Origin of the sequence: Caballeronia udeis (assembly GCF_001544555.2) — a bacterium.
GTDB lineage: Bacteria > Pseudomonadota > Gammaproteobacteria > Burkholderiales > Burkholderiaceae > Caballeronia > Caballeronia udeis.
On the sequence record NZ_FCOK02000001.1, the window covers coordinates 284,517 to 330,794 of the forward strand.

The following is a 46,278-nucleotide window of genomic DNA, read 5'->3' on the forward strand; positions in this document are numbered from 1 at the left end:
TGCGCCGATACAACCTTCGCTTCGTAAGGCACGCCGAATTCCTGCAGGATCGCGACCGCGTTTTTCATCACGTCCCAGTCGGAACTGGAACCCATCAACACGCCGATCAACGGTGCGTCATGCGCGTGGGCCGCGGCGGCGGTCTGGACTTCGCTCATCGTGCTGCATTCCTTTGGGGTGGACAGGCCTTCGGCGGCCTTTTTCGGGTGATGCGGATTGATAGCTTGCCGGTCATCATGGAACGGCTTTCTGGGCTCGGCGCTGCAGGGCCGAACACACAGGTGCGCTGAACGCCCGCGGCTATTTCTCGGCCGTTACTGCGGCCAGGCCACCGGAAACGCCCGCAACAGCGAGCGCCGTCCTGGCCGGCCCGGCGGCCTGAAACCTTACGCCAGCGACTGCCCGGTCAACCGTTGCAGCGCTTCTTCGTACTTCTCGGCCGTTTTCGCGACCACATCGTCGGGCAGTTTCGGCGCCGGGGGCGTCTTGCCCCATGCTTGCGTTTCGAGCCAGTCGCGCACGAATTGCTTGTCGAACGACGGCGGGTTCGTGCCCACCTGATACCCGTCCGCCGGCCAGAAACGCGACGAATCCGCCGTCAGCACTTCGTCCATCAGAAACAGTTCGCCGCGCGTGTCCAGCCCGAATTCGAACTTCGTATCCGCGATGATGATGCCGCGCGTTGCCGCGTACTCGGCCGCTTCCTTGTACAGCTTGATCGAAATCTCGCGGATGGTGGCCGAGAGTTCCGTGCCAATCCGGCGTTCCATCTCATCGTAGGTGATGTTTTCGTCGTGATGGCCCATTTCCGCCTTCGCTGCCGGCGTGAAAATCGGCTCGGGCAGCTTTTCGGCGTTCTTCAGGCCCGGCGGCAATGCCACGCCGCAGACCGAACCCGTGGCCTGATAGTCCTTCCAGCCGCTACCGGCCAGGTAACCGCGCACGACCGCTTCCACGAGGATTGGCTCCAGGCGCTTCACCACCACGGCGCGGCCTTTGACCTGATCGGCTTCATCGGCGGCAACGACGGTTGCCGGATCAATGCCCGTATTGTGGTTCGGCACGATGTGCGAGAGCTTCGCGAACCAGAAGTCGGCCATCTGGTTCAGAACACGGCCCTTGTTCGGAATGGGCTCGCCCATGATCACGTCGAACGCCGAGAGGCGGTCGGTGGTGACGATCAGGAGCTTGTCCTTGCCAACTGCGTAGTTGTCGCGGACCTTGCCGCGGCCAAGCAGGGGCAACGATTTCAGCGTGGATTCGTACAGCGGGGAATGTGAGGTGGACATCGTCATCTACCGGAAAAGTGCCGCAAATCAGGCTGAGAGAAAAAACCAACACGCCGTTCCCCGGAATTGCGGGAACGGCGGTTCGTGTCGGCTGGCCCTGTCAGGCGCCCGGGGTCAGCCTTTGCATTCATTCTGCGGTTTGATACCCGGCGCAAAACCGGGCGACAAGCGCGACTCACCTCTATTGTAAACGGGTCGGGCGGACGACTCGTTTTTGGTTCATCGACGGTGAGGCTGCAGACGAAACCGCCCGCTACGCCGTCGAGGATGGCCATCTCAAAAAAGGCCGTCCAGCGAGCCGTTCAAACGCCTGCCCCGGGCTTGTCAATCAACTTATGACCCAAGGCAGGCTGGCGCTGCAAGCCCGGTCAGACCGGGCCAAAGCGCTTATTTCAACTTGCTTACCTGACGATTTGAGCCAGTTCGCCGGACTTGTACTTCTCGGCGATTTTATCGAGCGGGACCGGTTTGATCTTGCTCGCCTGGCCCTCGCAGCCGAATTGCATGTAGCGTTCGAAGCAAATCTTCTTTGCCGCCTCGCGGGCGGGTTTCAAGTAGTCGCGCGGATCGAATTTCGACGGATTTTCGCCGAAATAGCGCCGAATTGCACCCGTTATTGCGAGACGCAGGTCGGTATCGATGTTCACCTTGCGAACGCCGTGACGGATGCCTTCCTGGATTTCCTCGACCGGCACGCCATAGGTTTCCTTCATGTCGCCGCCGAATTCGCGGATTTCGGCCAGCAGATCTTGCGGCACCGACGACGATCCGTGCATCACCAGATGGGTGTTCGGGATGCGTTGGTGGATTTCCTTGATGCGCTGGATGGCGAGGATATCGCCGGTCGGCTTCTTGGTGAATTTGTACGCACCGTGCGATGTGCCAATGGCGATAGCCAACGCGTCGCACTGGGTTTTCTTCACGAAGTCGGCGGCTTGTTCGACGTCAGTGAGCAACTGCTCGCGGGTCATGGTGCCTTCGGCGCCGTGACCGTCCTCCTTGTCGCCCTTCATGGTTTCGAGCGAGCCGAGCACACCGAGTTCGGCTTCCACCGTCACGCCAATGGAATGGGCTGCCTCGACCACTTTGCGCGAGACGTCGACGTTGTATTCATACGATGCGACGCTTTTGCCGTCGGCTTCAAGCGAGCCGTCCATCATGACGCTGGTGAAACCGCTGCGGATGGCGGCCATGCAGACTGCGGGGGACTGCCCGTGGTCCTGGTGCATCACGACCGGGATATGGGGATATGACTCGACCGCTGCTTCAATCAAGTGACGCAGGAACGCTTCGCCGGCGTATTTCCGCGCGCCGGCGGAGGCCTGCATGATGACCGGTGCATTGACCTGGTCGGCAGCGGACATGATGGCTTGTACTTGCTCCAGGTTGTTGACGTTGAATGCTGGGAGTGCGTAGCCATTTTCAGCCGCGTGGTCCAGCAGTTGACGCATTGATACGAGAGGCATGGGTAAAACTCCTTGAGATGGAACGAAGTCTTTTATTGGCTGTTTGCGGTGTTTTTGGTGTTTTGGGCATCGCCAGGTTTGTAATATTTTAGCCGGACCGATAGGAGCCCTATGTGCTCGTTCGCACCGGTGGCGGTTTTTTGGGGACGTTGGTAGGGCGAGGATGCGGCGGGGGCGAAGCTTGGGATGGTGGTATCGGCCGTAACAGCCGGCGTTAATGCCGGGTGGTCGGAGTCAATGCCGCGCTGCTACTGCTTGCCGCAGCGCTACGTCATCAACCCCGAGCCCCATTCCTTGTGCGAACAAACTTAAAACGGATCACCCACCCGCACAATCTTCATTGCGTTAGTCCCGCCGGCCTGCCCCATTGGCTCGCCGACAGTCAACACAACCATATCGCCGCGTGCGGCATATCCCTTCGATACAACCACCTCCAGCGCCTGCTGAAGCGCGATATCGCGATCGGTGTTCGTATCCAGGTGCAACGACGTCACGTTCCGATAAAGCGCCATCGTCCGCTCACTGCCAATGCGCGGCGTCAGCGCAAAAATGGGCACATGCGACCAGTGCCGCGACATCCACAACGCCGTCGCCCCCGACTCGGTCAAGGCAACAATCGCCTTCGCACCCAGGTGATAAGCCGTGAACAACGCACCCATTGCAATGGATTGATCAATCCGCGTGAACGTGCGATCAAGGAAATCCTTGTCAAGCTCGCTCTGCTCAGACTTCTCGGCCTCCAGGCAAATGGCCGCCATGGTCTCGATCGTCGTCACCGGATACTTACCCGCCGCCGTCTCCGCCGACAACATCACTGCATCGGTACCGTCCAGCACCGCATTCGCCACGTCCGACACTTCAGCACGCGTGGGCACGGGCGCATGGATCATCGACTCCATCATCTGCGTAGCCGTGATCACGAACTTGTTCGACTCGCGCGCCATCCGGATCATCCGTTTCTGCAACGCCGGCACAGCCGCATTACCCACTTCCACCGCGAGATCACCACGCGCGACCATGATGCCGTCCGAAGCATCAAGAATGCCCTGCAACGCCGGAATGGCTTCCGCGCGCTCGATCTTCGCGATCATCTTCGGCTTGATGCCATAAGGCGCGCCCGCGATGTTCGCCAGTTGCCGCGCCATCTCCATGTCCGTAGCGTTCTTCGGAAACGACACTGCCACGAAATCCGCGCCGAGGGACATCGCCGTCTTGATGTCCTCCATGTCCTTCTCGGTCAACGCCGGCGCAGTCAGACCGCCGCCCTGCCGGTTGATGCCCTTGTTGTTCGAAAGGTCCCCGCCCACTTTCACCGTGGTGTGGATCTCTTCACCGATCACCCGAACCACGTCGAGCACGATCAGCCCGTCGTTCAACAACAGCACGTCGTTCGCGCGCAGGTCACGCGGCAAATCGGGGTAGTCCAGGCCAACACGTTCGTCATTGCCCAACTCACAACGGGCGTCGAGGATGAACGAATTGCCCGCAATCAACGTGACCTTGCCGTTTTCGAACTTGCCCACGCGAATCTTCGGGCCTTGCAAATCGGCCATCAGCGCAACTTCACGGCCGCATTGCTTGGCGGCGTCGCGAACGTATTGCGCGCGCTGGCGATGGTCGTCGGCGGTGCCGTGCGAGAAGTTGAAGCGAACCACGTCGAGACCCGCCTGCATCATTTGCAGCAGGATCTCAGGGGTACTGGAAGCGGGGCCGATAGTGGCGACAATCTTTGTAGCGCGATGCATGGAATTCCTCGTCTGGGTGGTATCGCCTGAAACAGCGCTGCGAGTACGGTGTGCCGACGGGGATGAAAATGTCTCCGCCTGCGAACGCGCGCCGGCTCGAGCCGGCGTCGCTTTGTGATGGCTATTCGATATCTGCCCGGCGACCGGAATCAGCGACGCACTCGCGCCGCCAATCATGACCGCCGCTTCCTTGCTAATTACCTTCCTTCTTTCCTGCTTTAAATTCGAGCCACGCCGGGCCGGCGCCGCAGCGGCACGCTTCGACTTGGCCGGTGCGCGAGCGGGGCCGGGCTCAGGTTTCACCCCGACCGCCACCCTCGATCCAATTTCGGCCGCCACCGATAAACCAGCGTCAGCAGCCAACTCTTCTTTATCTGCAGCAACTTCAGCAACTACGGACTCGGGACGATTGCTCTTCGACGTGGCTCGTTTCATGGGCTCAGGCCCGCGATTCGAGCACTTCTACTGCCGGCAAGGTCTTGCCTTCCAAAAACTCCAGGAACGCACCGCCGCCAGTCGAGATATAGCTGATCTTGTCGTGGATGCCGTACTTCTGGATGGCCGCGAGCGTGTCGCCGCCGCCTGCGATTGAAAACGCCGATGAGTTCGCAATTGCATCCGCCAACGTCTTTGTACCGTTGCCGAACTGGTCGAATTCGAACACGCCGACCGGCCCGTTCCACACGATCGTGCCGGCCTTCTCCAGCTGCGCAGCAAGCGCCTTGGCGGTGTCCGGACCGATATCGAGGATCAGATCGTCGTCCTGCACCTGATCCACGGCTTTCGTTTCAGCCTTGGCCGTCGCGGTGAATTCCTTCGCGGTCACGACGTCGCTCGGGATAGGCACCGACGCGCCACGCGCCCGCGCTTCGCTGATGATGGTCTTGGCTTCATCGACGAGATCCTTCTCCGCCAGCGACTTGCCGATCTTCAACCCCGACGCGAGCATGAACGTATTGGCAATGCCGCCGCCCACGATCAGCTGATCCACCTTCTCCGCGAGCGACTTGAGGATGGTGAGTTTCGTCGATACCTTCGATCCCGCGACAATGGCGACCAGCGGGCGCTTCGGCTCGCCAAGCGCCTTGCCCAATGCATCCAGTTCAGCGGCGAGCAGCGGGCCGGCGCACGCCACGGGCGCGTATTTCGCGATGCCGTGGGTGGTCGCTTCCGCTCGATGCGCGGTGCCGAACGCGTCGTTCACATAGATATCGCAGAGTTTTGCGAGCTTCTGTGACAGCGCGTCGTCGTTCTTCTTCTCGCCCTTGTTGCAGCGGCAGTTCTCGAGCAGCACGACCTGACCCGGCTGAACCTGCACGCCGTCAACCCAGTCGGCGATCAGCGGCACATCGCGGCCGAGCAATTCGCCGAGGCGTTTGGCCACCGGCGCAAGCGAGTCTTCAGACTTGAACTGCCCTTCCGTCGGGCGGCCCAGGTGAGACGTGACCATCACGGCGGCGCCCGCTGCCAGCGCTTGTTGAATCGCCGGTACCGAGGCGCGCACGCGCGTGTCTTCGGTGATGTTGCCCTGATCATCTTGCGGGACGTTGAGGTCGGCACGAATGAAAACACGTTTGCCGGATACTTTGCCTTCGGCGATCAGATCGGTGAAACGCAGTACTTTCGTCATGGGAGTCAGCGTGTGAGCGGTAATTGGAAAGCGGTTCGGGCGAGTTACATCTGCGAACCCTGGTCTCATGCCAGCGGGCTCAAGAGGATCGCTACGGGGAAATCGAAGTGCTCAGGATCATTCCGGTATCAAGCCGGCGTGCGTGCAACGTCACAAGGCGGCCAGCGCCACGCGAAAGATTTGAACGAGCAAGGTAATTCGGAGGCGACGAAACAAGGCGTGCCGCGCCTTTCGCCAAAGACCTGGAGGCCCAGGCGACGAGGCGTTGCAGAGGAGAATGGAGCGAGTGAAGCTGGTGCGCGGTGACTGCCGGATACACGTTTCGACCTCATTCGATACGACAGCGAGAGCGCCATTTTAACCGATACCCATGCCCGCCCGACGCTGGAAACGCAAATCCCCGGGATTCGGAAACAGCGATTTTGCGGTGCGTGGCATGACGCACCGCAACAAAATCGAGCTCAGGCGAACAGCCGCAACACTGTGAAGACGATCATGCCGACGACGATCGTCCCGAGCATTCCCCGACGCCAGAGAAACCAGGCGAGACCGCACAGGGACGCGTAGAGCGCGTGATTCGAGAAAGCGATCGACAGGCCGTCCGGCGTGGTGAGCAAGTCAGGCACGACGACCGAGACAAGCGCCGCCGCCGGCGCGTAGCGCAGCGCGCGCTGCACGCGCTCGGGCAGGATCATGCGCTCGCCGCCCATCAGGAACAGCGCGCGCGTGATGCCGGTGATCAGCGCCATGCCTGCTATGGCCAGCCAGACTTGAGCGGCGCTCATCGCGCGCTCCGGGTGGCCTTGGGGCTGACCGGCGATTTGTCGAGATCGGATGGGGGATTCTTCAGTGGCTCGGCGTCGGAGAGACGGGCCACGGGGGTTTCCGAACGCCTTGCCGCGCCGATGGTCTTGCGCCCTGCGCCCATCTTCTCGGCCATGAGATCGGCGAAGGTGCCGGCGAGCAGCGCCGCCGCTACTGCGAGCGGTAATGAAAGCCGGTACGGCAGGTCGAGCGTCACCAATGCAATGACGCTTGCCACGCCGACAGCCGCCAACGTGGAGCGCGTGGCGATAGCCGAGACGATCAGCGGAATCAGCGCCAGCGTGCCGGCGAGTTCGAGGCCCCAGTTATCGGGGAAAAGACTGGCGAGCAGGATGCCCGCGATGGACGACACTTGCCACGAGGACCAGCTCGTCGCCGCCATGCCCCAGAAAAACGCCTCCTTCCCAGGCTGATAGCCGGTCTGGAAATTACGCTTCTGGAACATCAGGTAAATGATGTCGCCATTGAAATAACCGAGCACCAGCCGGCGGCGCAGCGGCAAATAGGCGAAATGAGGCGCAAGCCCCGCGCTGAAAATGACGAACCGCAGGTTGACCATCGCGGCGGTCAGCAGGATGGTCCAGAGCGGCAGCTTCGCGGCGAACAACGGCAGCACGGCGAGTTGCGACGATCCCGCGTAGGCCGCGAGCGACATGCCGAGCGCCTGCGGCACGGTCAGCACGGACTTGGCCATCGCGATGCCTGTGACAAGACCCCACGAGAACGTGGCCGGAACCGCCGGAGAGAGGGTTTTGACGCCATCGAGAAATGCGCGTCGGTTGAGGTCTGACAGCCGGTCGAACATGGAGATTGGTGCGAGTCGCGGTGTGCTTGTGCGGTTGAGCGGCGGAATCCGGCGAAGAACGGGCAAGAGCAGACAAGAGCCGGACGATTGGCGCGGACCGAGCCTGACTCATTAACCATGAATCGCTCACCAAAACGACCCGAAACCACCGCGCCGAGCCTTGAATCACGGCCTGTCATCACGCCGTATCAAGCCAACCGATCCGCATGGCGGGCTTTCAGGTGTTCCTCACGGTTTGCTTTCGAACCGCAACTTTGACTGCGCCCTGAGCACGTCGCGTAACGGCGAAAGGTGAATTATAGCGTCGTGAAAGCCGCCAAATGGCCGACGGCGCCCATTTTTTGATCGAAAAGACGCTAAAATAACGGTCTTTGGCCGCCCGGCCGTTTGCCGGTTTTGCGCTGGAATCCCGTGCCCCGCGCGCTGTCTTCGAACCAGCGCGACGGCTGGGAACAAGGCGCAGAAGGCCCGTTGTCATCGCCATGCCGGTTAAGCGGGCGAAAGACGCGGGCAGGAAAACTGGCAAGCTAGCGGGATTCGCTGGCGCAATCCGGCGGTCCACTCAATATCTGCACACAACTCGCCAGGAGAATCGTATGTCAATGGCCGACCGCGACGGCAAGATCTGGATGGATGGCAAGCTGATCGACTGGCGCGACGCCAACATCCACGTGCTCACCCACACGCTGCACTACGGCATGGGCGTTTTTGAAGGCGTGCGCGCCTACAAGACCGGCAACGGCACGTCGATCTTCCGTCTGAAAGACCACACCAAGCGCCTGCTCAACTCCGCCAAGATTTTCCAGATGGAAGTGCCGTTCGACCACGCTACGCTCGAAGCCGCGCAGCTCGAAGTGGTCAGCGTGAACAAGCTGGAATCCTGCTATATCCGCCCGATCATCTGGGTGGGATCGGAGAAGCTGGGGGTATCGGCTAAAGGCAACACCATTCACGTCGCGATCGCCGCGTGGCCGTGGGGCGCCTATCTCGGCGACGACGGTCTGGCGAAGGGCATCCGCGTGAAGACATCGTCGTTCACGCGCCATCATGTGAACGTCTCCATGGTCCGAGCCAAGGCGTCGGGCTGGTACGTGAACTCGATCCTGGCAAACCAGGAAGCCATCACCGACGGTTACGACGAAGCGCTGCTGCTCGACGTGGACGGCTACGTGTCCGAAGGCTCCGGCGAAAACTTCTTCCTGGTGAACAACGGCAAGCTGTACACGCCGGACCTGGCTTCGTGCCTGGACGGCATCACGCGCGACACCGTCATCACGCTGGCACGCGACTTCGGCATTCCGGTGATCGAAAAGCGCATCACCCGCGACGAGGTCTACACCTGCGACGAAGCGTTTTTCACCGGCACGGCCGCTGAAGTCACGCCGATCCGCGAGCTGGACAATCGCACTATCGGCGAAGGCAAGCGTGGCCCGATCACCGAGAAGCTGCAAAGCGCATTCTTCGATATCGTGAGCGGCAAGAACGAAAAGTACGCCGGTTGGCTTGCGCAGGTTAAGTAACCGAGCTTAGGTATCTTAAGGCGCAACCCGACGCATGACGTGCAGCGGTGAGCCGGGTTTTCCGGTTCTCCGGGTCTGAATACCGGACTCGAAAAACCAGGCTCGCCGCTTCCCCAGACTAGAACGAACGAGATTCCTCATGAGCGAACTGAAGGAAATGCCGCTGGTCCAGTTGTCGGCGAAAGATCTGCCGGCGTTCTGCCCGAACCCGAACATGCCGCGCTGGAGCACGCATCCGCGCGTTTTCCTCGACATTACCCACGGCGAAGCGCGTTGCCCGTATTGCGGGACGCGCTACAAGCTGAAAGACGGCGAAACGGTCAAGGGTCATTGAATCTTCGTCTTCGCGAAGAAAGCGGCCGGCGGCCTGAGCTACACGGCCCGCTTTTTTCCGTGGTCACTAGCCATGTTGTTCCGCAACCAGCCGATGCTGCAGCCGATCCCGTTGAACACCACGCTCCGGCCGCGCTCGGCGCCTTGACAGCACAACACGTCGCGCCTCGACGCCGGACATGCCGGGTGCCGGGCGCTCCCACCCCCATGGCAACAACGCGCCCGCCTGCATGGCGTGAGCTGCGTTATTTTTGAGACTGGAACTTACATAGATGCGTCGCGCGTTGGTTATCGCACCGAACTGGATTGGTGACGCATTGATGGCGCAGCCGCTGTTTTCGCTGCTGAAGAAGTTGCATCCGCGCATTGTCATCGATGCTGTCGCGCCCGCCTGGGTCGCGCCCGTGCTGGAACGCATGCCCGAGATCCACGACGTCTACGCCACCGATCTCGCCCACGGCAAGCTGCAAATGCTGCGTCGCTGGCAACTGGCGAGCGATTTGCGCGACGTGGGTTACGACGCCGCGTACGTGCTGCCGAACTCGTTCAAATCAGCGCTGATTCCGTGGATGGCGGGGATCAACCTGCGGGTTGGCTATACGGGCGAAAGCCGTTATGGCGTGCTCAACGTGCGGCACGCCAATCCGGGCAAGGGTCAACGCCCGCCCATGGTGGGCCAGTACGCCGCCCTGGCTTATGCGCCGGGTGCGAAGCTGCCGTGGCTGCAGGAAAACGCGACGGTTCCCATGCCGGTACCGCGGCTCGATGCCGACCTGAACGAAGCGGCGCGCGTCTCCGCCCGCTTTAATCTGGATACGCGCGCGCCGCTCGTGGTGTTTTGTCCGGGCGCGGAATATGGTCCGGCAAAACGCTGGCCGCCGGAGCATTTCGCGGCGCTCGCGCAGTTCATCGCGCAATCGTTCCCGTATGCGCGGATTGTCGCGCTCGGGTCGCCAAAAGATTCGCCTATCGCCCAGGCCATTGCCGATCGCGCGCCGAATGTGCGCAACCTGTGCGGGCAAACGTCTCTCGGCGAGGCCTGCGCGCTGATCTCGCGCGCCAGCGCCGTGGTCACCAACGATTCCGGCCTGATGCATGTGGCCGCCGCGCTGCGTCGCCCGCTGGTGGCCGTGTTCGGCTCAACCGACCCGCGCCACACGCCGCCCCTCTCCGATCTCGCAAAGGTACAATGGCTGCACCTCGAATGCAGTCCGTGCTTTGCCCGCGAGTGTCCGCTGGGTCATTTGAATTGTTTGCGCGAACTCGGCGCCGAGCAGGTTTTCGGCGATTTGCGCGGCATGTTGATGATGCAGCGCCATTAAAGCGGGTCTGGCTGAAGCGGCTTCGGCGCCGTGGCTCATGCTGATCGAGCCGGCCTGGCCGAACCGCTTCGAAGATTGCTTCATGACTTCGTCAGAGCAGCGTCTGCCACGCCAGGTTCTCCGGCGCCGGGTCCGCGTCCTCCGAGCTTCCATCGGCGGCGTGTTTGCGGTTCCGAGCCGGTCCTGACATGCCAATGTCCCTAAGCCGGGGCATGCTTTTGAAACTTGACCGAACCGTGGCGCTTCACTGTCCGACAACATCGGGCGCCATGCATCGACTGTTAGAGACCCACTAGCCATGCCACGTTTTGCCCGCCTCTTCGAAGCCGCCGCCGATACCCTCAACGCCTACTACCAAGCTGTCGCGGAGGGCAATATCGACAGTGTCATGGCACTCTGGATCGACGAGGAATTCGCCACTTTCATCTGTGCGGACGGTTCGCACCTGAGCGGCCTGGACAGCATTCGCGCGGGCCTTTCGGCGCAACTGGAGAACCGGCCGGTCACGGTCGAGCCACTCGATATCCGCGTCTACGACAGTCTCGGCACCGTGGTCTACGCCATCGCCGAAGCGCATCAGCCGGCCGAACCGGGCAGTTCGCCCATCATGGTGTTCAGCACCTATGTAATGGTCCACGAACGTGGGGAATGGCGCATTGCACATATCCACGCTAGTGCGATGCCAGACGAAGCCGCCGGCCAGGTTGCGGCGAAAATGCGACATGGACAAGGTCCGCTGCATTGACATCGGGTTTTGCGGGTACGCTGGGCAAGGTAGCTGGCGTCTGCGGCTCGACCATTGCTCTGCCAGGCCGATTGTGAAATCGACCGGCAAACCGACCGGCAGACCGCCTACCCGTTCGCATCCGGCATCCTGTGTGAAGACGCGCAATGAAACGCGATCCTGCTCATCTCATTCCTGACGCTCCGGCGCTCAATACCCGTTCTGCGCCTGAGCAGACCGCTTCGGCCGCTCTCGGTGCAGTGAGCCAACCAAAACCCGAACCGCTGGCCGAATGGCTGTACCGGCCACCTCGATGGCTGCCCACCGCGCATGCGCAGACGATCGTGCCGGCCTTGTTCGCGCAGCGGCCGGCGGTGAAATATCGGCGGGAACGATGGACAACCCCGGACAGCGATTTCATCGATCTCGACTGGCTGTCTTATGACGTCGATGGCGAGGGCCACACGCGCACGGCGCAAGGCGAACGACAGGAAGCGGTCTCCGTACCGATCGATGAAGCCAGGCCGTCGCAGAACGGAGGCTCGGCAGCAGCGCGGGCCGCATCCCCCTTCCCCGACCCGAGCGCCCCGCTCTTTGTGCTGTTCCACGGACTCGAAGGCAGCTCGGACTCGCACTACGCACGCGTGCTGATGGCCGAAGCGAAGGCGCGCGGCTGGTTTGGCGTCGTGCCGCATTTCCGCAGTTGCGGCGGCTCGATGAACCTCCTGCCGCGCTTTTACCATCTCGCCGATAGTGCCGAAGTCGACTGGGTCTTGCGTCGGTTAAAGGCGCAACATGCGGGGCCGGTGATCGCAGCAGGGGTATCGCTGGGCGGCAACGTGCTGCTGCGCTGGCTGTGCGAGCAGGAACAGGACGCAGCCGCCATCCTGGATGCCGCCGCGGCTATCTCCGCTCCTCTCGACGTCCACGCCGGCGGGCACGCAATATCGCAGGGTTTCGGCATGGTCTACACACGCAGTTTTCTCAAGACGCTCAAGCGCAAGGCGCTGGCGAAACTGGACCAGTATCCCGGCCTGTTTGACCGCGACGCCATGCTCGCGGCCCGCACCATGCACGCCTTCGATAACGCCGTGACCGCGCCGCTACACGGTTTCCGCGATACCGACGACTACTGGACCCGCGCCACCACGCGGCCCTATTTGCCGCGCATCGCCATTCCAACGCTGCTTCTGAACGCCCGCAACGACCCGTTCCTGCCTGGGCGCGTGTTGCCATCGGCGGCGGAGGTTTCGGCGGCAGTGACCCTCGATCAACCCGCGCATGGCGGCCACGTCGGTTTTATGACCGGGCCGTTTCCGGGGCGGATAGACTGGTTGTCGCAGCGGGTGTTCGGCTATTTGCAGACCCATGTGCGGCAGGCCAAACCCGCACAACCTTCACCGGATTCCGAGCATGGATGAGATCGTCAAACAGGCGCTGGCCAAATGGCCCAACGTCCCGCATTGCACCGGCTGGCTGCTGCTCGACCGGCGCGGCCAGTGGCGCATGCGCGACGACGCCACGCAGGCAGCAGGCCTTCCCGGCGATATCATCAGGCACGACGCGTTGCTCGGCTTCATCAACCGGAACTATGCCGCCGATGCCGACGGTCAGTGGTTCTTTCAAAACGGTCCGCAGCGCGTGTATGTTGAGCTGGGTTACACGCCGTGGATCGTGCGGCTGAGCGAGTTTCACGACGCGACGGACGACGCGCTGCGGCTGACCGATCACGCGGGCGGGCAGTTTGAGCCGGCGGCGGCTTGGCTTGACGATGAAGGCGGCGTGCTGTTCTCGGATGGTTCGGATGCTCCGCGCGTCGCCGCGTTGCACGATCACGATCTCGACCTGTTTTCCACCCACGCCGATCTCGACGATAACGGCGGCGTGTTCCATTTCGCGGCCGGCGTGGATCTGGCGCTGGGGCGTATCGATCGGGCGGATGTGGCGGGGAAGTTTGGGTTTGTTATGAGTCCGGCGGCGAATGCGGCGGTCTCGTAAAGCGTCCTAACTATCGTCCTTCTCCAACTCATGCTCTTCGTTGCAGGCTGAAACGCTGCGAACGGATAAGCGAAAACGATTTGAAAGGCTTATCGTAGCAGCGTGTGCGCGCCTGGACCACCCGTGCGCCGCTGTTATGATGAGCGCCCGTTGCAAGGAGAGGTTATGTCCGGACTTACACATTTCGATGCTTCTGGCGAAGCGCACATGGTCGATGTCGGCGACAAAAGCGAGACGCGTCGCGTGGCCATCGCGCGTGGTTCCATCGTAATGCTGCCCGCCACGCTCGCGCTGATCCGCGACGGCAAGGCTAAAAAAGGCGATGTACTCGGCGTCGCGCGCATCGCTGCGATCCAGGGCGCCAAACGCACCTCCGATCTCATCCCGCTATGCCATCCGCTGGCGTTGACGCGAGTGGCGGTGGATTTTTCCATCGATGAAAAACTTCCCGGCGTGTTTTGCGAAGTTCGCGTGGAAACGGTCGGGCGCACCGGTGTGGAAATGGAAGCGCTGACCGCCGTGCAGGTGGGACTGCTGACGGTTTATGACATGTGCAAAGCAGTGGACCGCGGAATGACGATCACCGATGTGAAGGTGCTGGAGAAGCACGGAGGGAAATCGGGGGATTGGGTGGCGGGGAGTTGAATTGAATTGAACGTTCCCTGCCCGCACTGAGCCCTCGTAAATCACTGCCGGTGCCCGGCAAGCAATAATATTTAGTCGAGAAAAAGGCAGTTCCAACGCGAGTCGGAACTGCCTTTTTTTCCAGCCACAATCGATATCTTCGACTTCAACGCCGCCGGCCTCACCGAGGCCGGCGATCAACCACTCGCTGCCTCAATCGTCCCCATCATCGCTATCGTCATCCGTAGTCGACGGTGCGGGCACGCCATACATCTTCATCAGTTCAGCCTTAAAGCCGGCCAGCGGCTTACCCTGATCGTCGAGCAACTGATAAACATCCGCCAGTTGTTGCGGCCAGTCGTGAAGCTCGGTGGAGAAGATCTTCAACCGGGCGATGGTATCGAGCGCGTCCTGCGACTGTCCGGCCAGCGCCTGCAGCACCGCATAGCGTCGCAACACAGTTTCCCCCGGCAACAAAGCCAGCGCCTGACGATGCATCGCGAGTTTCGTAGCGAGGTCCTGGCTGTTCATCGGCAGCAATGTCGCGGCACCGTACTCACCCCACGCGCGGAACAAGAACGACGGATCCTCGCGATATTGCTCAGCCGGTTGCGAGCCGTAATAGAGCACTTCCGACCGGTTGTAATCGCGCAAGATGGGGTACAGCGAAGCCAGTCCAAGCACCACCAGCACAACATACAACCCATAGGAAAACGACCGCGACACCCACCGCACCGGCCGCGTTTCGAGCAAGCCGAAGACCAACATTGCGGGCATCAGGAAAAACATGTACTGCTGCGGATACTCGACCAGCGCATGCATCATCAGCACGCCCAGCAGCGACAGCGCGAAAATCCGCGCCGGCGTATGCGGCGCACGCAGTACGCGCACGAGCCAGCACACCACGCTGAACAACACGATCGCCATGCCCAGCAGACCGGTTTTCGCGAGCAGATCGATAAAGATATCGTGCGAGTTGTTCGCAATCTCCACGCCGCCAAGCTCACGCACGAACTCGAACTGATGCAGCGGGAACTCGCCCCAGCCAACACCCAGCAACGGGTGCGTCAGGAACATGGTCCAGCCATACTTCCAGAGCGCAAGCCGCGGCGCGATCTGATTCGCGTCCTGCATCCGCTCGGCAGCCGATTGGCCAAGTTCAAGCTGAAAACGCAAGTTCGCCCAGCGAATCGCCGCATTCACGGCGAAGAACAACACGAGCAGCACGATCGGAATCAGCCACGCGCGCGTCTTGTTGCGAGCGGCACGGCTCGCAGGTCCATCCGGGTCATCCGCCAAGGTCGAGCGGCCCTGAATGAAGGCCATCCAGAATCCCCCGACCACGATCACGCCCATCTGCAACCACGGCCCCCGCGACACGGTCAGCGCAAGCCCTGCTGAAAATATGGCGGACAGGACGAGCCATGCGATCACCGGCAGACGTCGTGTCTGCACCAGGTAGAGCGCACCCGCCGTTGCGAATGCAATGTAGGTCGCAAGGTGATTCGCCTGCGCCATGTTGCCGAACGGCCGCCGCTCGATCGCGACGTTGTAGGCCACCACGAATGGCGAAAACTTCGGCTCCATGTGGAACAACTGCACGACCTGGCAGAACACGGCGAACAAACCACCCACGATCAACGCCGCAGCACCCCAGCGCAGCGCCTTCTCGGCCATACCCGCGCGCACGAAGCCATAACCGGTATGCACCGCGATAAACGATGCCAGCAGATAACCGCCGCCAAGCCAGTTCATCGACGGCTGGGACACCGGCAATACCACCGTCTGCGCCACGAGCAGAAAGCCGAGCACAAGCGGCATTAACGCGATAACCGGCGTCGCGAACGGCACCCGCGGTTCGGATAACCTCACGATCAATACCATTGCGCCACCAAGCACCAGGAACAGTCCAAGCGCGCTGAACTCGGCGTAGAAGGTCGGAATGGGATACGTGTGGTTGACGACCGCGAACGGAATCGTCAGCGCCAGGCAGAGGACAGCAAGAGAAAGGTAGCGCGCGATGTTTGAAGGCATGTGGGGTCGGGAACGTCGGCAACCGGCGCACTATACAAAAAATTACTCTTGCTGTGCGGCGCAGCGCATGAAATGCGCCGAAATCCGTGTCATTCCTGAAAATTCCGTGGTGGTTTTAGCAAAACATCGAGGCTGTCCGCAATCCGCGTGCTCGCTCACAAGCGCCATGACGACGATTCACTGCGATTACGGTTTCGTGCGGGCAGCCTTTCAGCTTCGCTAAGCGCCTTTCGACTCGCTAGGTCCGGCATTCCGGCGGTGCGAGATTAGGCGGCAACGTGGGTGCTTCCGAGGGCGATGGACCCGCGCCCGGCGCCGGCAAGGAAGACGCCGTTTTCGTGGCCGCAAAACATTCCCACGTGATCGATCCGGCCTGTACCGAACCCTTGGTCAGGACAGTTCGCGCCGTTGGCGTCTCGGCATTGTCCGGGGTTGAAGGCACAAGCACGAGCGTGTTCGATCCGGCCGGCGCCACGCGCGTGGAAAACGCGATGGTGACTTGCCCGTTGGTGTCGTCGACATGAATCGATTCCACGTTCCGGGTCCCCGGTGGCGACGCATATCCGCCGCCCAGATCCGATCCGCTGGCGGCGTTCTCCGCCACCGCCAACCGTGCCGACGACGCCAGCGACAAGCCCTCGCCCACCCGGCTGCGCGCCAGATAATCCTGATACGCCGGAATGGCGTAAGCCGCGACCACACCGACAATCGCCAGCACGATCATCAACTCGATCAACGTGAAGCCCGTTCCGAAACGCTTTATCTTGCCGCGCGTAATCAGCCTTCGAAACCAAGCTTTGCTACTGCTCGGACCACCTGCTTCATCTGACCTGCATACCGCTGCTGTTATTGCTGCTGCCATTGCTGAACTCCCAAAAAGACGAAGCGCCTGGTTGCGTAATGCAATCCAGACGCTTCGATCTTATTGAGCCCTACCCGGTCTCAACAGTCAGCCAGACGGCCAACGGTCGAACCGAAAATCAATGTGCGGCTTTTGCTTGCGCGGCCAGCGCGCGTCGGCGGAAGTACCAGCCGAAGCCCAGCACCAGCACCGCACCTATCACGTGCGCCGTGTATTCAACGCCCAGCAGATTCGATGCGGGCCATCGATCGAGGAACGGATCGTCGATCATCAACCCGCCCGCGATCCACCCGAGCAAACCGGCGCCGAGCGCAATCACGATCGGGAATTTATCGAGCAGCTTGAGCACCAGCGTGCTACCCCACACGATCAACGGAATGCTCACCAACAGGCCAAAGATAACCAGCGCCAGCCGATGTTGCGGATCCGCGGCTTCCGCAGCGCCCGCCACCGCAATCACGTTGTCGAGGCTCATGACGGCATCTGCCACGATGATCGTCTTGATCGCGGCCCAAAGCTGGTCCGCCGGCTTGATATTCGGGTTGCTGTGCTCCGGCATCATCAGCTTCACGCCGATCCACAACAGCATCAGGCCGCCAACAAACTTGAGGAACGGGACATCGAGCAGCAAGACCGCGAACGCAATCAACGCAACCCGCAAGACGATTGCCCCGAGCGTGCCGAGCAGCACGCCACGCGTGCGCTGCTGCGGCGGCAAATTCCTGCAGGCGAGCGCGATGACAACAGCGTTATCGCCGCCAAGGAGAATATCGATGACGATAATCTGTAGAACAGCGCCCCAGTGAAGCGTGGCGAAAAATTCGAGCATGAAAAAACCGGTGAGCGACAGCGACAGAAAAAACGCCCAATAAAAAAGCGGGGAAGCCTTGGCTCCCCCGCTTTTAGTATCGACGTTCTACGAAAGGCTTACGTAAGCATAGCGCAGCCCCGCGTTTTCTGTCGATCAGTCCTTCCTTAAAGCATCGCCTTCAACAAACGCGCCATTTCTGACGGGTTTTTCGTGACGGTGATACCGCAAGCTTCCATGATTTCCAGCTTGGCATCGGCCGTGTCCGCACCGCCCGAAATCAGCGCGCCTGCGTGACCCATGCGCTTGCCGGCCGGAGCCGTGACGCCCGCGATGAAGCCAACCACCGGCTTCTTCATGTTGTCCTTGATCCAGTAAGCCGCGTTCGCTTCGTCCGGGCCGCCGATCTCGCCGATCATGATCACGGCGTCCGTGTCGGGATCGTCGTTGAACATCTTCATGACGTCGATGTGCTTCAGACCGTTGATCGGATCACCGCCAATACCGACTGCCGACGACTGGCCAAGGCCAATAGCCGTCAACTGGCCAACCGCTTCGTACGTGAGCGTGCCCGAACGCGACACCACGCCAATACGGCCCTTACGGTGGATATGACCCGGCATGATGCCGATCTTCAGTTCGTCCGGCGTGATCGTGCCCGGGCAGTTCGGTCCGAGCAGCAGCGTCTTGCGATTTTCGCGACGCATACGGTCCTTGATCTCGAGCATGTCGCGCACGGGAATGCCTTCCGTGATGCAGATGGCGAGATCCAGGTCGGCTTCAACCGCTTCCCAGATTGCAGCAGCGGCGCCAGCCGGCGGCACGTAGATCACCGAAACGGTTGCACCCGTTTCAGCCTTCGCTTCCGCGACGCTTGCGTAGATGGGGATGCCTTCGAAATCTTCGCCGGCGCGCTTCGGGTTCACGCCCGCCACGTACGCTTCACGGCCGTTCGCATACTCGCGGCAAGCGCGGGTGTGGAACTGACCGGTCTTGCCGGTAATACCCTGGGTAATGACCTTGGTGTCTTTGTTGATCAGAATCGACATAGTGTGACCTCTGTTCGTCGACGCCGCTTTTCACCTGCGCACCTTGTTTCAAGGCGCGACGGGCGGAAAAGCGCCGCCTTTCGTGTCTGGTGGAACGCTCGTAATTGCCGGAAGACCCAGGCGCTTACTTGCCCTCGGCTGCTGCAACAACCTTCTGCGCAGCTTCTTCCATGCTGTCGGCCGCGATGATCGGCAAGCCTGAATCCGCCAGCATCTTCTTGCCGAGATCTTCGTTCGTGCCCTTCATGCGCACGACCAGAGGCACCTTCAGCGACACGGCCTTCGACGCTTCGATCACGCCTTCCGCGATCACATCGCAGCGCATGATGCCGCCGAAAATGTTCACGAGGATTGCCTTGAGGCCCGGGTTCTTCAACATGATCTTGAAGGCTTCCGTGACCTTCTCGGTCGTAGCGCCGCCGCCCACGTCGAGGAAGTTGGCCGGCTCGCCGCCGAACAGCTTGATCGTGTCCATGGTGGCCATTGCCAGACCGGCGCCGTTCACCAGGCAGCCGATGTTGCCATCGAGCGAGATGTAGGCCAGATCGAACTTCGATGCTTCCACTTCAGCCGGATCTTCTTCGTCGATATCGCGATACGCGACGATGTCCGGGTGACGGAACAGCGCGTTGGCGTCGAAGTTGAACTTGGCGTCGAGTGCGATCACCTTGCCGTCGCCGGTGACGATCAGCGGGTTGATTTCGGCCAGCGATGCGTCCGTTTCCCAGAATGCCTTGTACAGGCCTTGCAGGATCGCGCGTGCTTGCGGGATCGAGCCTTCCGGAATGCCGATCTTGCGCGAGAGGTCGTCGGCGTCTTTGTCGAGCAGACCCGTCGACGGCTCGACGGCGAACTTGTGCAGCAGTTCCGGCGTCTTTTCCGCGACTTCTTCAATGTCCATACCGCCTTCGCTCGATGCCATCACCACGACTTTTTGCGTGATGCGGTCGAGCACGAGGCCGATGTACAGTTCCTTCTTGATGTCCGCGCCTTCTTCGATCAGCAGGCGGTTCACCTTTTGGCCTTCAGGGCCGGTCTGGTGCGTGACGAGTTGCATGCCGAGGATCTGGTTCGAATATTCCCGAACCTGTTCCAGCGTCTTTGCAACCTTCACGCCGCCGCCCTTACCGCGACCGCCAGCGTGAATCTGAGCCTTGACGACCCATACCGGGCCACCCAGCTCTTCAGCGGCCTTGACCGCATCGTCCACCGAGAACACGGGCTTGCCGCGCGGGACCGCGACGCCGAACTTCCGCAGGATTTCCTTTCCCTGGTACTCGTGAATCTTCATGCGTGATTCCTTCAGTCTGAGAGTTGGATTGAACTTCGATTACTTGGATTAATGAGTTGCTTGAATTACTTGGATTACCTGAATTACGTTCAGCGTTGCTTCCGGCGTGTCCGGCGTGAACAGTACGCGCGTCCGGAGTCATGCTGATGTTTCCTGGTCGGCCAGTTCTGGGAACCTGCTCTTGCTAATTTGGCTAATTTCGCTGAGCCGGCTCCACGTCGCTTCCGGCCTTTTTGGAGTTGTCCTGATTCGCTATCCGGTCCGTCCCGCTGCGGGGCGCGTGGCCAAACCAGCGCGGATAATATTGGCGAACGGCTTCACCGTCGAAACGCAATGCGTTGCAACGGCCAAGCTGGAATGGGGGTTTGTCGGTTTCTTTTTCGGCTTCTGTGCCTGCTGCTGCGCTCTCTGAACTATCCGATGACGTGCCCGGCGCGCCGCCTTTTTCGGTGTTCCACACTTCGCCGGCGAATGCCTGGATGGCGGCGGTGGGCAACACGGCGCAGAGTTCGGTGATATGCGTGCAACCGGTCGTGCCGGCCAGCAAACGGCTGGATTCACGACGGAAATTCTGCACAAGATTGAGGCCGATGAGCGCGCCGTAAGCGGTGTTCGATGCTGCGCACAGACCCGCATACGGTGCCCACTCGGAAGCCGCTTCGGCGTCGACGATGGTGAACGTGCGGTCAATGGTGATGCGCAGCCAGAGTTCATGGATCGGCAGGCCTTGGGGCCGGACGCCCGCCGCGAGTTTGACGTCGCGCGGCTTTTCATCAGTTAGACAGGCTTCGATATCCCACAGGCCATCTTCGCGCTCAAACGCTTCCATTCGAATCGCGCGGCGATGGCGCAACTGTCGGGAAACGGGCGGAGAAAGCGGCATGTGCAGAGGAAGGCCGGAATGAGAAAACGCTGAAATTTTACCATACTGGCCATTTTCAGCCGGACCGAGTTCCCGTGGGGAAGCTTGAGGAGGAATGCGCCGGCTGGCGCGGCGGTTTATTTCGCGATGGCGGCGGGTGATGGGGGATTCCGCTCAACGTCGGGGTTGGGGTTTTTGTTTGTGCTTTTGGGGAGGGGGTTTGTGGTGTTGTGCGGTGTTTTGCGGGCCGTTAGCGCTTTGTTGGTGCGTCGTTTTTATCGAGCCGGCTGAGGCATGAAGCGTCCATTGTTCGCGCGTTAGGGCCTCAGTCATGTCCGTTCGTTGCACGCTTGAGGGCCTAATTTCCGTTGGCGCCTATTCGTCCATGAATTCGTCTTCGCCCGCTTTCAGCACTTTCACGATCGTCCCGCCGTTGAACCCTCGCGTAGCGAGAAAGCGCGCTTGTTTCGCACGCTCGGCCGGTGTCGTCGGTAGTTCGCCGAATTTCTTGCTCCAGACTTCGCGAGCACGAGTGAGCTCGGTCTTGTTCAATTCGGCGCCGGCGTCCTGAATCAACGTTTCGTCGATACCGTTACGCTTCAACTCATTGACGATCCGGCTTGTGCCAAGGCGAGTGCCTCGCCGATGAACCACGCTCTCGACAAATCGCTCATTCGACAACCACCCTTCACGCTCCAGCGCGTCGAGTAAGGTATCGAGCGAATCGCCTTCGGCGAGATGGGGTGTCAGCTTGCGGGATAACTCAGCGCGGCTGTGTTCACGGCGCGATAAATAACCCAGAGCACGGCCGCGCAACGATAGCTGCGGCCCCTTTCGCTTGGAATCGCCCGTTGTCGATGATTTTCCACGTCCGGCAGATCCGCGCGAATAAACCGGCTCGGCGTTTTGGCTTTCGCTAACCGCATCCACATCAGTTGCCGATGGCGCGCACTGCTCGAACGGCTCGAATGGATCGGCTATGTCGATGGTGGTGTCTTGCTGAATGCCCGGAGAAATAACCGGGGGTTTCGATTGCGATTTTCTGGCAACTTTTGCAGGTGCGGCCTGTGATTGAACAAGCGTCTGTTCCAGCACCGCCCGAGCGCGCTTTAAGCGTTCCTCGGCGTCGACTGCGTCCAAACCAGCGGTCGAATCAGGCTGCGACGGTTCAATTCGTTGCTCGTCAACTTGCTGCACAGCCGCGATATCGGCGCTTTCGGCGTTTTTCTCGTCAGCCGGTTTTGCTGACTTCGGCACCGCGCGACGGCTGGTTTTTCGGTCGGTGGATCGCTCGAAAACATCGTCGCCGTCAGCAGGCTGAGGTGAAGATTTTCCACGCGAGGTCGAGCCGGTCGCTTTGCGTCCCGACAACCCGCCGCGTCCAAATTTGCTGCGATCACTCGATCGCTCGTACTCAGCCGGGGTCTCTGCCGATGCGCGATCCGAAGAAGATGACCGCGCCGACGCACCACCGCCAAACGATCCGCGTTTCGGATACGCACGATCACTCGACCGTTCGAACACCGGATCGCTGTCCTGCTGCGTGGTTTCACCGGCAGCTTCCAGGCTTGCGGCGATTGCCTCAGCCTTGCTGGTGCCGGACGACAGGCTTGAACCACCCGGGCGTCCAAAGCTGCTTTTTCTGGCGAAGCTGCTGCCGCTGCTACTGCCAGCACTCTTGCCGCTGGAAAAACCACCGCCCTTATTAAACCCACTGCTCCCGCTCTTCTCGCCGGAAGCCCCGCCGCTCTTCGAGAAGCTGTTTCCAAACGAACGACGCGCCGGCGCAGATCCCTCCGCACCGGCGCGTTCGCTTGCTGCTGCGCGGTATCGATCGCTGCTTCTTTCATAGCGATCAACTCCTTCCTCGGCGCTGGGACTTTCGTCTTGGTCGCTTATGGAATTCGAGCCGTCCGGATCTTCCTTTGCATCCTGCTCCGCGTCACGATTTGAATCGCGACCGGTCTTTGATCCGAACCGGCTCTTGCTGCGCATCATCTTTACCGCCTAAAACTCATTCTTCTTCATCTGCCACTTCGGCAACACCCGGTGCAACTGCGTCGGCCATTGCATTGACGCCCAGCGACTCGCGAATCCTGTTTTCGATTTCACGCGCCATTTCAGGATTCTCACGCAGGAATTCGCGTGCGTTGTCCTTACCCTGGCCAATCCGTTCGCCGTTATAGCTGTACCAGGCACCGGCTTTATCAACCAGCTTGGCTTGCACGCCCAAGTCGATGATTTCGCCCTGACGCGAGATACCTTCGCCGTAGAGGATGTCGAAAATGGCTTCGCGGAACGGCGGCGCAACCTTGTTCTTCACCACCTTCACGCGGGTTTCGTTGCCGATCACTTCGTCGTTCTTCTTGATCGAACCAATACGGCGAATGTCCAGACGCACCGATGCGTAGAACTTCAGCGCGTTACCACCCGTGGTGGTTTCCGGATTGCCGAACATCACGCCAATCTTCATGCGAATCTGGTTGATGAAGATCACGAGGCAGTTCGTACGCTTGATCGTGCCGGTCAGCTTGCGCAGCGCCTGCGACATCAAACGCGCTTGCAAACCAGGCAACGAGTCGCCCATTTCGCCTTCGATTTCAGCCTTCGGCACCAGGGCCGCAACCGAGTCGATCACGATCATGTCGATGGAACCCGAGCGCACGAGTGCGTCGCAGATTTCCAGCGCTTGCTCGCCCGTGTCCGGCTGCGAGATCAGCAGATCCGATGCGTTGACGCCAAGCTTCTGCGCGTAAGCGATGTCGAGCGCGTGTTCCGCGTCAATAAATGCTGCCGTGCCGCCGATCTTCTGCATTTCGGCAATCACTTGCAGCGTCAGTGTGGTCTTGCCCGACGATTCCGGACCGTAGATTTCCACTACGCGTCCACGCGGCAAGCCGCCAACGCCCAATGCAATATCCAGTCCGAGCGAACCGGTGGAGACCACTTGAATGTCTTCAATGGCTTCGCCGGCGCCGAGTCGCATGATCGACCCCTTGCCGAATTGCTTCTCGATCTGCGCGAGCGCAACGGCCAGCGCCTTGCTCTTCTCTGCAGACATCCCGCCCGGGCCTTTCTTGCTATCTTCCATGAATCGTCCTTTGCTATGATGAACGGCGTCTGGCGCATGCCCTTGGGACTTTTTTCCGGTTGGGCGCACTGCTGCAGACACTGTATAAAAAAACAGGTGTTTTTGCAAGTCCGATCGGAGCGCGTAGTTTCAGCGCCACGTTCGACCCATGCGGGACACCACTACACCTGGAGACCGCCGCGCCGGGCGAATTGCGGTGCCGGCAATGCTTTTTGCGCACACTACGATGCGAATCCTCATTGCCGAAGACGACAGCATACTCGCGGACGGTCTCATTCGATCACTCCGCCAATCGGGCTATGCCGTAGATCATGTGAAGCACGGCGTGGACGCGGACAACGCGCTTTCGCTCCAGACTTTCGACCTTCTGATCCTTGATCTGGGCCTGCCGATGATGTCCGGCCTGGAGGTCCTGAGACGCCTCAGAGCCCGCAATTCTCAGATACCCGTGCTTATCCTGACGGCCGCCGACAGTGTCGACGAACGCGTCAAGGGCCTCGACCTCGGCGCCGACGACTACATGGCCAAACCGTTCGCGCTGAACGAACTCGAAGCCCGCGTGCGCGCCCTTACCCGGCGCGGCGCGGGCGGCGGCCCCACCGTCGTCAGACATGGCGCGCTCGCGTTCGATCAGGTCGGGCGCATTGCGTCCATCAACGACCAGGTGATCGAGTTATCGGCACGCGAACTCGGCGTGCTTGAAGTGCTGCTGCAGCGGGTCGGGCGACTGGTCTCGAAGGAACAGCTCGTCAACCACCTTTGCGAGTGGGGCGAGGAAGTCAGCAATAACGCGATCGAAGTCTATGTCCATCGGCTAAGAAAAAAAATCGAGCCCGGTGGGGCGCGCATCATAACCGTTCGCGGGCTAGGCTATAGCCTTGAAAAAGCCGTTGCCGCGGTGGCGAATCCTGCACCGTCTGCCCCGGCAAACCCCGACGAGCCAGTCTCGCCCAGCCAGCAGTACAAGTAACAGTAACCACGAGTAACCACGCCATGGGCTCGCCAGCGTCCCCCGAACGCGCCGCTCCGGCGTTGCGCGAGCTGACACCTCTCTCGCCGGATTTGCCCGAAGCCGACCCCGACGCTTCCCGCGACGCGCGTTATGCAAATCCGTTCGCGCCGCCCGACGAGCTCGAGCCCGACGGCGAGCCCGCGCCGCGTTCACTATTCGGCGAGATCCTGGACTGGATGCTCGCGCCGCTGCTGCTTCTGTGGCCAATGAGTATTGCGGTCACGTATCTCGTCGCCAAGTCGATCGCGAACGGGCCGTTCGACCGCGCGCTCGAGACGGATGCCTACGTGCTCGCGCGGCAGATCGCGCCGGTGAACGGCGTAGCGGAATTGCGGCTGCCGAACGCCACGCGAGACTTCCTGCGCGCGGATAACGTGGACAGCGTGTTTTTCCAGGTGCTGGGAACGCGCGGCGAACTGGTAGGTGGCGATGCCGATATGCCCTTGCCCCACGACGATGACCGGCCGCAGCCCGGCATTGTGGAGTTTCGCGACGACGTGCTGCGCGGCAACGACATCCGCGTCGCTTACACGACGGTGGAAGCGCCGACGCTCGCTCATCCGGTGCTGGTCCAGGTGGCCGAAACGCTCGATAAACGCAGCCAGTTGGCTAACGACATCATCAAGGGCGTGATCCTGCCGCAGTTCGTGATCTTGCCGCTGGCTATTGTGCTGGTCTGGTTCGGGCTGTCGCGCGGGCTCGCGCCGCTGCATGCGCTGCAAGCGAATATTCGCGCCCGGCGTCCCGACGATCTTTCGCCGCTCGAAGCCAGCCGCGCGCCGCCTGAAATCGCGCCGTTGGTGGCGTCGTTCAACGACCTGCTCAACCGGCTCGAGCAGAACATGCAGTTGCAGAAGCGGTTTATAGCCGACGCCGCGCATCAGATGAAAACGCCGCTTGCGGGCTTGAGGACACAGGCCGAGCTGGCGTTGAGGCAGGATGTATCGGCGGAAGTGCAGCGCTCGCTTGAACAGATAGCGACAAGTTCCGAGCACGCGGCGCGGCTGGTGACGCAACTGCTTGCATTGGCTCGGGCGGAGAACCGCATGTCGGGCCAAATTTTCTCGCGCGTGGAGTTGACCGATCTCGCGCGGCTCGCCGTGCGCGACTGGGTGCAGGCGGCGTTGGCCAAGCGGATGGACATTGGTTATGAGGAGCCGCCCAATCCGGTCGAGGTGGAAGGCAACGCGGTGATGTTGCGCGAGATGCTGTCGAATCTTATCGATAACGCCATTCGCTATACCCCGCCCGGAGGCCGGATCACGGTCCGCGTGCGCACCGACGAGTCCGACACGCGACACGTCTTTCTCGAAGTGGAGGACACGGGATTGGGCATTCCGGCGGCGGAACGCACGCGTGTGCTTGAGCGGTTCTATCGCATTCTTGGGCGTGAAGGCGATGGCAGCGGACTTGGTCTTGCCATCGTTCGGGAGATCGTGACGATGCACGGCGGCACGCTTGATATAGGCGATCACGTGTACTGCGAAGCGCCGCGACAAGCTGGAACGCTTGTCAGGGTGGGCTTACAACGGGTTTATCCTGCCCGGGACAAACCCTGATCGGCGCCCGCCTGATATTTTTGCACGACCCAATTTAAGCCGACGTTACCTACTTTATTGAGATAGAAGAAAGCATATTTGAATCATTTAGATCAATCAGAAGATAAGAAAACGTCTGAGCGCTCTCCCCCTCCGCGTCAGAACGCCGTAAGTTTTCCTTCCAATAATCAATGCACGGCGCTGCTATCCGCGGTTGCCATTCAAAGATCAATACAGGAGACGACTTCATGGCAACGGTCGAGGGGCGCATTTCCCACTCGCCGATGACGAGCGAAGAACGACGCGTGATTTTCGCGTCATCGCTAGGCACGGTGTTCGAGTGGTATGACTTTTATCTGGCGGGCTCGCTTGCCATCTATATAAGCAGGACGTTCTTCTCCGGCGTCAATCCGACGGCCGCGTTCATCTTCACCTTGCTCGGTTTTGCGGCGGGTTTTGCCGTGCGGCCGTTCGGCGCGATTGTGTTCGGGCGTCTCGGCGATATGGTCGGCCGCAAGTACACCTTCCTTGTCACCATTGTGATCATGGGTCTGTCGACGTTCGTGGTCGGGCTGCTGCCCGGATACGGCACGATCGGGATTGCCGCGCCTGTGCTCTTCATCGCGATGCGGCTGCTGCAGGGGCTCGCGCTCGGCGGGGAATACGGAGGGGCGGCGACTTACGTGGCTGAACATGCGCCCGCCAACAAGCGCGGCGCGTGGACAGCGTGGATCCAGACCACGGCTACGCTTGGGCTGTTCATCTCGCTGCTCGTGATCCTGATCGTGCGGAGTTCTGTCGGCGAGGAAACGTTCGGTGCATGGGGCTGGCGCGTACCGTTCCTGGTGTCGATCGTGCTGCTCGGCGTCTCCGTGTGGATCCGGTTGAAACTGCATGAATCGCCGGTGTTCGAGCGCATCAAGTCGGAAGGGAAGACGTCGAAGGCGCCGCTGACCGAAGCGTTTGGGCAGTGGAAGAACCTCAGGATCGTGCTGCTCGCGCTGTTCGGGCTGACGATGGGACAGGCCGTTGTTTGGTACACGGGCCAGTTCTACACGCTGTTTTTCCTGACGCAGACGCTGAAGGTTGATGGCACCAGCGCCAACATCATGGTGGCGGTGGCGTTGTTGATCGGGACGCCGTTCTTCCTGTTCTTCGGGTCGCTGTCCGACAAGATCGGGCGCAAGCCGATCATCATGGCCGGCTGCCTGATTGCCGCGCTGTCGTACTTCCCGCTCTTCCACGCGCTGGCTCACTACACGAATCCGACGCTGGAAGCCGCGACGGCCAAGGCGCCGATCAGCGTGATTGCCAATCCGGACGAGTGTTCGTTCCAGTTCAACCCGGTGGGTACGTCGAAGTTCACGAGCTCCTGCGATATTGCCAAGAGCGCGTTGTCGAAGGCCGGCTTGAACTACGAGAACGTGGCCGCTCCGGCGGGGACGATCGCGCAGGTCAAGGTGGGCGACACCGTGGTGGATACGTATGACGGCAAGGCTGCGGATGCGAAGGAGAAAGGCGCCGCGTTCGACAAGACGCTGGCTGGCACGCTGAAGTCGGCGGGTTATCCGGCGAAGGCGGATCCAGCGCTGATCAACTGGCCGATGGCTATTGTGATCCTGACCATCATGATGATCTTCGTGACGATGGTTTATGGGCCTATTGCCGCGATGCTGGTCGAGATGTTCCCGGCGCGGATCCGGTACACGTCGATGTCGCTGCCTTATCACATTGGCAATGGCTGGTTCGGCGGGTTCTTGCCGGCGACAGCGTTTGCTATCGTGGCCGCGAAGGGGAATATTTTCTCGGGGCTGTGGTATCCGATTGTGATCGCCTTGGTCGCGTTCGTGATCGGGATGCTGTTTGTCAAGGAGACGCGCGGGACGGCGGTTTATGACTCGGATTGATTTTTGGGCGGTTTGGGGAGCGATTGTGGGGTGGTCGCTTTCAGGGCTACCTTGTCTCCAGGAATGAGCCTGGAAGGGGTTGACAGGTTTCGCAACCCTCTTCATAATCTCGATCTCTTGGCGAATTAGCTCAGCCGGTTAGAGCGACGGAATCATAATCCGCAGGTCCGGGGTTCGAATCCCTGATTCGCCACCAAGATTGACGCGAGGCCCGCTGCTCCTACTGGACAGCGGGCCTTTCGCTTTGCGCGGTGAGCCAGTTTGTGAGCCATCTCATGCACAAACTGCCGCACTTGTATCGCAATCGCTTCGGCGTCTATTACCTCCGCCTGGTCCGCTCTGGCAGGGAAACGAAAAGATCACTGCGCAGCAAGGACTTCCGGCAAGCTAAACTTTTGGCTCTCGCGTTCAACCTTGAACTAGCCATGAAGACGCCGAAAGAGCAGCCGAGCGCCGCCGATTTCATCCTTGACGCCGAGGCGCTCAAACGGCTCGATGTCGTCTTCCCGGACGGCACCCAAGTCAAGGACATCAACACCGATGAGGACGTGCGCCGCGCCAAGGAGCTTTTTGGAGCGCGATTCGAGACCGCGGTCCCGTTCGACGCGCCCATTCTCCCGCCCCAAACGCTCGCGTTGATTGAGCGGCAGCGGGAAGCGGCGGAAGCCACAAAACGGCCCGGAAAACGGTTCTCCGACGTCGTTAAGCTCTACAAGCGCGAAAAGGCCCTCGACAACACCGCCCGCACGATCACGGCCAAAAGCGGCGCGTTCGACGACTTCTCGAAAACAGCGGGCGAGCGGCCGATGGATGCATATTCCCTTGACGACGCGATTGGTTATAAAAACCAGCTCATCGAAAACGGCGGCAGCGCAAGTCGCATCAATTCGAAGCTTTCCTACCTCCGGGATTTGTTCGGATACGCCGTGGCGAATGGCCAGCACCCTGGGCCAAATCCTTTTGAAAACGCCAAGGTTTCAACAAAGTCGAAACTCGAACAGCAAAAGCGATCGTATAAGCCGTTCTCCGCCGATGACCTGAAAACAATCTTTTCGCCGGAGGCGTACGCCTTGAGAATGGACAAGCCGGCTTATCGCTGGCTGCCCTTTTTGGCATTGTATTCAGGCGCGCGCCTCGAGGAGCTCGCAAGCCTTTCTCTCAGCCAAATTCACCAAGATGGCGACGTTTGGTTTTTTGAAATTGCGAAAGCCAAAAACGCGAATTCCCAGCGCCGAATTCCGCTTCACCGTGCGATCGTTGAATCCTCATTTCTTGCTTACGTCGAAAGCGTCAAAAAGAGCGGCGCCACTCAGCTTTTTCCGGAGCTCAAACCCGGCAAAAACGGTTACGGCAAGAATGTCACGCGGCGCTTTGCCGATTATCTCGACGAACGGTTGATAACCGACGACCGCAAGGTTTTTCACAGCTTCCGGCACACCTTCATCGCGCGCATGTCAGCACGGAACGTTCATCCTGCGATGCTCATGGCTTTGGTCGGCCACTACGATCAAGCCAAAGTGGATTTCAGCAGCCCGCATTTCACAAATTACCAACACGACAAGTCGCTTGCCGAACTCAAACAGACCATCGATCTACTCGACATCGAATTGCCGCTGACCTTCTAAACAAGAATCGCCTCGACTTATGCGCCCCGGAATTTATGCGGAATGCATCGCGCATGCAGCCTCAGGGAGAAAAGCGCTCCGATTCATAGATTTTTATTGACGCCCGAGAACCGCGAAGCGCAATCTTCTCACTGCGCGCGGCATTCCAAAGAGACACGTCCTCGCCGCGCAATAATAAAAAATCAGCGGCTGGCGGGGTTAATGATGAGAGAGCATCAGACCAAGAAAGAGCGGCTTACCATTTATTTGGTCAAAGACGCAAAACTGCGCGACGAGCAAATCGTCAAAACCGACCGAACGAAACCGGTGGTCAACCTTAAAATTTCTTCCGGCAGCGCGAGCCTTTACGTGAAAGACGGACCGCCGCCCAAGATCCCCGAGTGGACCACTTTCCTCGTCGAAAATCAGGATGTTCCTGAGCATCTGTTTCTCGGCAGCCGCTCTGAAGCCGCCGTTCTGATTTTTCGCGATGCTGACGTGGCCTTCGCGCTCACGTTCGGCATGGGCTTCCACCTCCTGAATTTGGATTTGATGGAGCGCGATTTTGGGCTGCGCGTGACGCTCAACTCAATCGCTCCCGACAAACTGCGCAGCCTCGACAAGGCGAGCTATGAGGCGAATCCGCTGAACACGAGAAACCAGAGCCCAAAAGACGCGGACATTTTCGACCTGCACATCGACACTGAAATGGATATGGTCTACGCGCTCACCGGCGCGTCCACCGAACCGATGTTCGGCGAACATGTGACAGGCCGTGACGCGCTGACGATCATGCCGGATGCTCGGCTGGATGACCTGCCCAAGATATTGGCTGCGGCTCTTGCTCGCTACAAAGCGAAGATGCCCGAAAGGTTCTCATGGGTCGACAACGTGAATCGAGTTCGAGAGCCCGACACGCTGGAAATCCTTGACCTAATGCTCACGGACTTGTTGCAAGCAGACCCGCCAGGGGAGAACGTCTGGCTGGGAGAGCCCGAGATCGTGGACTGGGAAGCGCAGACGGGCTACTCGTTCGACCAGCGCGCGCGAACCGCGAGGCATCCCACCTTGCAGTTGAGCCAATTGATCGACCACATGGCCGATCACGGCGTGAAGCCGAGCGCTGAATCGTTCAAGGATCAGGCGGTCCACGTCAACGACGCCAATTACGAGTCGATCAAGCGGTGGTCGGCCTATCGCTGCGTCTACGCCGAACTGCCCATGGGCGGGAAGACGTTCATCCTCAGAAATGGCGCTTGGCATTCCGTCAGCGACGATTTCGTCAGCCGGATTGACATCACCCTTTCTTCGCTCGAAATCGACAAGCAGGACATGCCGGTCTACAAGCACCCCAGCGAGGGCGCCTACAACGAAAGCGTCGCGCACGACACCGCTGGCTATGAGCTGCTCGACAAGAAGAACATCTCGTTCGGGGGCTCTTACGACAAAATCGAATTCTGCGACCTAGTTCGCGATGGCCACGAATTGATCCACGTGAAGTTCTATCGCAGCTCGGCGACCCTCAGCCATTTGTTTGCGCAAGGCAGCGTCTCTGCGGAGACGTTCGTCAAGCATCAGGATTTCAGGGTCAAGCTCAACGAGAAATTGCCCGCCGGAATCAAACTCATTGATCCGCTCGTCCGCCCTGCGGCCGAGAAGTATCGAGTGGTCTACGCTATCGCCACCGTCAAGACGCTGCCCGCCGAGTTGCCATTCTTCTCCAAAGTCACGCTGAAAAACGCGGTGATGACGCTCAGGGCTCTAGGCTTCGGTGTCGCGCTGGCGAAAATCGACGTTGACCCGGAGTTCCTCAAAACGGCGAGCTACAAGCCCGCAGACGCGGCGTTCGCGCCGTCTTCCGCCGCGATGGCATCGCCTGCCAAACGCAAGGGGCGCGGCGCGCCACCGCACAGCCCGCCGCCCGCGCACTGACTGACAAGGCACGCCCCACGACATGAGCATCAGTTCTTTCTTCGCCGACGTTTTCCACGCTCCGCTCCGCAACATCCGCTGGTCCTGGGGCGCGCACAACCCCGACACCGGAGTGGTGGCGTTGCGCTTGTGGCGCGATCGCATTCGCCCCGAGCACGGCGACATTGAGGTTTTTACGTAGGCCGCCCGCAAGACGCTGGGCAAAACGAGCGAGCGCAGCACCTGAGCTTCATTGAAGGCGGGGCGCGGGCATTCGGCGTGGTTTGCGACCGCGACGCTCCTCCGCCCGGAATGGCGTCGAGCTCGATCAGCGATTTCGATCGCGACAATCTGCTGGCTCTCGGCGACATCTCAAAAGAGCCCACCGGTTCGTGGCGAGCGAAGATCATCGGCTCGGCCTCCGTCTCCGACTACCTGGCCTCATTGCCGTCGGTCGAGACGGACAAGAGGACATCGCGCAGATTCAAAACGAGCCCGGACTCGCAGTCACCGATCGCATGACGCTCGCGAAAGCAAGGCTTGGCCAAGGGACATAGAAGGCCAAGATGCTCGCCCTATGGGGGCACCAGTGCGCAGTCTCGGGCTGCGCGGTCCCAGAGGCTCTGCGCGCATCGCACGCGAAGCCTTGGCGGCACAGCGCGCCTGCTCGACAATCAAAGTTGACGCGCCCGAGTCAAAATCCGAAGGACGGCGAGGATAGGGTTTGAGCGCGGCGCGCCGAAACCGATCGCAAAGGCGTGGCGCTTGCGCTGGATGCATCTCGGGGCCTCCCGCTCCGCAAGGGCCTTGCTCACCAGTTGCCTTCCTTGATTTGCGCCGCTCTCGGCTTCGCGCAAGGGCTTTCTCGGGTTTTTATCCGCTCAGCCCCCTGATTGTGCGCTGATGCTGCTCCACTAGATCATCCGGCATTTTTTCGATCGCGCCAGCCAGCTTGACGAACAACTCGCCCCTCGCTTCGTTGGGCGTGCATCCGAAGCGCTCTTTGAAGGCCCGGCTGAACGTCGAATCGCTCGCGAACCCCACTGAATAGGCCACCTCCGCGACTCGCTGGCGCGCATGTTTAGGCGAAGTCAATCGCCTCAGCGCTTCGTCCAGGCGCTGGTCTTTAATTCGTTTGGCCACTCCGCCCGACTCGCCCGATTCGGCGAACAACTCGTAAAGCGCGGTGCGCGATATCCCCAATGCTTTGCAAAGCGCGGCAGGCCCTAAATCTGGATCCAACAGATGCTGCTCGATGTAAGAGGCCGCTTGCGCTCGAAGCATTGGGGCCAGGCGAGGGTCTCCCTGCGCAACCCGCTCTTGGGCTTTTGGCAACAGGCACGCGGCCAACAAGTCCAGTGTTCCATTGACGATGATCGGCATCTGCTCTTCGGTCATCGTCGCAGCAAGTCGCGCGAGGGCGTGCATGTGAGCCGCGAACAGCTCTCCGATCGCGTCATCAGCCGCCCAACTCGCGCCATGAATTTGCGAACCCTGCGGCAGCCGTCGATCGAGCGCGGAGCGCGCGACGCTCAGCGTGATCATCGGCGCATCGATGGCGAATCCGATGTTTTCGACCGCGAGGTCCCGAATGGCGACGGAATTCAACGGGACGCGCTGCTGGCCCTCTGCAAATTCAGACGTTAGCTGCCCGCCGACCAAGCAATGCACCAGATACTGATTTATGCCGGACAGGGCGATTTTGCGACGCGTGCGGTGGAATTGCACCTCTCCCTGAGCGGCATGGCGCGTGAGCAACATGGGCCCCAGGTCCCACGTGTCGACGCTGGCCGCGAAAGAAATGTCCTTTGGCCGCTTCACGTCATACATCGGCCTCAGCGCTTCTCGCCAAATCTCTTCGGCATCGTCTTCTTTGAAATACGTGCTCTCGAAACGAATGTGCTGCGGCATGGTTTTTTTCGGCGCTGGATTTTTCCGAATAGTAGCCGCGTATGTGACCCGGCGCAGGCTGAGTTCTCTTGCCAAAGCCGTGAATCGGCAAAAAAACACACCCTCAGGACGAATCGTCAATGTTCCCCGGATTTTTCGCCGGAAGGATGCGGGCCGTCGTGCCGATGATTAAGGACATGAAACACGGCATTGATCCGCCGTGGCTTATCTAAAGGCCAAGAGGGGAAGAGAAATGCTTAACCACGAGAAAGACCTGTCCGGGGGATTGCCCGGCAGGCTGCCGGACGCGCGCCGGATTGCCCGTGTCGCTGGCCGACCGGGGCTCACAACCATGCCGACGTCGCGTCGGGGCTCACGGCTTTTTGCGCGAACGCGGACGCTCTCGCGCGGCAGACGCAATCGCTTCGAGTTGCGCGCGCTCACTCTCGCGCCGACCTGCGGCATCCAGGCGCGCCCTAAGCGTCTCTCGTTCACGGGCGATGGACGCGATGTCCTCGACGATCCGCAAGATCGCGCGGCGGTCGTCTCGCGGGAGGTCCCCGATTTGGGCGGCGATGGCGCCAGCGTCTTCGCCCGAGCTCCCGCGGTAATCACCCAGAAGAGCACTGAGCGGGCAAGAGAAAAGCTTGGCGAATTGCCCGAGCCTATGAAGGCTGGGCGCGATGACGCCGTTTTCAATCCTAGAAATCGTTTCCTTCTCCACCTCGATCTCGTTGGCGACTCTCAATTGCGTGAACCCCGCGGCTTTGCGCTGGGCTGCGATTGCGGCGCCGACTTTCCGAATCAAATCATCGGGGGGCGCGCCTGCGGCTTTCATGCTGTCTCCCTGCGTCACATTTTTACGACGCGAGTGGATATTTTCGCGCGAACCGTGACACAAGAATTGACGTCTGACGTTACGATATAGACGTAAAACATCACTTTAATAACGCATGACGTCATCGCCGCCGTTTGAGCGGCAGGCCGTCGCGCGCCACGAGGAAACAAAAACAATGAAATCGACCATCCGTCGCTCGGCCATCGCTGCCGCAACTGCGTCTGTTTTTTTGTCCGCCTGCGGGGGCGGCGGATCGTCGTCGACGACGGGAGCCGCGGCGCCCGCGTCCGGCGCGAGCGCCGCGCCCGCAACGCCGATTTCCGGCGCCACGCCCGCGACTCCGGCTTCGGGCGCCAGCTCAACCCCGGCCGCCTCGGCCGCCATCTCTTTGTTCGCGGCTCCTGGCGCCGCAGTCAGCGATTACGCCGCGACGGGCGACATCATCAATGACTCGTTGGGCTTCATGAACGCCAAGCGCGCGCAGCTCGGGTTGCCGCCGGTCGCGTTCCAATCCGCCGTCGCCCAAGCCGCGGCGAACCATTCGCTCTACGTTCAAACGAACAATGCGCCTGGGCACTACGAAACCGCGGGGACGCCCGGATTCACGGGCGCGACGCCCACCGATCGAGTCAACGCGCTGTATCCGACAAACTCCGCAGGGGAAATCGTCGCGGGGCAAACCGGCGCTTTCCCCACGTCCGTCGAGCCGATCGACGCGTTGTTCGACGCGCCGTTCCACCGCGCGATCATGGTTTACGACTGGGTGTTCGCCGGGCCCGGCGCGGCGCTGACCGCGGATCCGGCAAAGTGGTCGGCCCTGACCGTCGACTTCGCCGACCACAAAACGGTCGTCCCCGACGACAAGCTCGTCGCCTATCCCTACCCCGGCCAAGCCAACGCTAAGGCGTCGTGGCTGGACATCGAATCGCCCGACCCCCTCGCGGGCTCGGGCCAGCTCTACTCGGGGCAGACCGTCGGCTATCCCGTCACCCTTTCCGGCGCAGGGAACGCCGCGTTCTCGAACATTGTGTTCGTGATCACCGACCCGACAGGCGCGGCCGTGCCTTGCCAGGAAGTCGACAACAGCAACAACGCGGAGGCGACGCGGCTTGCTCTGTGTGTGCCCTTCAAGCCCCTCAATCCGTCGACGACCTACAACGTCGCGGTGACGGGCTCGCTGACAAACACGTCGATCCCGAACCCCCAAGCTTTCGCCGTGAGCTGGTCGTTCACGACACAGTCCGCATCGGCCGCGACGGCGAAAGCGGCGACGACTGGCGGGTCGGGCAACGCCGCCGCGCGTCGCTTCCTGAACTGACCCGCGATGAGTGAAACCCCGTCCATGAAAGCCGGCCATTGCCTAGGCAATCCATTACCGCAAAGGAACACGACAATGAAACGGTTCGCAAACATTGCCGCGAGCTTCGCGCTGGCGGCGCTCAGCGAGTCAGCCTGGGCGCAGGCCGCGTTGGCCCCGCCCGCAGCCCTGCCTTTGGCGCAAGCGCAGGCCCCGGCGTTCGCCGTGGGGGATGAGTGGGAATTCGCATACACGAACGTCTTGGAGCCGCGCCGGAACAACAACTTCACGCAACGGATCGTCAGCGTCGCTGGCGGCCAAGCCGTCCTGGCCGTCGGCGACGGCCGCGCGGGGCCGACGGTTCTGGACGCAAGCGGCAACATCACGAGCGGCGGAGGCGGCGCTTACGAGCCAAGCGACGGAAGGCTGCAATTTCCCTTGGCCGTCGGGAAGTCTTGGTCAGCTTCCTATATCTACAAATCCGGCAACTGGATTTCGCATTGCGATCGCGAAGCCAAGGTTGTCGGCGTCGAGCGCATCGACACGCCAGTTGGTCCGCTCGACGCGTTCAAGATCGAACAGAAGACCTCATGGTCAGGAAACGACCAATACGGCGGCCACGGCGTGACGCATGAGACGGATTGGTATGCGCCGGCGGTCGGGCGCATCGCGCGGCTCGATTACCAAGACATCCCCGTCAAAGGGCCGGCGACGACCACGCATGTCGAACTGACGCGCTGGCGCCCGGCGGCGCCCTGACCCAATCATTTATTTCGCCCGGCTCCGCATGGACTCGGGCGTCCAGGGCGGCGAAAACCGCTGACCGGACAAGACATCAACTCATTGATCGAAAGAGGGCTTTTACGATGAACCGTGTTTCAAACGCGCTGCATCCCCGCGACTTCCAAGCCGCCAAGGTCCGTTTGCTCGCGATTTCCTCGCGAACCACGTCCATCGCGCTGATCGCCGCCCTGTCACTCGCGGCATGCGGTGGCTCGCCCAGCGAAAGCGACGTGCGAGCGGCCTTGATAAAGCAACTGGACGCCAGCCAAGAGCAAACAAGGCAGATCGCCGGCAAGAACGCTTTCATGGACAGCTTGGCCGACGAACAACGAAACGGCATTTCGCAATTGAAGTTGGTCGGATGCAAGTCGGACGGCGAAAAATCCTATTTGTGCGACATCGCGGGCAAAGCGGGGGCGATGCAACTGCGCATGCTCAAAGGGCCGGACGGCTGGATTGCGGCCGAAGCCGGGAAGGGTTGATGGCCGGCCAAAGCGCTCAGCCTACCCGCAGCCTCTCAATTATCCCCTTGGCCGTCGGCCAATCGTCAAGGCGACGACCCTCGCTCGTCTTGGCCTCAATAGCAAGGAGCAGTGAAATGACTCGATTGAATGTCGCCGCAATGCAATGGAACTCGCTTGACCACATCGCGGACGTCGCGCCCATCGGCGACGGCGACGCGCAATGCCTGGAAGAGATTCGCCAAGTGCTGTTGAAGCACGGCCAGACCGCCCGCTTTGGCGTCTCGCTCTTGCACAGCCATTTCGAGCTCGGGGCTGACGAAGTCCTGCTCGAAGAGACGAACGCCGAGACGCGCGAGCAATGGGTCAGGCCCGTGTCGCGAAAGTATCTGTTGGAGAACGGCATCACCGCGCAAACCACGGTCGTCTCGTTTGACGAGCGCGGCATGAACCGGCTGTGCGGGTGCAACCCTCGCTCTTCCGGCCACTTTCATCTTTAAGGGGGCTGCGGCGACAGCGCCTGACTCGCCGGCGACGCCCTTCGGCGATCGCCTTTGCTTTGACAATCCGCTATGCCTCGCCGCGCCTTGAACGCCATGGGCCGGCGCGGCGCGCGCCGAGGAGCGCGAGCGAAAACCAGAATCATAAAACCACAATGAGCCCAAAACATCACAACCATCCCGCGCCAACGCCTTCAATCGCTGGCCGGGCAAAAGCCGAAATTTCTCCCGGCGCGCCGTGGATCACGGCGCTGGCAGGCGCTTGCGTGGCCGTCGCCGCGCTGGGCGGCTGCGGCAAAAAGACCGTCGAAACTCCGACTGATTCATCGGCCGCGGCCACCGCGGCGCCGAGCGCATACCCCTTGCCGCGCGAATGGAACGACTCGGCCGCAAAGGCCGCGATGGCCCAAGACTCTGGCCCGAAGACCACTTACGTTTGCCTGTTCTCGTTTTCGGACGACGCGCAGCTGGGCACCGATGCGCACCCAGTCGACCGGCCTCAAATTGGCATGAAAAAAATCTCGGCGACTCAAGAGTCGGTCGATGCGACAAGCGCGCAGAAGGCGCAGGAAATAATGGAGACCGCGGTCAACAAGTCTCTTCCAATTGGCCCCTGCACCGCCGACTTGGCCTCGGCGACGATCGACAAGTCGATCCCGCTCGCCAGCTACGCGGACTTGCAGAGCGGCTCGCAAATCGCCGTCCTTTATTACTTTTACGCCAAGGCCCCGTTGCCGGCTGCGGACCTCGCCCATTCATTCGACACGGATTACCAGAACACGAGCGACGCTTTCAAGCGCGAGGACCTCCTCAAAAGCCTCACCCCTCGATACGGGGCCCAGCAAAAAACCGAAGCCGCCTTTCCTTATTTCAAAGTCCGGCTGATGGCTTCGCTCGGCCATTACAACGCGCAGACCAAATCGTTCCCGCTGCTTGGCTTGGGCGTCGACGGCAACTCCCGGCTCAGCATGAACGACAGCTCCGACTATGCGATCGTGCCCCGCGGCGACGCGCGCTTCAGTTCGATCGTCCCCGCGAACGAAGGCCAAGCGCGCTCGTTGGAGTCGAAGGTCAGCGCGAGCGGCCGAGACCGGCTGAGCGTGAATGTCGATTTGTATGTCAAGGCGGCTGACGCGGTGAGCTACGCGGCACGCAAAGACATCGTCGCGAAGGTCGTCGCCGCCCATGTCACCGATGAAGCCGGAGGAACCATCGCGGATATCCAATGACTCCCTTCCCCATTTCGCAGTGAACGGACGCTCTCGCGAGCGGCCCCTCGACAACATCATTCATTGGATACAAACATGTCAACGCAATCGAAACTCGCAAGCGACGAAACGCAAGCAAAGCGGGGCCGCGCCTTTGGCAAAGCCGCCGCCATCTGGTCTTTCCTGGTGTTCACGTCTATCCCCATCTTGAACCTTGTCTTCGGGACTGGACTCGTCCTCTGGTTCGGGACGACGATCTACGGGCGGAGCGCTCGGATGGGCAAAGATTTCGCCTGGCTGTTCGCGGGCGCGGCTCTTTGCATGTTCGGCTTCGCTTTTCCCGCGATCGCTGAAACCTGGCATATGGGGTTCGGGACAGGCTGGGTTCTCGAAGTTGGACTGAACCTCTTCGTTTGCCTCTTCGTCGTCGGCGGACGGCTAGGGCACTTGTTCGCGGCTGACGCTCATTCGTCCAAAGCCGTTGCCTGAGTCGAGTTCGATTCGCGCAGCGCATTGAGCTCGAGAGAAACGGCTTGCTTATGGTTCGTTTGGCAAGCCGCTCGATCACACATGCGGCACCGAGATCACCTAGCCCGCCCCCGAAGAAGCTCACCCCGGATCAAAAGACGACGGTTGCGGTTGATTCAGAGGTTCGTCGGCCTTTGGCGATTGAAAACCGACACATCGCAATAAGGCGTACGCCCTCCTCATGCGGCATGCCGCCGTCGTCCTTGTCGGGCGAACCTGCGCAAGCGCCTCTTCAGCAGAACCTTGGCCCATCGCGCTTTCCGTCGCATCGTGGCCGCAAGGAGGCGAGTCGCCGACACTGCCCCGCGCCAGCGCGCCTTGCGCCGATCTTTCTTTCGCTGCTTCGCCACTGCCCTCCAATAATCCGAACGCTCCTCAGTCATTTCATCAAAGTCGCCAAACTCTATCGTTTCCGGGGGCTCGCCCCACGAATCTTCCGCCTGCCAGACGCCAGGCCAGTTCTCCCAATGCGCGCCATGGACGTCGCCTTGCGACGCCGCTTCGTCCACACAATTCGCTTTGACCTTTTCAATCATGCCGCCTCCGTCGTTGAGCTCCGACGAGCCCTCATGCAAAGGGCGGCGTTCGCGTCGATCTCGGATGTTTTTCTCTTCATTATCGTTGATCGGCCGTGTCGCCTGGCTCCGCCAGCAGCGCATCGGTATGCTCTTGCGCCAGAGCGACGCCAGTGGCGTCCGGCTCGGTCGCCGACTGCGCGCCCACCACGTCCTGCGGCGTTCGCAACGTCCATTTCGCGGGCTTGAACGGGCGGCGTCGCCGCGGATACGCCACGAGCGGCCACACCAACTCGTGAGCATCGCCGTGCGTGAACACGATCATCTTCACGCCTTTGCGATCCCGGGTTCGGCCAAGGCGCGCTAGTTCGAAGGGGCTGTAAAGCGGCACGACCTCGCGAGAATACGAGACGCTGGCGGACTCGCCCGCGCCGGTGCGAGAGACCGACACGTTCCGCCGTTCATATTCGCGCGAGCCGAGCGCGCGGCAAAGGGATTCCGCCGTCTCGCCGGGCATAGTCTGGCCAATGATCAAGACGCCGCACATCGCGATCATCGCTTGCACGGCCTTCTCTCCATAGAGCTCGTCGAGCTGGGCGAAGTCTTGGCACGCCACGACACATCGCACCCCGCGCGAACGCCCGACTTCGAACAAGGGGCGCACGGGAAGCTTGCCCATCTGCGCGAACTCGTCCGCCAAAAACCAAACCTTGCGGCTGTCGTCGTCCTCCATTTCGACACTGTTCACGAGCGCCGCGAAGACCCCGACCATCGCCGACACGTAGCTTTTCGTAAGTTCCTCGTAGGCCCCGTGGCCTTGGAGGATCAGTTGCTTGTGGCTCGAACGGCCCTCCGTCCACTCGACCATGCTGATCCGTCGGTCCTTCGGCGCATCTCCCCATGCGCTCGCCAAATCAAAAATCGACGAACAGAAGGCTGATAGGTTGATCAACACCCCGGTCGACGTCGCGGACGCTCGCTCGACCGCGCGGACCGCTTCCGGATGCCGCGCCTTCATGATCGCCAGCATGGGTTCTTGCGGCAACGCGACCAACTTGGCCAGATCGGCCCAGCCCCAGTCCTCGCCCATCGTCGCGTTCAAATGCGCGAGAAGGCCGACGAGCAGTTGGCGAGACGCGTTCGACCACATCGGGTCGTGGCTTTCACCAATGATCGCGGCAGCAAACCGGCGCATGTCCAACAGATTGCGCATGTCTTTGGCTATATCCCACGCCACGCTGCGCCGGTCCCACGGCGCCACAATTGACGGTTGCGGAAAGCGCGCGGTGAATTCGCTTTTTGGGTCGAAAATCAACGCTTGCTCGCCCGAGTCGACGATTTTCTTGATGAGCGGGCGCATGACGGTCGATTTGCCGGAGCCCACGCCCCCCACAAGAAAGGCGTGCCTCGTCCACATCTCCGCCGGCCAAGGAATGCCGGGGGCGATCTCATGATCCGGATTTTCTCGGGAAGCCTTCGCAAACTTCTTTCGAAGCGCCCTCGCCGCGTCCTCCCCTTCATGTCTTTCGCCGCCGCGCAAAAGCGTCAAGCCATTTTGCGGCGTCAACCAGCCCTTGGCGAACAGCGCAAAGGGAGCGGTGAACATTCCGAGCGCGCACGCTGCCCGCCACTCGATCTGCCCGCGTCCGCTGTCTCCGATCGCCTCCCAGAAGGTTGAATAGCGACGGGAAGCTTCCTCGAAAATCCCTGGCGCGGCCCAGTGCGCGGCCAGTTTCGCCCAATAAGACGCATGGGTTGACAGCGCGCCGTCGGGAATGGGAAGCCACGGGAGAGGCCTCCACAAAGCCCAGAGAGTCATGGCGCCCGCGATGGCGCCGGCCATCGCGCTTGCCCGCGCCCACCCTCCGACGTCTCGGGTTTTGATCGATGGAGCGACCCACGCCCGTTTCCCGCCGCCAATTTCTCCCATTTCCGCCTCCGCCAAAAAGAGCAAGGGCGGCGCTCAGTGCAGATTTGGACACTGCGCAGACGATTGGCAATAAAAGCCGCACGTCGGCGCCAGTTGGCAATTCCTCCCGATTTAGTGATTCTGCCGCCCCAAAGAGCAGACCCGCACGGCGTGACACGCACGCTGGACGGCCCAACGCTCCCGTTCTCTGAGGCTTCATGGATCCTATTGCGACAAACCTAGAAATTTGCTTTGCCTTTTATAAGCTCCACCGCGACGGCCGCCTCGGCGTGCTCGAAGGCTATGCCGCGCGTTATATACACGGCACTTCATTCGCCGAGCCAGCGGACCTTGTGCAAGAAGCTCTAACGCGGGCGCTTGAAGGTTCGCGCCAATGGCCCCTTCGCGCCTCGTTCGTCGTCTTCATGTGTTTGGCGATGCGCTCGATCGCGGAGAGCGACCGAAACCGAAACGGCCAAGAGTTGAGCCGCTCGCGGTCCATTGACGACGAGGACGCCCCGTCGGACATTGTGCCCAACGCGCCCTCGTTGTCCCCTGAAGAAATGCTCGGCCTCATGCAACAGTTGCGGGCGGCCGCGGAAGCGGTCAATTTGGCGCGCAAATCGCTCGGCGAAGACGATGCCCCTGCCAACAACGTCATCGACGGGCTTCTGCAAGGAATGGCTCCCCGCGAGATTCGCGAGCAGTGGACGATGAGCGCGCGCACGTTCGATTCGGCTCGCCACCGAGCCGCCCGCACGCTTCGAGACGCGACGGATCGGGTTTTGTCGGAACGAAACGCTCGCGGAGCAGCGCGAAACAGCGCCTCCGCCCAATGTGGCCGCAACCCGGAGCAAGTGGATCAAACACCAAATATAAGTTCGCGCACCCCTAAGCCACGTCCGGCCCGACGAAGAATGTGATCAGGCCTAGCGGGGCAAATCCTGTTCGCTAGCTAGCGGGCATGCCTTGATCGGCATGCCCGCTTTTAGCCATCCTGCCGCCGCTCTCGCAGGCGGAATGAATGACTAGCCGTGCGCGGAATTGAGGCCGAATTCCCTCGCTTATCGGACCGCTTCCTTTGGCCGCGACGGCATAAACTTTCTCTGCCGCAATTCGCGACCAAGGCTATTCGGGCGGCCAACGCCGCGAAGAACGCCACCTAATAAAACAATCGACTGAGAGAGACACCTTGATAAAGAACATAGCGAGAATCAAAAAATTCGGGGTGTTTGAAGACTACACAAAGCCAGCGGCACACAACGACTTCCAGGCAATCAACATCATTTACGGCTGGAATTACTCGGGGAAAACAACACTGTCAAGGTTGTTCCAGTCGTTGGAGGCGAGGTCGATTCATCCGGATTACACCGCAGCCCAGTTCTCGATGAACGACGAAAACGGCGCGCAAATCGACCAATCCAATTTGGGCAACTATGGAGGGACCGCGCGAGTTTTTAACTCGGAGTTCATTGAGAAAAACATTAGCTGGGATGGCGCGACTTTTCACCCTATTTTGCTGCTGGGTGAGGACACCATTGAAGCGCAGAAAACAATCGCCGCAAACTCCGAACTCATTGCTCGTTGCCGAACCGCCTATGCGAAACATCGAAAGTTCGCGGAAGCCGCTGAACAACGAATGAACGCCGATAGGACCGCGGAGGCGAAACGTATCAAGGTCAACCTATCCTTGGTCGAAGCTTTCACCGCCACGCATCTTAATGCGCTATTGGCTGGCTTGGACGCCAGCTCTGCGCCTGGCGCGCAGCTGCGGGACGAAGAGTTGTCGACATGCTTGAAACAAGCGCTGGCATCCGACAAGGACAAGCTGGACCCTGTGCCGCGGGTGCGCCTGCAACCGACCGTTCTCCGCGCGCTGGCGCAATGCAAGCCCCTTCTGAGCAAGGTGCCGCAGCTATCCAGCACCATCGAATATTTGCGCGACCATCCAACCGTGGCGAATTGGGTCGAACAGGGACTGCATTTGCACGAAGCCGCCGAAACGTGCGAATTCTGCGGAAGCGAATTGACCCGACAACGCGTGGACGCGCTGCACGCTCATTTCTCAAAAGATCTTCTTCAGTTCAAAACGCAATTGACGCAAAAAACTGGGAAAGCTACCTGCGATTCCTGATCGATCGGATCGAAGCGGTGGGAATTCTAGTCATGCGGTCCGGAATAGTGGGAAATAACACCCATAGGCCGCTTTCGGTTGATGAATTTCGAGGCTTCGTTGTCGCAGATCCCTATGCCCCCGTCATTTTTATCAACGGCAAAGACGCGCGCGCTGCACAGATCTTCACTCTGATTCATGAGTTAGCCCATATTTGGTTAGGTGCCAGCGGCGTCTCTAATGAGAGGCTTGGAGATACGCATCATCGCGATGCCGATGTGGAAAAGATTTGCAACGCTACTGCTGCCGAGTTCTTGGTTCCGGCCTCTGAGCTTCGCACCCGCTGGAAGGGGGATATTGACTTCTCCACACAAGTCCGAGATCTCACACGTGTCTTCAAGGTCAGCGGCGTTGTAATAGCTCGACGCGCTACTGAGCTTAAGCTTGTAAGTTGGGAGGAGTTTTTTGCGTTTTATCAGCGAGAACGAGAAGCGTGGGCGACTACAACGAAGAAAGCTTCTTTGTCCGACACGCCTACTTTCTGGGCGCGAACGATCCGTACAAATCCCTTAGGACCACCCTCAAGGCTGAGATCGACGAGGACGCATGGGCTACGCTGAACAGCGACATATCGCGACCGTTCGACAAGCCGAAGTCAGGACGCATCGCGGTGAAGGTAATCAATCACCTGGGGGATGAGGTCATGAAGGTGTTCCGGATCGAAGCATAAAGGCCAAGGAGCAATTCATGTTCGTCGATCCGACTTCGCTAAACGTTGCGCAACTGACGTCGTTTTCTGGGACGCTAAACATCAGTCCGTCCCAGAGTTCCTATGAACGCAAGAAATCAGCGTTTGCGCAACCGGGAACGAGGATCACAAAGAAGTTGACCCGTTCTCACTCCGAATCCGGGTTCGTCGAAGTCAAGGCGCGCTCCGTGGCTTTTGCGAAGAATGCTGTGAAAATCCGGCCTATCGACTAATCGAAAGAAGGTAACCGTATGGACTTTCGCATCGCCGACACTTTCACCGACAGCCTTGCCCGGCTGACCGGCGAGGAGCACTTCCCATCAGATTCGCGTCCAAGCCGATCGTCTGCTGGGGCCGGAAGTGTCAGACGTGGACGGCAACACCGAGGATCGGCGTGGTGCCGTGTCGGTGTTCAATGGCCCGGAGCCCGTGATCGGTCTCTTCGGCGATGAAGAGCAGGAGATCTGCGCCGTGGCGGATTGGTTGCGAGCGCGGATCGCAGAAGGCATGTCTGCGCGCGGTATCGGCCTCTTTGTGCGCTCGGATGCTCTGGTAGGGCGTGCGCAGGCCGCTGCCAATCGTGCAGCCTTGGGGTATACGGTACTGGATGGCAGACTGGCCGCGATCACCGCGATGCCTGGAGCAGCGCCCGACGCGCTAAACATCTGCACGATGCACTTAGCCAAGGGGCTGGAATTCCAGGCTGTTGCAGTAATGGCCTGTGACGATGACGTTTTGCCGCTGCAGGAGCGTGTCGAATCCGTGGCCGACAAGGCTGACCTGAAAGAGGTCTACGACACAGAGCGGCATCTGCTGTATGTAGCGTGCACGCGGGCCCGTGATCGGTTGCTCGTCACGGGCGTCGAGCCCGGGTCGGAGTTTCTGGAAGACATGCAGGACATCGCGCAAGCTTCATCGGATATTCCTTCCCCCCTCCTCTCTCGGCCTCGCCTGCACTTATTACGGTAGTGTTTTCGCGACAGCACGATGCCCGCGAGGCGGTGTCTCGGATTTTGTGTCAGCGGGTTTTCGTTTAAGCCGGCGACATCCGATCTTCAAACTGGGGAGCAGCAACATTTGCGCAAAAGTCGCGGTTTCCTTCGAAGAGCAGCGCAGGAAACCGCGGCTTTTGTCACCTAACCATCTAGTCCCGCCACCCCCGAGCCTGTCCAAAATTTTGTGTGTAAGGCATAACATGTCGCAAAGGAGCATGTATGCCACGCAAACCGAAGGCGGCC

At 60.5% G+C, this 46,278-nt stretch carries 42 protein-coding genes, 1 tRNA gene and 2 pseudogenes (1 of these 45 cut by a window edge); 27 read left to right on the forward strand and 18 right to left on the reverse strand.

Annotation, left to right across the window (positions count from 1 at the left end; translation table 11 throughout):
• The 7 genes from purE to AWB69_RS01340 form a co-directional block, all read right to left on the reverse strand.
• On the reverse strand, nucleotides 1-158 hold the 5' end (the start) of the coding sequence (gene purE, locus AWB69_RS01310; RefSeq protein ID WP_062081229.1) for a 5-(carboxyamino)imidazole ribonucleotide mutase. Its footprint begins 370 nt before the window's first position; 158 of the gene's 528 nt are visible here — the first part of the coding sequence; the start codon lies at nucleotides 156-158; its stop codon lies beyond the left edge, outside the window.
• Between the two features lie 228 nt (nucleotides 159-386).
• Nucleotides 387-1,289 carry a phosphoribosylaminoimidazolesuccinocarboxamide synthase gene (locus AWB69_RS01315; protein WP_062081361.1) on the reverse strand — a complete coding sequence of 301 codons (903 nt, stop codon included), beginning with the start codon at nucleotides 1,287-1,289 and terminating at the stop codon, nucleotides 387-389.
• 401 nt (nucleotides 1,290-1,690) lie between these two features.
• On the reverse strand, nucleotides 1,691-2,755 hold the full coding sequence (gene fba / locus AWB69_RS01320) for a class II fructose-bisphosphate aldolase (RefSeq protein ID WP_062081231.1): 1,065 nt from the start codon (nucleotides 2,753-2,755) through the stop codon (nucleotides 1,691-1,693).
• A 308-nt stretch (nucleotides 2,756-3,063) separates the two neighbouring features.
• Nucleotides 3,064-4,500, reverse strand: coding sequence for a pyruvate kinase (gene pyk, locus AWB69_RS01325; protein ID WP_062081363.1), 1,437 nt, complete (start codon nucleotides 4,498-4,500; stop codon nucleotides 3,064-3,066).
• A 439-nt stretch (nucleotides 4,501-4,939) separates the two neighbouring features.
• Nucleotides 4,940-6,130, reverse strand: coding sequence for a phosphoglycerate kinase (locus AWB69_RS01330; protein ID WP_062081233.1), 1,191 nt, complete (start codon nucleotides 6,128-6,130; stop codon nucleotides 4,940-4,942).
• 461 nt (nucleotides 6,131-6,591) lie between these two features.
• Nucleotides 6,592-6,915: an AzlD domain-containing protein gene (locus tag AWB69_RS01335; RefSeq protein WP_062081236.1), complete on the reverse strand. Its 324-nt coding sequence runs from the start codon at nucleotides 6,913-6,915 to the stop codon at nucleotides 6,592-6,594.
• A complete protein-coding gene (locus tag AWB69_RS01340) occupies nucleotides 6,912-7,760 on the reverse strand; it encodes an AzlC family ABC transporter permease (protein ID WP_082913218.1) in 849 nt (282 codons plus the stop codon). Before AWB69_RS01340 ends, AWB69_RS01335 begins: the two co-directional genes overlap by 4 nt.
• A 596-nt stretch (nucleotides 7,761-8,356) precedes the next feature.
• On the opposite strand from AWB69_RS01340, the gene AWB69_RS01345 reads away from it, so the two are divergent.
• The 7 genes from AWB69_RS01345 to moaC all read left to right on the forward strand — a co-directional run bounded on the left by AWB69_RS01345 (nucleotide 8,357) and on the right by moaC (nucleotide 14,302).
• The gene (locus tag AWB69_RS01345) at nucleotides 8,357-9,280 is read left to right on the forward strand and encodes a branched-chain amino acid transaminase (RefSeq protein ID WP_062081239.1); all 924 of its coding nucleotides are present in this window, start codon (nucleotides 8,357-8,359) and stop codon (nucleotides 9,278-9,280) included.
• Nucleotides 9,281-9,419: 139 nt separating this feature from the next.
• Entirely contained in the window at nucleotides 9,420-9,614 is a 195-nt protein-coding gene (locus AWB69_RS01350) for a zinc-finger domain-containing protein (protein ID WP_062081241.1), read from the forward strand.
• Nucleotides 9,615-9,885: 271 nt separating this feature from the next.
• Nucleotides 9,886-10,935 carry a lipopolysaccharide heptosyltransferase II gene (waaF, locus tag AWB69_RS01355; RefSeq protein ID WP_062081243.1) on the forward strand — a complete coding sequence of 350 codons (1,050 nt, stop codon included), beginning with the start codon at nucleotides 9,886-9,888 and terminating at the stop codon, nucleotides 10,933-10,935.
• A 298-nt stretch (nucleotides 10,936-11,233) separates the two neighbouring features.
• A complete protein-coding gene (locus AWB69_RS01360; protein WP_062081245.1) occupies nucleotides 11,234-11,680 on the forward strand; it encodes a nuclear transport factor 2 family protein in 447 nt (148 codons plus the stop codon).
• 146 nt (nucleotides 11,681-11,826) lie between these two features.
• On the forward strand, nucleotides 11,827-13,080 hold the full coding sequence (locus AWB69_RS01365; protein WP_062081247.1) for a YheT family hydrolase: 1,254 nt from the start codon (nucleotides 11,827-11,829) through the stop codon (nucleotides 13,078-13,080).
• A complete protein-coding gene (locus AWB69_RS01370) occupies nucleotides 13,073-13,657 on the forward strand; it encodes a DUF2946 family protein (RefSeq protein WP_062081250.1) in 585 nt (194 codons plus the stop codon). Before AWB69_RS01365 ends, AWB69_RS01370 begins: the two co-directional genes overlap by 8 nt.
• 165 nt (nucleotides 13,658-13,822) lie before the next feature.
• Nucleotides 13,823-14,302 carry a cyclic pyranopterin monophosphate synthase MoaC gene (moaC, locus tag AWB69_RS01375; RefSeq protein WP_062081252.1) on the forward strand — a complete coding sequence of 160 codons (480 nt, stop codon included), beginning with the start codon at nucleotides 13,823-13,825 and terminating at the stop codon, nucleotides 14,300-14,302.
• Nucleotides 14,303-14,494: 192 nt separating this feature from the next.
• Here moaC and AWB69_RS01380 read toward each other — a convergent pair whose 3' ends face one another.
• The 8 genes from AWB69_RS01380 to recA form a co-directional block, all read right to left on the reverse strand.
• The gene (locus tag AWB69_RS01380; protein WP_062081254.1) at nucleotides 14,495-16,315 is read right to left on the reverse strand and encodes a PglL family O-oligosaccharyltransferase; all 1,821 of its coding nucleotides are present in this window, start codon (nucleotides 16,313-16,315) and stop codon (nucleotides 14,495-14,497) included.
• A 238-nt stretch (nucleotides 16,316-16,553) separates the two neighbouring features.
• On the reverse strand, nucleotides 16,554-17,177 hold the full coding sequence (locus tag AWB69_RS01385) for a pilin (protein ID WP_082913219.1): 624 nt from the start codon (nucleotides 17,175-17,177) through the stop codon (nucleotides 16,554-16,556).
• A gap of 118 nt (nucleotides 17,178-17,295) precedes the next feature.
• A complete protein-coding gene (locus AWB69_RS01390) occupies nucleotides 17,296-18,006 on the reverse strand; it encodes a TerC family protein (protein WP_062081256.1) in 711 nt (236 codons plus the stop codon).
• 146 nt (nucleotides 18,007-18,152) lie between these two features.
• On the reverse strand, nucleotides 18,153-19,034 hold the full coding sequence (gene sucD / locus AWB69_RS01395) for a succinate--CoA ligase subunit alpha (protein ID WP_031359567.1): 882 nt from the start codon (nucleotides 19,032-19,034) through the stop codon (nucleotides 18,153-18,155).
• Between the two features lie 124 nt (nucleotides 19,035-19,158).
• Entirely contained in the window at nucleotides 19,159-20,340 is a 1,182-nt protein-coding gene (gene sucC / locus AWB69_RS01400; RefSeq protein WP_326972956.1) for an ADP-forming succinate--CoA ligase subunit beta, read from the reverse strand.
• Between the two features lie 178 nt (nucleotides 20,341-20,518).
• A complete protein-coding gene (locus tag AWB69_RS01405) occupies nucleotides 20,519-21,208 on the reverse strand; it encodes a DUF2889 domain-containing protein (protein WP_062081263.1) in 690 nt (229 codons plus the stop codon).
• A gap of 354 nt (nucleotides 21,209-21,562) precedes the next feature.
• The gene (gene recX, locus AWB69_RS50675) at nucleotides 21,563-23,185 is read right to left on the reverse strand and encodes a recombination regulator RecX (protein ID WP_062081265.1); all 1,623 of its coding nucleotides are present in this window, start codon (nucleotides 23,183-23,185) and stop codon (nucleotides 21,563-21,565) included.
• Between the two features lie 16 nt (nucleotides 23,186-23,201).
• Nucleotides 23,202-24,278, reverse strand: coding sequence for a recombinase RecA (gene recA / locus AWB69_RS01415; protein ID WP_062081268.1), 1,077 nt, complete (start codon nucleotides 24,276-24,278; stop codon nucleotides 23,202-23,204).
• A 226-nt stretch (nucleotides 24,279-24,504) separates the two neighbouring features.
• Here recA and AWB69_RS01420 point away from each other — a divergent pair, with 226 nt between their 5' ends.
• The 8 genes from AWB69_RS01420 to AWB69_RS50680 all read left to right on the forward strand — a co-directional run bounded on the left by AWB69_RS01420 (nucleotide 24,505) and on the right by AWB69_RS50680 (nucleotide 32,978).
• A complete protein-coding gene (locus AWB69_RS01420; RefSeq protein WP_062081368.1) occupies nucleotides 24,505-25,248 on the forward strand; it encodes a response regulator transcription factor in 744 nt (247 codons plus the stop codon).
• A 23-nt stretch (nucleotides 25,249-25,271) separates the two neighbouring features.
• Entirely contained in the window at nucleotides 25,272-26,849 is a 1,578-nt protein-coding gene (locus AWB69_RS01425; RefSeq protein WP_082913220.1) for a sensor histidine kinase, read from the forward strand.
• Between the two features lie 227 nt (nucleotides 26,850-27,076).
• Nucleotides 27,077-28,735 (forward strand): MFS transporter, encoded by a 1,659-nt coding sequence (locus tag AWB69_RS01430; RefSeq protein ID WP_062081270.1) that lies wholly within the window; start codon nucleotides 27,077-27,079, stop codon nucleotides 28,733-28,735.
• 119 nt (nucleotides 28,736-28,854) lie between these two features.
• A tRNA-Met gene (locus tag AWB69_RS01435) sits at nucleotides 28,855-28,931 on the forward strand.
• A gap of 79 nt (nucleotides 28,932-29,010) precedes the next feature.
• The gene (locus tag AWB69_RS01440) at nucleotides 29,011-30,360 is read left to right on the forward strand and encodes a site-specific integrase (protein ID WP_062081272.1); all 1,350 of its coding nucleotides are present in this window, start codon (nucleotides 29,011-29,013) and stop codon (nucleotides 30,358-30,360) included.
• Between the two features lie 201 nt (nucleotides 30,361-30,561).
• The gene (locus tag AWB69_RS01445; protein WP_063977730.1) at nucleotides 30,562-32,271 is read left to right on the forward strand and encodes a TIGR04141 family sporadically distributed protein; all 1,710 of its coding nucleotides are present in this window, start codon (nucleotides 30,562-30,564) and stop codon (nucleotides 32,269-32,271) included.
• A 22-nt stretch (nucleotides 32,272-32,293) separates the two neighbouring features.
• Nucleotides 32,294-32,452 carry a hypothetical protein gene (locus AWB69_RS47440; RefSeq protein WP_156528698.1) on the forward strand — a complete coding sequence of 53 codons (159 nt, stop codon included), beginning with the start codon at nucleotides 32,294-32,296 and terminating at the stop codon, nucleotides 32,450-32,452.
• A 364-nt stretch (nucleotides 32,453-32,816) separates the two neighbouring features.
• Nucleotides 32,817-32,978, forward strand: coding sequence for an HNH endonuclease (locus AWB69_RS50680; protein WP_407923000.1), 162 nt, complete (start codon nucleotides 32,817-32,819; stop codon nucleotides 32,976-32,978).
• 145 nt (nucleotides 32,979-33,123) lie between these two features.
• On the opposite strand, the gene AWB69_RS01455 is transcribed toward AWB69_RS50680, so the two are convergent.
• Both AWB69_RS01455 and AWB69_RS01460 read right to left on the reverse strand, forming a co-directional pair.
• Complete coding sequence (locus AWB69_RS01455) at nucleotides 33,124-34,161, reverse strand: helix-turn-helix domain-containing protein (RefSeq protein WP_062081275.1); 1,038 nt, start codon at nucleotides 34,159-34,161, stop codon at nucleotides 33,124-33,126.
• 352 nt (nucleotides 34,162-34,513) lie between these two features.
• Complete coding sequence (locus AWB69_RS01460; RefSeq protein WP_062081278.1) at nucleotides 34,514-34,978, reverse strand: helix-turn-helix transcriptional regulator; 465 nt, start codon at nucleotides 34,976-34,978, stop codon at nucleotides 34,514-34,516.
• 175 nt (nucleotides 34,979-35,153) lie between these two features.
• Between AWB69_RS01460 and AWB69_RS01465 the strand changes: the two genes are divergently transcribed.
• The 6 genes from AWB69_RS01465 (at nucleotide 35,154) to AWB69_RS01490 (ending at nucleotide 39,716) form a co-directional block, all read left to right on the forward strand.
• Nucleotides 35,154-36,296, forward strand: coding sequence for a CAP domain-containing protein (locus tag AWB69_RS01465; RefSeq protein WP_062081371.1), 1,143 nt, complete (start codon nucleotides 35,154-35,156; stop codon nucleotides 36,294-36,296).
• Nucleotides 36,297-36,320: 24 nt separating this feature from the next.
• Nucleotides 36,321-37,034: a hypothetical protein gene (locus AWB69_RS01470; RefSeq protein WP_156528699.1), complete on the forward strand. Its 714-nt coding sequence runs from the start codon at nucleotides 36,321-36,323 to the stop codon at nucleotides 37,032-37,034.
• 107 nt (nucleotides 37,035-37,141) lie between these two features.
• Entirely contained in the window at nucleotides 37,142-37,540 is a 399-nt protein-coding gene (locus tag AWB69_RS01475; protein WP_062081282.1) for a hypothetical protein, read from the forward strand.
• 116 nt (nucleotides 37,541-37,656) lie between these two features.
• The gene (locus tag AWB69_RS01480) at nucleotides 37,657-38,019 is read left to right on the forward strand and encodes a hypothetical protein (protein WP_062081285.1); all 363 of its coding nucleotides are present in this window, start codon (nucleotides 37,657-37,659) and stop codon (nucleotides 38,017-38,019) included.
• A 155-nt stretch (nucleotides 38,020-38,174) separates the two neighbouring features.
• On the forward strand, nucleotides 38,175-39,248 hold the full coding sequence (locus tag AWB69_RS01485) for a hypothetical protein (protein ID WP_062081287.1): 1,074 nt from the start codon (nucleotides 38,175-38,177) through the stop codon (nucleotides 39,246-39,248).
• 75 nt (nucleotides 39,249-39,323) lie between these two features.
• The gene (locus AWB69_RS01490) at nucleotides 39,324-39,716 is read left to right on the forward strand and encodes a hypothetical protein (protein WP_062081289.1); all 393 of its coding nucleotides are present in this window, start codon (nucleotides 39,324-39,326) and stop codon (nucleotides 39,714-39,716) included.
• A 654-nt stretch (nucleotides 39,717-40,370) separates the two neighbouring features.
• Here AWB69_RS01490 and AWB69_RS01500 read toward each other — a convergent pair.
• Nucleotides 40,371-42,200, reverse strand: coding sequence for a type IV secretion system DNA-binding domain-containing protein (locus AWB69_RS01500; RefSeq protein ID WP_231936941.1), 1,830 nt, complete (start codon nucleotides 42,198-42,200; stop codon nucleotides 40,371-40,373).
• A 197-nt stretch (nucleotides 42,201-42,397) separates the two neighbouring features.
• Between AWB69_RS01500 and AWB69_RS01505 the strand changes: the two genes are divergently transcribed.
• From AWB69_RS01505 to AWB69_RS01525, 6 genes and pseudogenes are all read left to right on the forward strand, one after another.
• The gene (locus AWB69_RS01505; protein ID WP_062081295.1) at nucleotides 42,398-43,102 is read left to right on the forward strand and encodes an RNA polymerase sigma factor; all 705 of its coding nucleotides are present in this window, start codon (nucleotides 42,398-42,400) and stop codon (nucleotides 43,100-43,102) included.
• A 269-nt stretch (nucleotides 43,103-43,371) separates the two neighbouring features.
• Nucleotides 43,372-44,313 (forward strand): AAA family ATPase, encoded by a 942-nt coding sequence (locus AWB69_RS01510; protein ID WP_062081297.1) that lies wholly within the window; start codon nucleotides 43,372-43,374, stop codon nucleotides 44,311-44,313.
• Between the two features lie 32 nt (nucleotides 44,314-44,345).
• Nucleotides 44,346-44,711: pseudogene (locus AWB69_RS50685) on the forward strand (ImmA/IrrE family metallo-endopeptidase); the annotation flags it as partial.
• 80 nt (nucleotides 44,712-44,791) lie between these two features.
• Nucleotides 44,792-45,022: pseudogene (locus tag AWB69_RS01515) on the forward strand (hypothetical protein); the annotation flags it as partial.
• A gap of 17 nt (nucleotides 45,023-45,039) precedes the next feature.
• Complete coding sequence (locus AWB69_RS01520; RefSeq protein WP_062081301.1) at nucleotides 45,040-45,273, forward strand: hypothetical protein; 234 nt, start codon at nucleotides 45,040-45,042, stop codon at nucleotides 45,271-45,273.
• Nucleotides 45,274-45,409: 136 nt separating this feature from the next.
• On the forward strand, nucleotides 45,410-46,009 hold the full coding sequence (locus AWB69_RS01525) for a 3'-5' exonuclease (protein WP_062081303.1): 600 nt from the start codon (nucleotides 45,410-45,412) through the stop codon (nucleotides 46,007-46,009).
• The last annotated feature ends 269 nt before the right edge of the window (nucleotides 46,010-46,278 follow it).

Coding starts and splice junctions, on each gene's coding strand:
- AWB69_RS01480 (WP_062081285.1), top strand. CDS start 37,657: ATGACTCGATTGAATGTCGCCGCAATGCAATGGAACTCGCTTGACCAC.
- AWB69_RS01440 (WP_062081272.1), top strand. CDS start 29,011: ATGCACAAACTGCCGCACTTGTATCGCAATCGCTTCGGCGTCTATTAC.
- AWB69_RS01380 (WP_062081254.1), bottom strand. CDS start 16,315: ATGCCTTCAAACATCGCGCGCTACCTTTCTCTTGCTGTCCTCTGCCTG.
- AWB69_RS01360 (WP_062081245.1), top strand. CDS start 11,234: ATGCCACGTTTTGCCCGCCTCTTCGAAGCCGCCGCCGATACCCTCAAC.
- AWB69_RS01520 (WP_062081301.1), top strand. CDS start 45,040: ATGTTCGTCGATCCGACTTCGCTAAACGTTGCGCAACTGACGTCGTTT.
- AWB69_RS01430 (WP_062081270.1), top strand. CDS start 27,077: ATGGCAACGGTCGAGGGGCGCATTTCCCACTCGCCGATGACGAGCGAA.
- recX (WP_062081265.1), bottom strand. CDS start 23,185: ATGATGCGCAGCAAGAGCCGGTTCGGATCAAAGACCGGTCGCGATTCA.
- AWB69_RS01335 (WP_062081236.1), bottom strand. CDS start 6,915: ATGAGCGCCGCTCAAGTCTGGCTGGCCATAGCAGGCATGGCGCTGATC.
- AWB69_RS01475 (WP_062081282.1), top strand. CDS start 37,142: ATGAACCGTGTTTCAAACGCGCTGCATCCCCGCGACTTCCAAGCCGCC.
- AWB69_RS50680 (WP_407923000.1), top strand. CDS start 32,817: ATGCTCGCCCTATGGGGGCACCAGTGCGCAGTCTCGGGCTGCGCGGTC.
- AWB69_RS01500 (WP_231936941.1), bottom strand. CDS start 42,200: ATGGGAGAAATTGGCGGCGGGAAACGGGCGTGGGTCGCTCCATCGATC.
- AWB69_RS01485 (WP_062081287.1), top strand. CDS start 38,175: ATGAGCCCAAAACATCACAACCATCCCGCGCCAACGCCTTCAATCGCT.
- AWB69_RS01470 (WP_156528699.1), top strand. CDS start 36,321: ATGAAAGCCGGCCATTGCCTAGGCAATCCATTACCGCAAAGGAACACG.
- AWB69_RS01460 (WP_062081278.1), bottom strand. CDS start 34,978: ATGAAAGCCGCAGGCGCGCCCCCCGATGATTTGATTCGGAAAGTCGGC.
- AWB69_RS01490 (WP_062081289.1), top strand. CDS start 39,324: ATGTCAACGCAATCGAAACTCGCAAGCGACGAAACGCAAGCAAAGCGG.
- sucD (WP_031359567.1), bottom strand. CDS start 19,034: ATGTCGATTCTGATCAACAAAGACACCAAGGTCATTACCCAGGGTATT.
- AWB69_RS01350 (WP_062081241.1), top strand. CDS start 9,420: ATGAGCGAACTGAAGGAAATGCCGCTGGTCCAGTTGTCGGCGAAAGAT.
- AWB69_RS01330 (WP_062081233.1), bottom strand. CDS start 6,130: ATGACGAAAGTACTGCGTTTCACCGATCTGATCGCCGAAGGCAAAGTA.
- AWB69_RS01465 (WP_062081371.1), top strand. CDS start 35,154: ATGAAATCGACCATCCGTCGCTCGGCCATCGCTGCCGCAACTGCGTCT.
- moaC (WP_062081252.1), top strand. CDS start 13,823: ATGTCCGGACTTACACATTTCGATGCTTCTGGCGAAGCGCACATGGTC.
- AWB69_RS01390 (WP_062081256.1), bottom strand. CDS start 18,006: ATGCTCGAATTTTTCGCCACGCTTCACTGGGGCGCTGTTCTACAGATT.
- pyk (WP_062081363.1), bottom strand. CDS start 4,500: ATGCATCGCGCTACAAAGATTGTCGCCACTATCGGCCCCGCTTCCAGT.
- AWB69_RS01370 (WP_062081250.1), top strand. CDS start 13,073: ATGGATGAGATCGTCAAACAGGCGCTGGCCAAATGGCCCAACGTCCCG.
- recA (WP_062081268.1), bottom strand. CDS start 24,278: ATGGAAGATAGCAAGAAAGGCCCGGGCGGGATGTCTGCAGAGAAGAGC.
- AWB69_RS01365 (WP_062081247.1), top strand. CDS start 11,827: ATGAAACGCGATCCTGCTCATCTCATTCCTGACGCTCCGGCGCTCAAT.
- AWB69_RS01420 (WP_062081368.1), top strand. CDS start 24,505: ATGCGAATCCTCATTGCCGAAGACGACAGCATACTCGCGGACGGTCTC.
- AWB69_RS01385 (WP_082913219.1), bottom strand. CDS start 17,177: ATGGCAGCAGCAATAACAGCAGCGGTATGCAGGTCAGATGAAGCAGGT.
- AWB69_RS01445 (WP_063977730.1), top strand. CDS start 30,562: ATGATGAGAGAGCATCAGACCAAGAAAGAGCGGCTTACCATTTATTTG.
- AWB69_RS01345 (WP_062081239.1), top strand. CDS start 8,357: ATGTCAATGGCCGACCGCGACGGCAAGATCTGGATGGATGGCAAGCTG.
- fba (WP_062081231.1), bottom strand. CDS start 2,755: ATGCCTCTCGTATCAATGCGTCAACTGCTGGACCACGCGGCTGAAAAT.
- AWB69_RS47440 (WP_156528698.1), top strand. CDS start 32,294: ATGAGCATCAGTTCTTTCTTCGCCGACGTTTTCCACGCTCCGCTCCGC.
- AWB69_RS01455 (WP_062081275.1), bottom strand. CDS start 34,161: ATGCCGCAGCACATTCGTTTCGAGAGCACGTATTTCAAAGAAGACGAT.
- AWB69_RS01505 (WP_062081295.1), top strand. CDS start 42,398: ATGGATCCTATTGCGACAAACCTAGAAATTTGCTTTGCCTTTTATAAG.
- AWB69_RS01315 (WP_062081361.1), bottom strand. CDS start 1,289: ATGTCCACCTCACATTCCCCGCTGTACGAATCCACGCTGAAATCGTTG.
- waaF (WP_062081243.1), top strand. CDS start 9,886: ATGCGTCGCGCGTTGGTTATCGCACCGAACTGGATTGGTGACGCATTG.
- AWB69_RS01340 (WP_082913218.1), bottom strand. CDS start 7,760: ATGTTCGACCGGCTGTCAGACCTCAACCGACGCGCATTTCTCGATGGC.
- AWB69_RS01405 (WP_062081263.1), bottom strand. CDS start 21,208: ATGCCGCTTTCTCCGCCCGTTTCCCGACAGTTGCGCCATCGCCGCGCG.
- AWB69_RS01425 (WP_082913220.1), top strand. CDS start 25,272: ATGGGCTCGCCAGCGTCCCCCGAACGCGCCGCTCCGGCGTTGCGCGAG.